Source organism: Pauljensenia sp. UMB0895, from assembly GCF_030218905.1.
Taxonomy (GTDB): Bacteria; Actinomycetota; Actinomycetes; order Actinomycetales; family Actinomycetaceae; genus Pauljensenia; species Pauljensenia turicensis_A.
The window spans coordinates 57,672-115,342 of the sequence record NZ_JASOQR010000002.1; the positions used below are offsets into that span (position 1 = coordinate 57,672).

The following is a 57,671-nucleotide window of genomic DNA, read 5'->3' on the forward strand; positions in this document are numbered from 1 at the left end:
CTCGCGCAGGTCTACCGGACCAACACGCAGATACTTGCCCTGGGTCACGATCTCTTCAATACCGGTTGCGCGCACGATAGTGCGAAGGCGAGCAACATCGAACAGCAATTCCACATTGCGGGGCAACGGCCCGTATCGGTCAATCAGTTCCTCGCGCACATCGGCTGCTCGCTCGGGCGACGTGATCGACGCAATCTTGCCGTATACCTCCAAGCGCAGACGCTCACCGGGCACATAGTCCTCAGGAATGTGGGCATCAACGCTCAGATCCATCCGCAGGTCGCTCTTCTCTTCAGGAGCCTCGCCACGATAGGCTGCGACCGCATCGGCGACCATCCTCACATACAGGTCGAAGCCAACCCCTTCAACATGACCGGATTGAGCCCCGCCCAGCAGGTTGCCGGCACCTCGGATCTCTAGATCCTTTTGTGCGACAGCAAGCCCTGCACCCAGGTCGGTATTCGCAGCGATAGTCTTCAGGCGCTCATGCGCGGTTTCCGTCAGAGTCTTGTCCGCCGGATAGAAGAAATACGCATACGCACGCTCGCGGCCTCGTCCCACTCGACCACGCAACTGGTGCAATTGGGACAAACCGAACACATCGGCGCGATCCACGATCAGCGTATTCGCATTGGAAATATCCAAGCCGGTTTCCACAATGGTGGTACACACCAGAACGTCGAACTCGTGGTTCCAGAAGTCGACGATCACGTCCTCTAGCTGGTGTTCGCTCAGTTTTCCGTGAGCGATCCTCACGCGCGCCTCGGGAACGAGTTCCTGAATGTGGGCTGCGACCTTCGAAATTGAATCCACGCGATTGTGGACAAAAAACACCTGTCCGTCACGCAGCAACTCACGGCGAATTGCCGCACTGACCTGCGCATCCGTGTACGCTCCAACAAAAGTCAAAACCGGCTGGCGTTCTTCTGGTGGAGTCTGCAGAATCGACATCTCGCGAATACCTGACACTGCCATTTCCAGCGTTCTTGGGATCGGCGTGGCCGACATCGACAGCACATCCACGTCGGTGCGCAGCGCCTTCAGCGTCTCTTTATGCTCAACGCCGAAACGCTGTTCCTCGTCAATCACGACAAGGCCGAGGTTCTTGAACACCACCGTTCCCGTCAGCAAGGAATGAGTGCCAATCACAAGGTCAACGCGCCCCGAGGCAAGCCCCTCTTTCACCTCTTGCGTTTCCTTCGGCGTTGAAAAACGCGAGAGGGACGCAATGGTCACGGGGAAGCCCGCGTAGCGTTCGGTGAAAGTTTCGACATGCTGTTGTACAAGCAGGGTCGTCGGAACAAGCACAGCAACCTGCTTGCCATCTTGAATTGCTTTAAACGCAGCGCGAACAGCGATTTCGGTCTTTCCGTATCCGACATCGCCCGTCAGCAGGCGATCCATGGGGATCGGCTTCTCCATATCAGCTTTCACTTCATCAATCGTCACCAGCTGATCGGGGGTTTCCACATATGGGAATGCATCCTCAAGTTCGCGTTGCCACGGAGTATCGGGGCCGAACGCGTGTCCTTTGGTTGCTTGGCGAGCAGCGTAGAGGCGAATAAGTTCCTTGGCAATCTCGTTGACCGCTTTCTTCGCCTTCGCTTTCCGCTTCGCCCAGTCAGCTCCACCCATCTTCGTCAGCGTCGGCTGATCCGAACCCGTGTACTTGGAAATCTGTCCAAGGGCATCGGTCGGAATAAACAGCTGATCCCCACGCTGGCCTCTCTTTGAAGGCGCGTACTCCAAAACCAGATAGTCACGGGTGACAGATGCGGAGCCACGTCCCACGGTGCGCGAGACCATCTCAATGAATCGGCCGATACCATGTTGCTCGTGGACGATGTAGTCACCCGGGTGCAGTGACAGCGGGTCGACACCCTTCTTGCGACGCGAGGGCATCCGTCGCATGTCCCGGGTTGTAGAACCCGTACGACCCGTCAGATCCGACTCCGTGAGGATAACGAACTGCTCACCCGGCAGGACAAAACCCTGTCCAGCTTGCGCGGTCGTAACGGCAACCGAACCGGCTTCGACAGGAGTCTCAATATCATCACGCAGAGTTGCCCGAACCCCTGCTTCAGCCATAATTGTGCGGATTCGGCGTGCAGGACCGGGGCCTTCAGTTGTGATGACAATCCGCCAGCCCTGCGACGCAAGCTGCTTCAAATCTGCGCTCGCCGACACAAAATCGCCCCTGTACGAGCGTACGTCACGCGCTCCCATGCTCATCAGAGTTGGGGACGCAACCACTGCCTTCGTCTCTTCCGCGAGCGCGTCGGAAGTGTCCTCGCCAAGCGCGTCGGAAGTGTCCTCGCCAAGCGCGTCGGCAAGTTCGGGTGGGGGGAGCGTGGTCAATTCCCACCAGGCACGATCGTCCGACTTCCAGATGTCCTCGTAGTGAAGGAACGAGGCCTCGCCTGCTTTAATGGGCACTTGTCCCCCACCGGCGGCGGTGGACCAGGCGGCCGCTAAGAATTCTTCGGTCGTTGCGATCAGGTCTTGGGCGCGGGCAGCAATCCTCTCCGGATCGCAGGCGATAATCGGGCTATCTGCGGGCAGAAGGTCAAGCAGACGATCCATGCCGGAGGTCAGAACCGGTGCCAAGGATTCGATGCCGGGCGCCGCGATTCCCTCGGAAGCGAGTGCCAGCATTTCGGTAGCGCCTGGAAGCTCGGTGGCCAGTTCGCGTGCGCGAGCTCGCACTGCCCTATTGAGCAGGAGCTCACGGCATGCGGTTGCCCAGAGGCCGTCCGGTGCTTCCCCTAAGGTTCGCTGGTCTTGAAGAGAGAAGGCACGAATCTCATCGACTTCGTCCCCCCACAACTCGATGCGTAGTGGATGCGCTTCCTGAGGCGGGAAAACGTCAAGGATTCCACCGCGAACGCTGACTTGTCCGCGAGATTCGACCATGTCGGTGCACTGGTATCCCAGTTCAGTCAGTCGGTCGACAAGATCCGTCAAGTCAACACGATCCCCGACTTTGACGCGCACGACTTCAATGTCAGCCACACCTCGAATAATTGGCTGGAGAAACGCGCGGATCGGGACAACAAGAACCGAAAGTGGACCCGCATGCGGATCGCCTGCAACGGGATGAACCAGCCTGCGGAGCACAGCAATACGACGGGCCATCGTGTCGACCTGAGGTGAAAGACGCTCATGCGGGAGCGTTTCCCAGGAAGGGAACATTTCAACACTGTCCGTCCACGACCTCAGGGCAGCAGTCAAACGTTCAGCTTCCCGCCCTGTCGCAGTCAGGGCAATCAGTGGCTGTGCCTGTCCGTATTCGCTTAGAGCAGCAAGAACGGGAGGATGCGCGCCAGCGGGAGCAACAAAACAACCGTTCCGTGCCGACGAGATCGAACCGCATGCCTGATCAAGTGCAGAATCTGAGGCAATGATGCCTTTTAAACCGGTAAGGTTCACTCTTTACTTCCCTGAGTTCGCTGAGTGCAGAGCCATCTGAGTCGGAGCAAAACCGTTTGTCACGATGGATTCGACAACATCGGCAGCATTTTCAAAGGTCACGTCCCATTCGGGGCGGTCTTTGGCGCTCAGACGAGCAAGAACAAAGTCTGCGGGGGCCTGCCTGCCCGGCGGGCGACCGATACCAATACGCAGGCGATGATAGTCCTTCGTTCCAAGGACCTGAGAAATGGACTTCAACCCGTTGTGGCCACCTTCGCCACCGCCCTTTTTCAAGCGAAGCTCATGCGCCGGAAGATCCAGATCGTCGTGAATGACTAGAAGATGACCGGCATCGATTCCAAGGAACTTCATCAGTCGGCCAACCGGGCCACCCGAGGTGTTCATATAGGAATCCGACTTTGCAAGCACAACCTTCGGGCCGGGCACACCACCAGGAAGAATTCCAAGACGCACATCCGCTACGTGGGTGCCACTTCGATGAGATGACCACGATGCACCTGTACGTTGGAGCAACACATCTTCGGTCAACTGACCGACATTGTGACGGGTCGCAGCATACTGCTCCCCCGGATTACCAAGGCCAACAACAAGCCACGTGGATGAAGACGTCATACGTCGATTCTGCCATTAGCGTCCACACAATGACGTATAAGGCGTTGCACACCACGCGGACCGAAGTGGGTTAGCGGGCATATGCGTTGCTCACGTAGGCTTGTCAACAGCTACTCCGCTTGTTCACCATCTACCCTAGGCATTGTAATGTTTCTTCCTCAGCGTTCCCCCGGCCAAGACTGGCTCGGTGTCGTTGTTGCAATCCCGGAGCCGTGGGTCACACAGCTGACAGAACTTCGCTTGAACCTCGGAGATCTTCAAGGGTCGATGGTGCCGGCGCACATTACGATCCTTCCGCCGACGCCGTTCCCCTCGGGCGAGCGTCCCGAAGTCATTCGTCACCTGCGTGAAGTGGCAAAACACCACCGCCCCTTCCGCCTGACCCTCAAAGGCAGTGGCTCATTCCGTCCGATTTCACCGGTTGCCTTCCTCAATGTGGATCACGGTGCACGTGAATGTGAAAGCCTCGCCGACGAAGTCCGCACTGGTCCACTGAACATCGAGCAACGTTTCCCCTACCACCCGCACGTCACCTTGGCGCAGGGTCTTGAGGATCCTGTGCTTGACTTGGCCGAAGATATCGGCGATACCTTCGAAGCCTCGTGGATTGTCCCCGGATTCCGCCTCGACAAAGTCGATGAACGAGGTATGTACTCCACCATGGCCCTATTCGACTTCGAAGCAGCCACACTCTAATCTCTTCACCCCCTCACTAAAGGGATCCGTCACGTTCGTTGTGTCCATTCATCCACCACCGTTACGGTGAGTACATGACCAAAGAACAGGCGGCCTCGTCCCCTCAAACACAAGAGGATGCCATCCCCACTTCCGCACCCCCGCGTCTCGGCGACGCGCTCCGCGCCCCGACCCTGGGCGATAAGGTCGCCCAACTTGGCGCCTGGTGGGCACATACGCGCCTGGCGCGCATGCTCGCACGCTACAACGGGGTCTCCGGCAACCTAATTTCTTCAGGCATGGCCCTGACCGCAATCCTGTCATTGACCGCCGCTTTGACCGTTCTTGTCACTGTTTTCCTGTCGATCATCGGCGACAATCAGGAGCTCCGCACCGCATTCTTCGATGCGATTGCGCATGCCATCCCATCCCTGATCCAAACAGATGACAACCCGAACGGCATGGTCAGCCCCGATGATTTCGTGATGACCGGAGCCGTGTCGATCACCGGCATCATCGCTCTTGCGATCATGGCGTGGAGTGCCATCGGCGTGATTGGACAGCTCGCGAATTCGATTCGCAAAATGTTCGCGATCCCCACGGTCCCCGACAATCCGGTGATACAGATTCTGCGTAACGCGCTGGGGGCACTCGGCCTTGCGCTCTCCATCATTCTGGGCGCCGGCCTTGGCATTGTCGTCGATCTTGGTGGCCAGTGGATCCTAGGCACGATTGGTTTGTCTTCCGGACCCGTTGCCACCGGCCTGCTGAAAATTGCTTCCTACGTGGTCGCTTTCGTCGTCTATGCGCTGGTCACATGGCTTCTCATCTGGGTTGTCGCACGCGTTCATCCTCCGCGCAAAGACCTGATCTGGGGGCTGGCAATCATCTCAGTCGCATCGATCGTGCTACGAATTCTTGGCACGTCTGCAGTCAGCGCTTCGTCGAGCCCACTCCTTGCGGCGGGTGCTTCCATCATCACGCTGATCCTCTGGATCAACCTACAAATGAGAGCTTTCCTGATGGCATGCGCGTGGATGGCAAACCCGCCGGCACCCGGAAAGCCCGCGGATGCTGACGAAGTCCATTTCACAGAACGCCCGAACTACATCACCTGCTCGGATCCGCGAACACTGCTCTGGCCACACCACCCGATTTCCGGGGAAGTTCGCCCCGACCCGTTGTATTCGGCAAGCCGTGACTTGGAGTGGCAGACGATCAAGTAACTGCCCTCCGCCGTTAGTTCACGAGGCCGGGCAAGCTGAATACGACTGTGGGGGAACACCAGATGGTGTTCCCCCACTTCGCTTGTTTCATGCTCGAGTTGAAAAGAAATCCAGAAGATTCCCTTCCAGGACCCACGACAGCCCTAGCGGTCAAACCTGGTAGGTCACGGTGAGTGGTGCATGATCAGAGAATCGCTGGTCGTAAGCCTGAGCGCGCCCGATCGCGAATGCAGTCGCGGTCGATGCCAGAGTCGGAGTTGCATAGTGATAGTCGATGCGCCAGCCCGTGTCGTTATCGAAGGCTTTGCCTCGCCACGACCACCACGTGTACGGCCCCTGCACGTCACCGGCTAGGTCACGAACAACGTCATGCCAGCCGGCATCGACCCAATCGTTTAAGAATACGATTTCCTCGTCCAAGACACCCGCACGTTTATTGTGGTTCGGCGTCCAGTTCTTTATGTCCTGACGTGAGCGAACAACGTTGTAGTCACCGCAGACGACAGCCTTTTCACCCGACGCAAGAATCTCAGCCATGCGCTCGCCAATGCGAGGCAGATGAGCCATCTTCGCTTCTTGCTTCGGCGTATCCTTTTCACCCGAATGGAAGTATGCGGACACAACACGAACACTCTGAGAGTCCGCGGTGACAACGGCTTCAATCCAACGCCCAGAGTCAACGTCAGTGTCCGAGTCCCCCAACCCTGCGCGAACATCATCTAGGGTTGCACGGCCTCGTCGCACTGCAATCGCAACACCCGCGCGACCTTTGATGCGACACGGCTCGGTGGCAAGCAACCACTCTTGCCCCAAGATGTCTTCGGTGATCTGAGTATCGGCGCGCACTTCCTGCATCAGCAGAACATCCGGGTCTTCGACCGCAATCCAATCAAGAAAACCACGTTTTACCGCTGCGCGGATCCCGTTCAGGTTAATGCTTGTAATCTTCACGCTTATCCCTTGTGCGTTGAATTCGGCAGGGTGTCAGTCGCCCAGCGTGGCAACCATGACCGCCTTGATCGTGTGCATACGGTTTTCTGCCTGATCGAAGACGATCGAAGCGCCTCCTTCGAAGACCTCGTCGGTCACTTCGATACCATCCATACCGGTGGCTTCAAACAGCTGCTCACCGATCACGGTCTTACGATCGTGATACGCCGGCAGGCAGTGCATGAACTTTGCCTGCGGGCCAGCCTTTTCCATCAGCGAAGCATTCACCTGGTAGTCACGTAGCATCTCGATGCGTTCATTCCAGACATCTTTCGGCTCACCCATCGACACCCAAATGTCAGTGTGGACGAAGTCAACACCCGCAACACCTTCATCAACGTTGTCGGTCACCGTCACCTTCGCACCGGTTTCTTCGCCAATACGGCGTGCGTGAGCGATGCATTCTTCATCCGGCCAAAGTTCACGCGGCGCAACAATGCGGACATCAGCTCCGATCAACGCGCCATTGACCAGCAGGGACCGACCCATGTTGAAACGAGCATCACCAACGTAGGCGTAGGACACCTGATTCAGAGGCTTACCAGCGTGTTCACGCATGGTCAGTGAATCGCAGAGCATCTGAGTCGGATGCCAGTCATCGGTCAGACCATTCCACACCGGAACACCGGAGAGCTCCGAAAGAACCTCAACCTTTTCCTGCTCATCACCGCGGTATTCGATACCGTCAAACATGCGACCCAGAACGCGAGCGGTATCAGCAGTCGACTCCTTGTGTCCCATCTGCGAACCGGAAGGATCTAGATAGGTGGTGTGTGCCCCCTGATCGAAAGCTGCCACCTCGAAGGAGCAACGCGTGCGCGTCGACGTCTTCTCGAAGATCAGCGCAATATTGCGCCCCTTGAGGTGCTGAACCTCGGTACCATTCTTCTTCGCGGCTTTGAGTTCAGCTGCCAGATCAATCAAAGACAGCCATTCGGCAGGAGTGAAGTCGATTTCGCGGAGGAACGGACGACCATGAAGAGCGTGAGGCATGGATGCTCCTTGTGAGATTGTGTAGGTCTGAGAGTAGGAACGTTGAACGTTCGAGGCGTCAAACGTTAAACGCGTGCGGGTAAAGTATCGCGCACAATCGGGCAAGTCATGCAGTGCGCCCCGCCACGTCCGCGACCAAGTTCATTACCGGGGATCGTAATGACCTCGAAACCCTGGTCCGAGAAGTAGTCGTTCGACACCGTATTTCGTTCGTATGACATGACGACACCGGGCTCTAGGGCAAGGAGATTCGAACCGTCATTCCACTGTTCGCGTTCGGCGGTCAAGGAATCCGTGGGGACCGTCAGCACGCGGATGGAATCGAATCCCAATCCGGCAGCGATGACGTCATACATCTCATCAGCTTCGTGAACGGTGATATCCAATTCGCCAGCAGCACCGGGGCGAATCACCTGAGTACGAACCTTCCCCAACCCGGCATAGGCAGTAAATGTTGCTTCATCGAGCATCGTGAAAATCGTGTCGAGGTGCATCTGAGCACGCTTCTTTTCGATCTGCAAAACAATCACGGTGGACGCTACTTCGCCGGCAAAAAGCCTGCGAGCAAGACGTTCAATTCCCTGTGCAGTCGTACGTTCTGAGGCGCCAATAATCAGTGTGTCGTTTCCAGCGTTAATGATGTCGCCACCTTCGATTGTGGCCTGGCCGTCAAGAGTCCCGTGATTCCAGAAGGGGATGTTGAGATCAGCGAAACGCGGGTGCAACCGGTAGACGATCTCTTGGTTGATCGTTTCGCGACGACGAGCCTGTTTCCGCATAGACAAAACCGCAACTCCCCCGCCGATCCACGACGAGGTGTCACGAGTGAACAGGTGGTTCGGCAACGGGGCAAGAATGAAGTCATCCAAGTCCATTCCGGAGATCCAGGCGGACTTCGGTTCATCGATCTGTTCTAAAAGCTCACGCTTCGTCATGCCGGCAATCAAGATCTCGGCAAGGTGAGACGAATCCAGTCCGGCTGTAAAAGCGCGGAGTGAATCCAAAGCTGCAGGACCAACCGTTTTATCGGTGAAAACGAGTTCCAGGGCTTCATCACGACCGCCTGGAACTTCGAGGGCTTCAGTCAAAAGAGTCGAAAAATCAAGAACCTCGATGCCATGACGACGCATCTTTGAGGTCATCGCATCGTGTTCTTCTTGGGCGCGCTCCAACCAGATCACGTCATCGAAGAGGAGTTCTTCCATGTTCGTTGGCGTAATACGCGACATTTCGTTACCGGGACGGTGAACGAGGACTGTCTTCAGCGCACCAACTTCAGATGTGACTGACGGATTCAATGAACTCACTATCTTCAACTCCAACATATGTGGCACTGGGGCGGAGCCTCAACGCCAAGGCTCCACCCCACCACCACAAACAGTTACGCGAGGCGCTCTGCTGCCTCGACAACGTTCGTCACCAGGAGCGCGCGAGTCATGGGACCTACGCCCTTCGGGTTCGGGGACAACCACGATGCGACCTGGTCAACACCGTCTGCAACGTCGCCGCGCAGGCGAGCCTTACCATCTTCACCTTCAACGCGGGATACACCAACATCGAGCACTACTGCGCCCGGCTTCACCATGTCTTTGGTGATCAGTCCAGCACTACCCGCTGCGGCCACGACAACGTCCGCCTGACGCACGTGAGCAGCAAGATCCTTCGTGCCGGTGTGGCAGACGGTGACGGTTGCATTGATTTCCTTGCGGATCAGTAGCAAACCAATCGAACGGCCAACAGTGACACCGCGACCAACAACGCACACATCCTTGCCACGAAGGTCAATGCCGTGTCGTTCCATCAGTTCGATGACGGCGCGAGGCGTGCACGGAAGCGGAGTATCGATCGGCCCAGAGCCACGAAGAACCAAGCGACCAAGGTTCATCGGGTGCAGGCCATCTGCGTCCTTCGCAGGATCAATGCGTTCTAGGATCGCGTTCTGGTCGATGTCCTTCGGCAGTGGCAACTGAACGATGTAGCCCGTGCATGCCGGGTCAGCATTCAACTGGTCAATCGCTGCTTCAATTTCAGCCTGCGAAGCCGTTTCCGGCAGGTCAACGCGGATGGATTCGATACCCACTTCAGCGCAGTCGCGGTGCTTGCCCGCAACGTAGGACACCGAACCGGGATCTTCACCGACGAGGATCGTGCCAAGGCCGGGCACAACACCACGAGCGCGGAGATTCTTCACACGCTGGGCAAGTTCCGCCTTGATTGTGGCAGCTGTACCCGCACCGTCGAGGACCTTAGCGGGCCCTTCCCAGGGAGCCCTCATTCGCCAAGTCCAACGTAGAGCGGACGAGCGTCGGTCAGAGCCTTCACGCGTGCGCACAGGCCGTCAACGTCAACCGATGCGCCCGATGCCCCCTGAACCAGCGTGGTGCCGATGATGTCGGCGACCTCAGCGAAGTCCTTGGCGTCGAAGCCACGGGTTGCTAGAGCCGGCGTGCCGATACGCAGACCGGAGGTGCGCATCGGGGGACGCGGATCAAAGGGAACTGCGTTGCGGTTGACGGTAATGCCGACCTCGTGCAGAAGATCTTCTGCGTCGCGACCGTCCAGCTTCGATTCGACGAGGTCAACGAGGACCAAGTGAACGTCGGTACCACCGGTGACCAACTTGATGCCGGCTGCTTTCGCATCGTCTGCATTGAGACGATCAGCCAGTAGCTGAGCACCTTCGAGAGTGCGACGCTGACGATCCTTGAATTCTTCGGTCTGCGCGACCTTCATGGCGATTGCCTTTGCGGCAATCGCGTGCATGAGCGGACCGCCCTGCTGGCCGGGGAAGACTGCGGAGTTAATCTTCTTGCCCCACTGCTCGCCACGAGACGACAGAATCATGCCCGAACGCGGGCCACCGATCGTCTTGTGGACGGTAGTGGTGACAACGTCAGCGTGCGGGACTGGGCTGGGGTGCAGGTCTGCTGCGACAAGGCCGGCGAAGTGTGCCATATCGACCCAGAGTGCTGCGCCGACCTCGTCAGCGATCTCACGAAATGCCGCAAAGTCCAGATGACGCGGGTAGGCGGACCAGCCGGCGATGATGACCTTGGGGCGCTCACGCAGAGCAGCTTCGCGCACCTGCTCAGCCTCGATACGCATGGTCTGACGGTCGACCTCGTAGGCCACCGCGTTGTAGTTTTTGCCGGAGAAGTTGATCTTCATGCCGTGGGTCAGGTGACCGCCGTGAGCGAGGGACAGGCCAAGAATCGTGTCGCCCACGTTTGCCATCGCCATCAGGGCTGCAGCGTTTGCCTGCGCGCCGGCGTGTGGCTGAACGTTGACGAAGTCGGCACCCTTGAAGACCTGTTGTGCGCGCTCGATCGCAAGGTTTTCTGCGACGTCAACGGCTTCACAGCCACCGTAGTAGCGACGACCCGGGTAGCCTTCCGCGTACTTGTTCGTCAACACGGATCCCTGCGCTTCTAGGACTGCGCGCGGGACGAAGTTCTCTGACGCAATCATTTCGAGGGTCGCCCGCTGACGTGCCAGTTCAGCGTCGAGCACAGCCTGAATCTCGGGATCCAGCTGGGCAAGGGTCATGTCATTAAGGGAATCCATTGGGTTCTCCTGCTCCTTGAACTGCCGATTTCTCGGTCGGCGCCTTAGCCCAGGCGGGCGGCTATGGTGCCTGTTCATCGCTCCCCGGTGGTTTCCCACCTGTTCGCCAGTCACGACTCATCCACCATATCGCGAAGCGACCAGTTCGCGCACTGCCTTCCCACGTACGAGGCCACCTCCATCTAGGCACTCCCAGCCTGCTATGGGGCGGATGTGGCGAAAGCCGAAACCGTCGCTCACACTCACCAGCGAGAAGCGGTCTCGGCCTCGTGAATCAATTCCTCAGCAGTGCGTGCGTCACGCATCCGCCTGGGGAATAGACGAAAACTAGCGGGAGAACACCACGGTTCGCGTGCCGTCCATAAGGACGCGACGCTCGGCGTGCCAACGGACTGCCTGAGCCAAAACGCGACGCTCCACATCCTGGCCAAGCGCCACCATGTCCGGCGTGGAGTCGGCGTGCGTCACGCGCGTGACGTCCTGCTCGATGATCGGGCCCTCGTCCAGGTCGGCGGTCACGTAGTGTGCGGTCGCACCAATGAGCTTCACGCCACGATCATGCGCCTGCGCGTACGGGCGAGCACCCTTGAACGACGGCAGGAACGAGTGGTGAATATTGATGACGCGCCCCTGCATTTCTTCGCAGACCTTCTCAGACAGAATCTGCATGTAGCGTGCCAGAACAACTAGCTCCACCTTTTCCGAGCGGACCAGGTTGAGCAACTCACGCTCAGCGTCAGCCTTCGTTTCCTTCGTCACCGGAATATTCAGGAAGGGAACGCCGTAGAACTGAGCAACGGGAGCAAGATCCGGGTGGTTACCCACGACCGCGACAACCTCGATCGGCAGGCCCTGGCTACGCTGACGGTAGAGCAAGTCAGTCAGGCAGTGGCCCTCGCGCGACACCATGATGACCGTACGCAGGCGACGACCGAGGGCATCAATATGCCAGGTCGCATCAAAAGTCTTCGCAACCTTCGCCAGACCTTCTTCGACGGGACCTCGACCGACCGGCGAGTCAACCTCAATACGCATGAAAAACAGTCCCGAATCCGGATCCCCGAACTGCTGGGACTGAATAATATTGCCGTTCACACTGCCGATCACACCCGTCACCGCGTGGACAATACCCGGCTGATCCGGGCAGGACAGCGTGATGACAAGCTTCGTGTTTTCTACGGTCGATTCACTCATGGGTACAGATTAGCGGAGGCGGACGAGATCGGGTCGGACCGCCCGGCCCTCAGTCGCGGAGGCGGTCGGCCTCGCGGAGCATCGCGAGGGCCCCCTTCTCGTCGACGATGAGGGCGTTCGCGATTCCGATCCGCAAGGAGACGACCAGGGGCAGGGCCTTCGCTTCGCCCCAGCCTATCGCGAGGGAGCGCTTCGACGTCCGCACCGCGTCGAGGGAAACAGCGATGGTGCGCTTTTCGAGCTCAGGTGAGATCGCGTTGCCGTCAACGTCGACGACGTGGGAGAAGAGATCGGTGACGGCGCCGAGCTCGCGCATCCTCTGCATGCCCTCCGCCGTGAGGAAACCCGAGCGGACGAGGACCGACCCCGGCTCGAGGATGCCGGGCGAGAATACGACGAGGTCGGCCCTCGGGCCGGCGTCCAGAGTCGCCGCGACCGAGGGCTCGCGCAGCAGTCGGACGCTGAGCTCGGGGTCCGTGACGATCGCCGGGGCGGGGAGCATGTGGCCGACGCCCTGCCCGCGACGCGCCATGAGACCGATCGAATCGGCCACCTCGTCGTCGTTCGAGCGGACGAGGCCGCCGTACATCTGGTAGACCTCCAGGCCGCTCGTCCATTCCTCGGGCATCGCCCGGGCGACCGCGGTGAGCGATCGGCCCCAGGCGATGCCGAGGGATTGCGGAAGCGGGCGTTGGGCGGTGATGTAGTCGGCCGTCGTCGCCGCGACGAGGGCGCTGGTCGCCGCCTCGGAGTCCTGGCTGCGGACGACGAAGACCTCTGAGATCCCGAAGCGCTCCGCCAGCTCCTTCTCGAGGTGGCGGACCCTCGCGCGGGGGTGGTTGATCGTGATCCTCACGATCCCCGACTGGCGCGCCTCCTCGAGGAGGCGCCCGACGGTCCAGCGCGTGCAACCGAGACGGTCGGCGATCGAGTCCTGCGTCATGTTCTCGTAGTAATAGAGCTGCGCCGCGCGGAGCACAGCCATTTCCCGATCGTCGTCCATCACGTCGGATCCGTACCTCTCTTCAGCCGGTCACTCCCCGGTGAGGGCGCGGTCGCGCAACCTCTTAAGGGAGTACATCCTGTTGTCGCCGCGGCCGAAGGAGTCGTAGAGGTCCCTGTACACGGCGTAGAGCTCATCGTATACGGCAGCGGCCTCCTCGTTCGGCTCGTAGGCCGTCTCGGACACTCCGCCCATCGCCTCGGCAGCGGTCGGCACATCCTCGTAGAGCCCCGCGGCGACGGAGGCGAAGATCGCGGAGCCGTGCGCGCCGGCCTGCAGGGTACGCGCGGTCTTGAGCGGGCGGCGTGTGACGTCGGCGTACATCTGCATGAGGAATGCGTCCTTCAGCAGGCCGCCGGCGACGCGCACCTCGTTCACGGGCACGCCGTGCTCCTCGAAGTTCTCGATGATCATGCGTGCGCCGAAGGCCGTCGACTCGAGGTGGGCGCGGTACATGTCCTCGGTACTCGTCCGGAGAGTCTGCCCGATCATCAGGCCGGTGAGATTCGAGTCGACGAGGATCGATCGGTTGCCGTTCCACCAGTCGAGAGCGACGAGGCCGTGCGCGCCGACCTTCTGCTCAGCCGCCTTGTTGCCGAGGACGCGGTGGATCGACACGCCCTGGCGCTCGGCCTCGTCGAAGTAGGACTGCGGGACGCAGTGGTCGATGAACCAGGCGAAGATGTCGCCGACTGCGGACTGTCCGGCCTCATAGGCCCAGTAGCCCTCGCAGACGCCGCCGTCGACGACACCGAAGACGCCAGGGACCTCCTCGAGGGTCGCGGACGGGAGGATCCAGCACGTCGACGTCCCGAGGATGCCGGTGAGCTGGCCCGGGAGCACCGCCCCGACGGAGACGCACTGGACGTGCGCGTCGATGTTGCCGGCGGCGACCGCGATTCCCGCGGGCAGGCCGAAGGCCTGCGCGTACTCCTCGGTGAGGCCCGCGACCTTCGAGCCGAGCGGGACGATCGGGTGGCTCATCTTCTGGGCGAAGACGTCGCCGAAACCGGGGGCGAGGGCCTCGAGGAACTCGGGGTCGGGGTACTTCCCGTCCTGGTACATGCGCTTGTAGCCGGAGTCGCCGGCTGCGTAGACGAGGGTGCCGCTGAGCTCCCAGGTGAGCCAGTCGACGATGTCGAGGACCTCGGCGGTCGCCCGGTAGAGCGCAGGCGCCTTCTCGAACATCTCGAGGGTCTTCGGGAGGAGCATCTCGGCGGAGAGGACGCCGCCGTAGCGGGAGAGCCACTCCTCGCCGCGCTCCTTCGCGAGCGCGACGATGCGCTCGGACTGCTCCTGGGCGCCGTGGTGCTTCCACAACTTGAGGTAGGCCTGCGGCTCGTCGACGAACTCGGGGTACTCGCACATCGGCTTCCCGTCGGCGTCGGTGACGACGACGGTGGCGGAGGTGCAATCGAGGCCGATGCCGACGACCCGGGAGGGGTCGACGCCGGATGCGAGGATCGCTGCGGGAACGACCTCGCGCATCGCCGCGATGTAGTCGGCCGGCACCTGGAGCGCGAAGTCGGGGGGCAGGGGCGCTCCCCCGCCGACCGCGAGGGTCCTGTCCATGATGGGGGTCGCGTATTCGCTGACGGCGTCGGCGAGCACTTCGCCGTCGCTCGTGCGGACGACCGCGGCGCGCACGGAGAGCGTGCCGAAATCGAGGCCGATGGTGTACGTGATGTCGAGGTCTTCCTTGATCATGCTCTTCGCCTTCTCATGAGTCGAACGGGCCCGCCCCGTCGGGGCGGGCGGCGCGAGGGCGCCGGAGCGGGCCCCTGTGAGCCCGCGGAGTCGGCGCGCCCGCCGCCGAGTGATGGGCGGTGGGCGCGCCGACGGGTCTCAGGCCTCCTTGTGGGCGTGACGGCCCCAGTAGCCGTCCTCGGAGAAGAGGCGCTCGACGACCTCGTCGAGCATCCCGAGGTCGGTGAGCAGGTCGAGCACGGTGTAGCGATTGCGGATGGTCTGGGCCTTGATGTGCGTCTCGCGGAAGCGCGCCATGTCGATGCCGATCATCTCCGGGTGGTACGGGGCGCCGACCTTCTTCAGTCGGTCGACGGCCTCGTCCGCGGTGATGAGCTGGTCCTTCACTCGCGCGACGATGCGGGGCCAGGCCTCGCGGATGGCGGCGATGCGGGCGCGCAGTTCGTCGCCCTGGAGGTTCTTCTCGATGGAGTGCTTGACGGCCTCATCGGCGATACGCGGGATGAGGAGGCCGCGGACCTTCGCCTCGATCTCCTTGTCGGTCTTCGCGGCCGCGACGATCGCGTCAACGTCGAGGGCATCCATGTCGATCTTGAGGGCCTCCTCCCAGATCGCGCAGGAGGCGACGGTGCCGACGCCGACCTTCATGCCGTGCGAGAGCGGCGGCTCCCAGTCGAGGCCGTGGCCCTCCATCTCCCACACGTGGGAGAACTGGTGGCCGGCGCCCGAGGCCGGGCGCGACGACTGGGCGGCCTGCATCGCGAGGCCGGACATGATGTTGCCCTCCGCGAGTCCGGTGATGGCCTCGGCGTCGCCCGCGCCGATGCGCTCGGGATCGGCGAGGGCGCCGCGGAGCGGGCCCTGGACGAGAGACCACACGTAGTCGTCGATCGGTTCGATGCCGAGCTCGTCGGCGAGTATCCAGTCGGCGCCCGCGGGGATCTTCTCGATGAGATCGCCGTAGCCGGTGGCGATGAGGCGCTGGGGAGCCGCGGCGATGACGCGCAGATCGGCGACGAGAGCGGTCGGCGCAGGGCAGGAACGGGTGATCTTGAAGCCGTCTTTCGAGATCGACGCGCCGAAGGCGGCGTAACCGTCGACCGAGGGCGCGGTGCAGACGTTCATATACTTGCGGCCGAGCTCGCCCGAGGCGAGCTTCGCGATGTCGTTGAGCGTGCCCGAGGCTATCGAGCAGACAACCGTGTTCTCGAGGGGGCGGATGTGCTCGCGGAGCTTCTCGACGTTCTCGTAGCCCGCGTAGAGGGTCGGGGTGCCGGGGAAGACGTAGGGTTCCTCCGCGAATTCGATCCCCGCGGCCTTCAGGGAGGCGACGACCGCCTCGCCGGCTGCGGCGAAGGTGTTGCCGTCGGCGACGACGAGGACCCTCGCTCCGGGGAACATGCGGACGAAGAGCTCGCCCGTCTTGTCAAGGACGTCCGTGCCGAAGACGATGTCCTTCGTCTCGGTGGCCGTCTTCAGCGCCTGTTCGATGAGTTCTTGCGACATTTCTTCTTCACTCCTTGCCGGTCACGCGAGGTGATCGATCATCTGATGCGAGAGGTCCTGCATCTGCGGGTAGGTCTCCATGTACTTCTCGAGGTAGAACTGGTACTCCTCGTGAACGTCGGGGCGGGGCTCGATGCGCGCAGTCTCGCGGACCATGTTGCGGGCCGCGTCCTCGATCGACTGGTACTGGCCCGAGCCGACGGCGGCGAGCATGCACGAACCGAGGACGACGGCGTCCCCGACCTCGGTGAGCGTGATGGGCAGGCCCGTGACGTCGGAGTGCATCTGCATCCAGTCGCGCGACTTCGTGGCGCCGCCGCAGGCGACGAGCTCGGTCGACTCGAAGCCCGCGTCCTTGAAGGCCTTGAGGACGTGCGCGGTGCCGTAGCAGACGGCCTCCTCGATCGCGTGGTAGACCTGCTCGGGCGTCGTGCCGAGGGTGAGGCCCCACATGATGCCACGGGCCTTGGAGTCGGTGTAAGGGGTGCGGTTGCCCTGGAAGTACTCGTTGATGATGAGCCCGTTGGAGCCGACCGGGATGTCGGCGACTCGCTCGTCGAGGATCTTGTAGGGGTTCATGCCGAGGCGCTCGGCCGCGCCCGTGAGGTCGCGGCAGAAGTTGTCCTTGAACCACTTGAGCACGGATCCGGAGGAGACGAGACCTCCCTCGCACGTGTACTGGCCGGGGATGACGCCGTCGGTGTATCCGCCGAAGAAGCCCTCGCCGTGGAGCGGGTTGCCGGACTGGCCCGTGATGACGTGCGAGGAGCCGGTGATGACGGCGGTCTTGCCGGGCGAGACGACGCCGAGGCCGATCTGGCCAGCCCACGCGTCGGCGCAGCCCTGGGCAACCGGAGTGCCGGGGAGGAGGCCGAGCTCCTGGGCGGCGGAGATCGAGAGGCCACCGATCGGGTGGCCTAGATCGTAGATCTTCTCGGGGATCTTCTCGAAGACGTCGCCGCAGCCGATGTGCTCGTAGAACTCGACCGGCCAGCCGCCCTTATCGCGGTTGTAGTACATGCGCAGGGCCGCGGAGTTGATGTTGAGCGTCCACTCGCCGGTGAGCTTGTAGGTGAGCCACTCGGGCGCGTCGACGAGGCGGTAGGCGTTCTTGTAGGTCTCAGGCTCGTTCTCCTTGAGCCACGCGGCCTTGAAGGGGTACCACTCGGCGGTCGCGGGCATCGTGCCGCCGCCGTTGTAGAGGCGCGCCCAGTGATCGATCGTTTCGGCGCGGGCGGACTGCTCGGTCGCGCGGACGTCCATCCACATGATCGCGTTGCGCAGCTCACGGCCGTTCCGATCCATGGCGACGACGGTCATCGTCGTCGCGTCGTAGGAGATGCCGGCGATGTGGCGAGCGGGGATGCCGGTCTCGTCGAGGACCTTGCGGGTCGAGGCGACGAGGGCATTCCACCAGTCGGCGGGGCTCTGCTCGGCCTGGCCGGGGCGGGGGTGGTGGGTCTTGTAGGGGGTCGCCGCGAAGGCGATCGGGTGTCCGGCGAGGTCGAAGATCGCGGCTCGGCACGACTCCGTACCGTAGTCGAATCCCATGACGAACGGGCCTTCGTATCCGGGTGCAACCATTTCTTGGTCTCTTTCTTGTCTGCCGCGGCACTGCGGCTCGGGTGCTGTTGGAGTGGGGCGCTCGGGGCGCTCAGACGATGGGGTCGTTTTCCTCGGTCCAGCCGATCTCGTCCCAGAGTACCTTCGGGATGAGGCGGTCGACGCGGTCGAGGACGTGGGTGGGGCGCTCGGCCTCGGGGAGGGCGAGCGCCTCCTCGAGGGTGGATTCCCCCGTGAGGGGCATGGCCGAGAACATGCCGGTGTTCACGGCCATCTTGATGTCGGTCATGATGCGGTCGCCGACCATCACGCATCGGGTCGGGTCGACATCCGTATTGCCGAGGGCGGCCTCGGCCATGACGGGATCGGGCTTGCCGACGACCATCTCGCACGTCGTGTTCGTGCACGCCTCGATGGCGGCAATGATCGACGCACAGTCGGGTTCTCCGCGTCCACCCGGGAACGGGCAGAAGCGGTCGGGGTTGGTCGCGATGAGGGTCGCGCGCTTGTGGAACCAGATCGCGTCGAAGGCGATCTGGAGCTTGCGGTAGTCGAAGGTCCGGTCGTAGGAGGCGACGACGACATCGATCTTCTCCGGATCGTCGCTCATCTCGATGCCTGCCTCGTGGAAGGCACGGATGAGGGGCTCCTCGGCGATCGGGAAGACGACGGCGCCGGGCTTGTTCTCGAGGAGCCAGCGGGTCGTCGTGACGACCGTGTTGGCGATCTCCTCGACCGGGGTCGGCAGTCCGAGCCGTTCGAGCTTCTCGACGTACTGCTCGGGATCCTTCGTCGGGTTATTCGAGAGGAAGCGGACCGGGATGCCGCGCCGCCGCAGCTCCTCAATGAGGCGCTTCGCCCCGGGGAGGAGGTGGTCGCCGAGGTAGATGGTCCCGTCCATGTCGAAGACGTACGCGTCGTAGAGGCGCTCGGGCCAGGCGGTGAGGGCTGTGGCGGACACGGCGTTCCTTTCGGTCGGTTCGGGTCGCCGTTCAGGCGACGAGGGCGGCGGCGGAGACCGCGAGGGTGTTCATCAGCCAGATGACGCCGGCGGGCGGATCGATGTGCGTGTCGCCGTGGGCGTAGGTCCAGCGGGCGAAGTACTCGCCGGCGAAGCCCGCGAGAACGCCGAAGCAGGTGCCGACAAGGACAGCGAGCATTCCGGAGCCGGTCGCGTTGAAGAAGAGGACGGCGGCGAGGCCGGCCGAGATCGTCATGTGATGCGTGACCGGGAACTTCAGGCCACCGGCGACGAAGAAGATGCAGAGCGCGGAGATCCCGAAGGGGATCGCCTGGGCGTTCGCGATGATGACGTCGCCGTTCGCGCTGTTCGGGGCGATGTAGCCGACGAGCATCGTCGCGATGCCGGAGGCGAAGAGACCCGCGAAGGCGGAGACGGTGAGGAGCTGGCCGGGGGTCTCCTGCCAGTCGAGCCAGCGGGTCGTGCCCTCGGGCTTCGTGATCGAGTGGAAGACGCCGGTCTTGCCGAAGATTACGCGGACGAGGATGCCGGAGCAGACCACGGTGAAGGCGACCGAGTCGGTGTGCGTGCCGAACCACGGGACGAGGGCGACGAGCTTCTGGAAGAGGTAGCCGCCGACGCCGAAGAGGGCGCCGATGAGGAGCACGTCGGGCTTGCCGAGGCCGGCGAGCGGGCTGTTGATGTCCTTTCCGCCGGACTTGAGGTAGCCCTTCTTCGCGGCGTAGGCCGCGGCGGCGACGCCACCCGCGAAGGCGATGTGCGGGCCGAAGGCGGGGCCGAAGGAGACGTAATCGAGAACTGTGGTAGAGCCGGTGGCCGCGGCGACGCCGAAGCCGAGGAGAATCGTCACGCCGGTGAACGAGAAGGCGTAGTTCGCGCCGATCATCGTGCCGAACACGCCGCCGGCGGCGGCCATGAGGAGCCAGAAGAGGTTCATGTTCGAACCGATGGCGAGTGCTGCGTCAGGTGGTCTTCATCCTTGAAGATTCGGGGGTCGGCCTCGTCCTCGAGGCCCTCGCCCTGCTGTCAGATGGGGTGGTCGCGAGCGATGCCCTGGGGAGGGCGCCGGGACTGCTCGTGCTCGCAAACGAGCGGTCCCAGGTTCTGGGGGCTTCAGCAGCCGACGAACTGAAAGTCGGGGTCACGGTCGTAGGCCTCGAGGGCAGCGACCTTGGGGGCGGAGGCGGAGGTCTCGTCGAAGGTGTAGCCGAGCCACTCCTTCGCGAGGCGCCGGGCCAGCTGGAGCCCGATGACGCGGGCGCCGAAGGTGAGGACCTGCGCGTTGTTCGAGAGGATGAGGCGCTCAACGGAGAAGGAGTCATGCGCGACCGAGGCGCGGATCCCGGGGACCTTGTTCGCGGCCATCGCGACGCCCATGCCGGTACCGCAGACGAAGAGACCGCGATCGGCCTTCCCGTCCGCGATCATGCGGGCGGCGGCGACGGCGACGTGCGGGTAGTCGACGTCCTCTCCGGGCTTAAGGCCGGCGTCAATGACCTCGTCGACGCGCGGATCTGCTTCGAGATCCTTCTTCAGGACATCCTTGTACTCGACGCCAGCGGAATCGGCGGCGAGAACGATTCTTAGACCCACGGTGGCCTCCTCATCGATCCTAGGCGGCGCCCGGGTGGCTCCGCTCCTTCGCGATAGGTTCATCCTAGCCACCGCGCACGGGGTCGCGCTGGGAATGCGCACAGGTGCGAGGGGTCCCCTCACGCTCATGCGTTGCCGAGTGCGCGCCGCCCACAAATGTGCACATCGAACCCGGTTGCGGAAATCCGCCGGGGCGTCTCCCCGGGGCCCTCGGGTCTCCCGATCCGCGAAGGCGAGGCCCGGACACGACGAGGCGGCCGGGGATCACGAGGATCCGCGGCCGCCTCAGCCCCGAGCGCGGGGCCTACAGGCTCACTTGATGAAACCGAGAGCCTTCACTGCGTCATACTCTTCCTGCAGAGCCTTGATGTTGTGATCGATGCCTGCGCGAGTTGCCTCGGAGATCTCCAGACCGTCGACAATCTGCCACTCGCCACCGTCAGAGGTGACCGGGAAGCCGAAGCAGAGGCCTGCTGGGACGTCGTAGTGGGTGCCGTCGGACATGACGCCCGCAGTGACCCATTCACCCTCGGGGGTGCCGTGGATCCAAGAGTACATGTGATCGATTGCTGCGTTTGCAGCCGATGCTGCTGAGGATGCGCCACGAGCTTCGATGATGGCGGCGCCACGCTTTGCGACAACCGGACGGTAGGTCTCAGAGAGCCATGCTTCGTCAACCAGGTCAGCAGCCTTCTTGCCAGCAACGGTCGCGTAGGAAACGTCCGGGTACTGGTCTGCGGAGTGGTTGCCCCACACGACAACGTCCTTAATGTCGGCAACTGCTGCGCCGGTCTTGTGGGCCAGCTGAGCAACTGCACGGTTGTGGTCAAGGCGCATCATTGCGGTGAAGCGGGATGCCGGAACATCCGGAGCAGCGTTCTGAGCAATGGTGGCGTTGGTGTTGGCCGGGTTGCCAACGACGAGGACGCGGATGTCGTCTGCTGCGCCATCGTTGATAGCCTTGCCCTGCGGGCCGAAGATGCCTGCGTTGGCTTCCAGCAGGTCTGCGCGCTCCATGCCCGCCCGACGCGGCATTGCGCCAACGAGGTAGGCAACGTTGGCACCTTCGAATGCCTTGGTGGCATCGTCGAAGATTTCAACGCCGGCAAGGGTCGGGAATGCACAGTCATCGAGCTCCATTGCGGTGCCCTCAGCGGCCTTCACGCCCTGGGGGATCTCAAGAAGGTTGAGCTTGACGGGGACATCGGGACCGAACAGCTGGCCGGAGGCAATACGGAAAAGCAGGGCGTAGCCAATGTTGCCGGCGGCGCCGGTGACGGTAACGATGCGAGGTTCTGCCATGATTCGGCACTCCTTCTTAGTTTGTGTGCGTCGGCGGTGTTCGCCGTCGCCTGGTGGCGGTTTCGCCACATACTGACGTTCCAAGCCTAAACGCTTTCGGCGTGGGAAAACAGGGCTAGCAGTCCTACTTTTCATATACGCAAGCACGTGATCTAGACCATGATTAGAGTTGCACATACGTACATTCGTTTTCGAGCCTTGCATTTTCTAGGTTGCGTCGAGGTCATGCGGTGGAGGTCATCATGGAATCGAAAGAAAACACAGGTCAGGAGTCACCTGAAGACACCATGACCTACGTGTCTGGGCCGTCGAAGTATTGGACGGGTGATCCGCGCGATCTGCTGGTTGCCTCTGAGGCGTTCGACCTGAATTCCTTCATTCGTGACGCCACGCCCGGTTGGGGCGCAAGCAAAAAGAAGGCGTTGAAAGCGATGGCTAAGCGGGCAGTTGATTTTTCTGAACTCCAAGAACGCCTGTATGCCGCGTCGAAGGAAGGTGCGTCGGATTCAGTTCTGTTGATCCTTCAGGGTTTAGACACGGCTGGTAAGGGCGGAATCGTTCGCCACGTCATCGGGCAAGTGGATCCGCAGGGTGTTGCTCTGAAAGCATTCAAAGCCCCCACGGAAGAAGAGCGTGCCCACGATTTCCTTTGGCGTGTCCGCCCACACTTCCCCCGCCCGGGATACATCGGTGTTTTTGACCGCTCGCACTATGAGGATCTTCTGGTTCCCACCTCCGCGCGTAACGCCAACCAAGAATCTATCTTCACCGCTGATGAGGATGAGCTAAACCGTCGCTATCACGATATCTACGAGATGGAATTAGAAGCCGTTCGAGCCGGGATGAAGATCATTAAAGTCTGCTTGGTCGTCTCCTATGAAGAACAGGGGGAACGTCTGATGGAGCGCTTGGAGCGCCCAGATAAGCACTGGAAGTTCTCCACGGGTGATCTCGATACTCGCGACAACTGGAGCGCCTACCAAGACGCCTATTCCGAAGTGATTCGCCGGACCTCGACGCGTATTGCTCCGTGGTATGTCATTCCTGGCGACCACAAGTGGTATGCACGCTTGGCAGTCCAAGAGATCCTTGTCCGTACGCTCGAAGGCATTAACCCCACATGGCCACAAGCCGATTTTGATGTCGATGCTGCGAAAGATCGTCTTTCGGCTTCGCTCACTCCTGAGGTTCTGTCATCTCATGCCCACGAGAAGTCGGGTGACGCGGGATCCCAAGATACGAATGAGGGCGAATCAAAGTCCAAGAAATCCAAGAAATTCGACAAGAAGAAGTCGGACGCTTCCGCTTCACAAGATGCGCCCCACATTTCCGTGAGCGCCTGGGGATAGGTGCTCCCCGCTCACTCCCGGCTATGAAGGGAGAGAGCGACAATAAAGTTTCGGCCTCGTCGATAATGAAATCAACGAGGCCAAAACTGTGGCGCTGCGCTTGTCACGCACAGCCGTCAAACCGGCGCAGCACTTAAGCTGAGAAGGGTCACTTGCGGTTCGCGCGGTAGTACTCGATGAGAGCCTTCGTGGAGGCATCCTGCGCGTCGAGTGCAGCCGAGTCACCTTCGATGGCCGGCAAGATCTGCTTGGCCAGGACCTTGCCTAGCTCTACGCCCCACTGGTCGAAGGAATCGATGCCCCAGACGGCGCCCTGGACGAAGGTGATGTGCTCGTAGAGAGCAATCAGTTCGCCAAGAACACGCGGGGTCAGGGCCGGTGCCATGATCGACGTGGTCGGCCGATTACCGGTGAAGACGCGAGCCGAAACGATGGCCTCCGGGGTGCCCTCGGCGCGAACCTCGTCCGAGGTCTTGCCGAATGCCAGAGCCTTCGTCTGAGCCAGGAAGTTCGACAGGAACAGCTCGTGCATGTCAGCCTCGCCATCCTTCAGGGGCCACGCCGGATTAGCGAAGGCAATGAAGTCGGCGGGAACCATGCGGGTGCCTTGGTGAATCAGCTGGTAGAAGGCATGCTGACCGTTGGTTCCCGGTTCGCCCCAGAAGACCTCGCCGGTCTCGTAGGTGACGGGAGCACCATCGCGCCGGACGGACTTGCCGTTCGACTCCATGGTCAGCTGTTGAAGGTAGGCCGGGAAGCGGTGCAAGTACTGCGAGTACGGCAAGACAGCGTGTGTGTCGGCACCGAGGAAGTTCGAGTACCAGACATTCAGCATGCCCATGAGGATAGGCAGGTTTTCTTCCGGCTTCGCGGTGGCGAAGTGAACGTCCATCGCGTTGAAGCCCTCAAGGAATTCAGCAAAGCCATCCGGGCCGATCGCGATTGCCAGCGAGGTGCCGACAGCGGAATCCACGGAGTAGCGGCCACCAACCCAGGACCAGAAGCCGAAAGCATTGTTCGGGTCGATGCCGAACTCAGCGACCTTGTCCAGAGCGGTGGACACGGCGACGAAGTGCTTGGCGATGGCGCCCTTCTCGGTTGCCTCGTCGATAACGATGCCACGGTCGCGCAGGGCGCCGAGGAACCAGTCGCGCACAACCTTGGCGTTCGTGATCGTTTCAAGCGTCGTAAATGTCTTCGACGCAACAATAACCAGGGTGGTTTCCGGATCGAGATCCTTCGTGGTCTCACCCGCGTCGGTCGGATCAATGTTCGAGATGAAACGGCATTCAAGACCATCCTGGACAAAGGGCTTCAGGGCCTCGTAGGCCATGACCGGGCCCAGGTCCGAGCCACCGATACCAACGTTGACAACCGTTTCAACCGGCTTGCCGGTAATACCGGTCCACTCGCCGGAGCGAACGCGCTCTGCGAAGTCGTAGACCTCGTTCAGAACCTCGTGAACGTCCGCGATCGCATCCTGGCCGTCAACGGTCAGCTCGTCGGTTGCCGGGCGACGCAACGCGGTATGCAGAACAGCGCGGTCTTCGGTGACGTTGATGTGCTCACCGGCGAACATGCGATCGCGCAGGTCGTAGACGCCAGTCTGCTCAGCAAGAGCCAGCAGGTCAGCAAGCACGCCTTCGTCAATCAGGTTCTTCGAAAAATCAACGTGCAGGTCGGCGCCGTCAATCGTCCAGCGAGTTGCACGGTTCGGATCAGCTCCGAACCAAGCGCGAAGATCCGGGTCAAAAGCGTCGGCACGTCCGTCCAGTGCTTCCCACGCGGGAGTCATTGTGGGGTCAACGACCGGATTGTCAGTCATGAATTCTCCTGTATCAATGGATCTGCGATGAGTTCGCGGTTCTTGAATGAAAAAACAGTTTTGGTCGAATCAGACGATTCGGCGATGTCTTACTCGGGATCTGCGTCTGCGATGGAAATCTCGACAGCGGGCTTACCCGAATCCTTCATCGAAACGATGCGCTGAACCGGGCTGAGCTCTCGCCACCACTGATCGAACGGACGACGATTGCGGATATCCAGATCCTCAAACATGTTCTTCACCAGGCGAGCTTCGATCTGGTTGCGCACCTGACCGATGTACACGCCCTCGGATTCGCCACGATTGAACTGGTTGTTGATGTGGTCGAGCGCGCGGTGAGCAAGACGCGTTGCCAGCAGACGGTCGAACGGGCTGGGCGAACCCCCCTGTTGCAGGTGGCCGAGCGCCGCATGACGCACGTCGTACTTGCCGTCAGATTCTGCCTCGTACACGGACGCAAGGAATTCGCGGTCGTAGTACTTCGACACTGCCTCGTTGACGAGGACCAGGAACAGGCGACGTCCTTCAGCGAAGGAATCAACCATGCGCTTCGTGTCATCAGCGATCTCATTCAGAGTCACATCATCTTCGTTGAGATAGATGTACTCAGCACCGGATGACAGTGACGCCATCAGCGTCAGGTACCCGCAACGTCGTCCCATGATTTCGGCGACGAAACAACGCTTGGTCGCCGCGGCGGATTCCTTGATGCGGTCAAGCGCCCAGGTGGCATTGTTGATCGCGGTATCGGCACCGATCGATAGTTCCGAACCGGGCAGATTGTTGTCGATGGAGGCGGGAACCAGAACGATCGGGATACGGAACGCCGGGTAGCGGTCACGCTCGGAGATCATCGAGTGGACAGCAAGGTAGGCGTTGAGGCCGCCAATAACAATCAGCGCATCCAATTCGTTACGTTCAATAGCGCGTCCCAGGGCGTAGAACTGCTCAACTTCGGGGACATCGCGCCTCGTGCCGAGTTCCGCGCCACCCTTGAACGCCCAGCCTTCAACGTCAGCCCAGGTCAGTTCTTTGACCGCGTTATCGGCCAAGCCCTTCCACGAGCCTTCGATTCCCAGCATCGTCCAACCGCGAGCGATGCCTAGGCGGACTGCCGCGCGCGCTGCCGTGTTCATGCCAGGCGCAAGACCGCCAGCGTGCAGGATACCGATTCGACGAGGCTTTTCAGTAGGTTCGGGCGTCAGCTGAGGCGGAGTCGAAAGGATCGTGTTAATTTCGACCATCGTCGTGAAAGAAACGCCGCGCGAAGCCTGGGCAGCTTCATAGTCGCCGGCCTCAATCAGGTGCTTGACCGCACGAGTATCGTGCACCGCCTTCATCAGCGGAATACGGGTCACGCGGTTGTGGCGGACACCCAGAACATTCGGGGTGTTTTCCGGCGTTGCTGAAAGCATTTCCTGAACAGCGGCGTAGCCAAGCAACGATGACATCCAGCGGTCATAGGCTGACGGCGAGCCACCACGCTGGACGTGGCCAAGGATCGTCACGCGAGCGTCTTCACCCGTGCGCTCAGTAATCACATCGGCAATGTGTTGAGTGGTCAGCACATTACCCTCGCGGTCGGTTGCACCTTCGGCGACCAACACGATGGATTCGCGTCGCCCTGCTTCACGACCCAAACGCAGGTGTTCAGCGAGGTCTTCTTCCCAGCCCGGTCCAACCGGATCTTCGGGTGTAAACACGTAGTCAGCACCACCGGCAACCGCTGCCATCAGGGGGAGGTAGCCACAATGACGACCCATGACCTCGACAACGAAGGTGCGCTGGTGAGATGCTGCCGTGGAGGTCAGCTGATCCATCGCGTCCAAAATGCGATGGAGTGCAGTATCCGCACCGATTGTCATGTCGGTGCCCACCATGTCATTGTCGATCGAGCCGACAAGACCAACAACCATCAGAGCCGGATGCTTTGCCGCTTCTTCTTCACTGAGCACGCCTTCGTCAACGAGTTCGCGAATGTGCTGTGGCCATTCGCCTCGGAATTCATCCGTGCCAGAGAGGGAGCCGTCGCCACCAATAACGACAAGGTGGTCAATACCGTGTTCGACCAGATTCTTCGCGGCCGCATGCCGGCCCTCGTAATCGCGGAATTCTGGACACCGGGCCGTACCGATAACCGTGCCCCCCTCGGCGAGGATTGATGAGACGTCCGACCAGCAGAGCTTCTTGATCGCATCTCCGCCTTTAACGGCGCCGGCCCACCCTTCCATGACCGCATAGGGTTGGGCGCCCACGGCAAGCGCGGTTCTCACGACGGCGCGGACGGCCGCATTCATTCCCTGCGCATCACCGCCTGATGTGAGAACGCCGATCTTGAAGTCAGCGGGGGCTTTGAGCGGTTGCGGAGTAGCCATTGCGTGAAGCTCCATTCCTGTTCACGGTCTGTCAGTGTTACCAGCTTCGTCCAGTTTACGGCGAAGCGGGAAGTGATGGGTAGAGCAATCGGGTGTTCAGGGTTGTCAGAACAGTTTTCGGGAATAAAAGAGTGGTGGCCCGCATGTCTCATTGCGGACCACCACTCTGAAGGGGCATGTGAGCTCGTGCGTTGAAGAATCAGCGTCTATTCGTTTGATGACGAATAATGACGGGTACGCGCTTGAGCCAATCCGTCAGTTACTAGCCGACGGGTTCGCAGCAGCAGATGCAGCGAGGTCTTCGGCGCTGACAACGCCTTCGACCGAGACGCGGTCAAGGTAAGCCATGCCGTCGAAGGAGAGCTCGCGAGCGTTCTCCGGATCGCCTTCTGCGCCGATCTTGCCACCGGCCATCCGGTCAACGATGATCGCGATTGCGCCGTCACCGGTCACATTGGTTGCGGTGCCGAAGGAGTCGAGGGCGATGTAGGTGGCGATCATGAGGGCAACCTGAGCATCGTCGAAGCCAAGCATCGACGAGAGTAGACCGGTTGCTGCCATAATTGCACCGCCGGGAACGCCGGGGGCTGCGACCATCGTGATGCCGAGCATGAAGATGAAGCCAACCCACTGTACAGGGCCGACATCGATGCCCTGGGTGATGACGATGGCGAACGCGAATGCGAAGATCTTCGAGGTCGAGCCTGCCAGGTGGATCGTTGCGCAGAGCGGAATGGTGAAGGATGCAACGGCGTCGGAGATCCCGTTCTTCTTTGCCTGACGCAAAGTGACCGGGATAGTCGCCGCGGACGACGAGGTGCCGAGTGCCGTCAGGTAGGCGGGCATCATGGTGAGCAGCGACGTGATCGGGTTCTTCTTGCCGATTGCGCCAGCAACGATGTACTGCGTGAGCAGGATGACGACCTCAAGCAGGAGGACGACGACAACAACGCGGACCAGGGTGCGCATAATGTCCCACGCTTCACCGGTGTAGGTGAGGTTCAAGAAGATACCAAAGATGTGCAGGGGCAACAGCGGGATGATGATGCGCTCGATGAGCTTGGTGATGATGGCGCGGAATTCAATGAAGCCCTTACGCATAACGCCACGCGGGATCATTGCAAGTCCGATGCCGACCACGAAGGAGAGCAACAGCGCGGTCATAACCGGGACGGCTGCGGGCATTTCGATGGTGAAGAACGATTCGAGTGCCGATCCGGGCTCGGTAACGTCAGCAAGACCGTTCGAAAGGAGCTTCGGGAAGACGGTTGCTGCGACCAGGTAGGTCAGGAAGCCTGCGAAAAGAGTCGAGGTGTAGGCCAGCGCAGCGGTGATGCCGAGCCACTTGCCCGCGCCGCGTCCGAGATCAGCAATAGCCGGAGTGACCAGGCCGATGATGATGAGCGGAATCGAGAAGGACAGGAACTGGCTGAAGATAGCTGAGAATGTCGCGAAGACTCGTCCAACTGTGACAGGCACCAGGTGCGAGTCACCTACTTTGATGGCTCCCAGCACGAGGGCGAGGACGATTGCGACGAGCACCCACACGAGGATACTGCTCTTCTCCATAAACTTTCGCATGATTTTCCTTGAGTCGTTCGACTGATCGGGATACGTACAGGATGCCCGCAGACCGCATTCCGATTAGTTTTCGTTCACTATTCGAACATTCCGACACCGCTACTCGGGCAGTTTCACGCGCTATATAGACGAAACCGGGGTGAGCAAGCCGAAGGTCACCGCACCCCAGTTTCGTTGTGTTAACAGATTATGCGAGGGCTTTCGCCAGATTATCGTCGAGCGTTGCAAGGAACTCTTCGGTGGTAAGCCACGCAGTATCGCCACCGACCAGACGAGACAGATCGCGCGTCATCTTGCCTGAAAGAACCGTGTCAATGATGACTTTCTCAAGCGTGTGGGAAAAATCGATAACCTCAGGCGTATTATCAAGCATTCCTCGGTGAGCAAGGCCGCGGGTCCAAGCGAAAATCGAGGCGATCGGGTTGGTTGACGTTGGTTCCCCCGCCTGGTGCTTGCGATAGTGGCGGGTGACGGTTCCGTGGGCGGCTTCAGCTTCCATCGTGCGACCATCTGGGGTCATCAGGACGGAGGTCATCAGGCCCAGCGAACCGAATCCCTGGGCAACAGTATCCGACTGAACATCACCGTCGTAGTTCTTGCACGCCCAGACGTAGCCGCCTTCCCAGCGCAAGGACGAGGCAACCATGTCATCAATCAGACGATGTTCGTAGGTCAAGCCAACTTCGGCAAATCTTTCCTTATATTCGCGCTCGAAAACATCGGCGAAAATGTCCTTGAACGCACCATCGTAGGCCTTGAGGATCGTGTTCTTCGTCGACAGGAAGACCGGATAGTTGCGCTTGAGTCCGTATTCAAAGGATGCTCGAGCGAAGTCTGCGATCGATTCGTTGAAGTTGTACATGCCCATCGTGACGCCACCACCTTCAGGCATACGGATCACTTCGTGCTCGATCGGTTCCGAACCATCGTCGGGAGTGAAGGTCAGCGTGATGGTGCCCGCTCCCGGAACCTTAAAGTCAGTCGCACGGTACTGGTCGCCGAATGCGTGTCGACCGATAACGATCGGCTTGGTCCATCCGGGGACGAGGCGCGGAATGTTGTCAATAATGATTGGTTCACGGAAGACAACGCCACCAAGAATATTGCGAATCGTGCCGTTAGGGCTACGCCACATCTTCTTCAGGCCGAACTCTTCAACACGCGCCTCATCGGGAGTGATTGTCGCGCACTTGACGCCCACACCATGCTCTTTGATCGCATTGGCAGCATCAATCGTCACCTGGTCGTCAGTCGCGTCGCGATTCTGGATCGACAGGTCGTAGTAACGCAGATCAACATCCAGGTAGGGGTGGATCAGACGGTCTTTAATGAACTGCCACATGATGCGGGTCATTTCGTCACCATCGAGTTCAACGACTGGGCCTGCAACCTTAATTTTCGACATCGTTTCTCTTTTCGTCGGGCGAGCTGGCGCTACGCGAGAAATTATCTTGACATCAAGATTAGTTGATTAAATACACTCGCGCTCATAGATGCGACAGAAGAAATACGTTCGCCAACCCAAAGACCCCGACAGCACAACCATGTCGGACCGAGCGGTTAGGACAGAAGGTTCATCGTTGCCGTGAACGGCGAAAAATACCAAATACCAAGCGCCAAGAAAGCGAGCACCACGGCATCCATCCACCGATTACGTGAAGCAAACCATGGGCGTCCCGGCAAAACAAGACGCGCACAGGCCATCACAAGCAACGTGCCAGCAAGGGCATAGACCGCACGATGAGGGTGGTTCAAAAGCGCCAAAATCGCCGTAACACCAACACCGACGAGGACGAAAACGATCGTCCCCCAGTACGCATACGACGGCGAAGTATTCATTCGCACCTGCTTCTTCACACTGCAAGCCTACGGGGTAATGCATTATTCACACATCTTCACGTCTTAATTTGCCTCCGGAGCGCGCTACCATGTTCATGCGACCGTGCAGGCCGCGCACATTTTCACGTGTTGAAGGAGCATCAGTGACTTCCCGTTACATCGTTGTCGGGCCCGATTCCGCAAATGCTGCAACAGACGCAGCTCACGAACTTGCCACCGCGCTTTCAGCGCGTGGAACGCTTGCGCGCATGAACGCGCTCGCTGGCACGACCCCATCCGCAGCAGCGACCTCCGGCACCTCGGCTTTGCCGGCAGCTGTCGAAGCTGTTCGCGCAGCTGACGCAGACTTCGTCCTCATCGACGGAGTTGTCGCCGGAGAAGCTCGCACGTTCGATGCCATCCGTTGGAACGTGAACCTGGCAGCATCGGCTCGCGCAAACGTCATCTTGGTCCTCGACCCCGAAGGTGTTCCAGCCGAACTGCTCACCGAAGAAATCAACGTTTTCGCTGCCCGCTGCAAGTCGCACCAGGCGCAGCTCGTGGCAGTGATTCTGCCCGGCACCCCCACTGCTCTCGGCGTCGACGTCCCCGTCTTCTCCCTTCCCCTTTCCGACGAGGCAATCAAAACCCTGGTTGAGGCCCCCGCCCCGACCGCAGTCACTCCCCTCGCTTTCCAGGCAGATCTGATTGACCGCGCACGCGCAGACCGCAAACGCATCGTCATGCCCGAACCGGAAGACGATCGCGTCCTCCTAGCAGCTGCTGAGGTCCTCGCTCGCGGTATCGCAGATGTCATCCTCGTTGGTGACGCAGCTGCCGTTGCAACCCGCGCAGGTGAACTTGGTATTGACCTCACCGCAGCATCCGTCGTCTCCGTAGACGACCCAGAACTGTCCGAAAAATACGCCGTTGAATTCGCACGCCTGCGTGAAAAGAAGGGCGTCACCGTCGAGCAGGCTCGCGAAAAGATCAAAGACGTGTCCTACTTCGGCACGATGATGGTCCACATGGGCGACGCAGATGGTATGGTTTCCGGCGCAGCCCACACGACCGCGCACACGATCGTTCCCTCCTTCCAGATCATCAAGACCGCTCCCGGTGTCTCGATTGTTTCTTCTATCTTCCTCATGCTGATGAAGGATCAGGTGTGGGCATTCGGCGACTGCGCCGTGAACCCAAACCCGACTCCAGAACAGCTTGCCGACATCGCCATCTCCTCGGCACGCACCGCCGCTCAGTTCGGTGTCGAGCCTCGCGTTGCAATGCTCTCCTACTCCACCGGCACTTCCGGCTCCGGCCCGGACGTCGACGCCGTTGTGGAAGCAACCCGCATTGCTCAGGCAAAGGCTCCAGAGCTCGCTCTGGAAGGCCCGATCCAGTTCGACGCAGCCGTTGACGTGGCCGTTGCTTCGAAGAAGCTCCCCGGTTCCCCCGTTGCCGGCAAGGCAAACGTCTTCATCTTCCCGTCACTATCCGCAGGCAACATTGGCTACAAGGCCGTTCAGCGTTCCTCCGGTGCCGTTGCTGTCGGCCCGGTTCTGCAGGGTCTGAACAAGCCGGTCAACGATCTGTCGCGTGGCGCACTGGTCGAGGACATCGTCAACACCGTTGCTCTGACCGCCGTTCAGGCACAGGGCTGAAGCTTCCAAGTTTTTACCGATTACTCACAGGAAAGGCGAACTCGTGTCCCAGACCGTTCTCGTCATTAACTCCGGCTCTTCATCGATCAAGTACCAGCTGGTCGATCCCGAAACCGGTGAAGCAATCGCCAAAGGCCTTGTCGAACGTATCGGCGACCCGGTCGGCAAGATCAAGCACACCCACGGTGACGACGTCACCATCGAAGAAATTCCGATCGCAGACCACGAAGTTGGTATGCGTGAGGTTCTTCGCCTCTTCGACAACAAGGGCCCGAAGCTTGCAGAAGCTGGCATCGTTGCCGTCGGCCACCGTATCGTTCAGGGTGGCAAGTACTTCGATGGCCCGGCCGTCATCAACGACGAGGTCCGTAACCTCATCGAAGAGCTCTGCCCGATGGCTCCCCTGCACAACCCCGCACACCTCAAGGGCATCGACGTGGCTCGCGAGCTCATGCCGGAAATCCCTCACGTTGCAGTCTTCGACACCGCGTTCTTCCAGGCTCTTCCCGAAAAGGCCTACACCTACGCACTCAACGCCGAAGTCGCTGAGAAGTACGCTGTTCGCCGCTACGGCGCACACGGCACCTCGCACCAATTTGTTTCCCGCGAGGTCGCAAAGTACCTGGGTCGCGATGATCTCAAGCAGATCGTCATGCACCTCGGAAATGGCGCTTCCGTGTCCGCAGTCCTCAACGGTAAGCCGATCGATACCTCCATGGGCTTGACCCCGTTGGAAGGCCTCATGATGGGCACCCGCACCGGCGACATCGATCCGGCCGTTGTCTTCCACCTGGCTCGCCAGGGTGGCATGACGATTGACGAGATCGACACGCTGTTCAACAAGCAGTCCGGCATGAAGGGCCTGACCGGCGAATCCGACATGCGTAGCGTGTGGGAAATGATTTTCAACGATGACGACAAGGAAGCGCAGCACAAGGCTCGCGTTGCCATGGACGTCTACATCAACCGCCTGCTCAAGTACGTTGGCTCCTACACCGCTGAACTCGGTGGCCTGGATGTCATCACCTTCACCGCTGGCATCGGCGAGAACGACTGGGATGTTCGTAAGGAACTCGCCCAAGCATTAGAGCCCTTCGGCGTGAAGATCGACCTGGCAGCAAACGACGGTCGTATCGGCGAGCCTCGCGTGATCTCCACCCCCGATTCGAAGGTCACCCTGCTGGTGTACCCAACGAACGAAGAGTTCGCGATCGCGCGCCTCGCACGTGAGGTGATCTGAGTTCTGCTCGCGCCTCGCACGTGATGAGCTGTGGTGGGCTGGCTCGAAAGAGCCAGCCCACCATTGTTTTTCCTGCCATCAGCTTTGAGCGTAAGCGCGTGGGCAAACGGATGGGTCATGGGAGACAATAGAGGCAACACTAGGAGGAAAGTTGAACTTCCATTCGCTTTACGATCAGGGCTTCGCGCGCGTTGCTGCGGTGACGGTTCCTGTTCATCCCGCTCAGCCACTTGCTAACGCTAACGAGGTCATTGACGTTGCTCGCGAGCTTGATGCCAAGGGTGTTGCCGCGGCCGTCTTTCCCGAGCTGGGCATTTCCGGCTACGCCATTGATGATCTGTTGCTTCAGGATGTCGTGCTGGATGAAGTGACTGAGGCTCTGCATCGCATTGCTGTTCAGACGAAGGATCTGTTGCCGATCCTCATTGTTGGTGCCCCGATTCGCAACGATGGTTCCCTCTACAACTGTGCGGTAACGATCCACCGAGGCAAGATCCTGGGTGTCACCCCGAAGTTGCACCTGCCGAACTATCGCGAGTTCTACGAGAAGCGCCATTTCGCGACTCCCGGCCCGACAACTCCTTCCTTCATTGACACAACCGCGTGGGGTTTTGTCGACGATGACTGTGCTTCGGCATCCGTTCCTTTCTCTCCGATCACAATCGATGTTGAGGATGTTCCTGGCCTCGTCATTGCCCCCGAAGTGTGCGAGGACATGTGGGTTCCGCTCACCCCGTCGACTCTTGCTGCTCTGAATGGCGCAACGGTTCTGATGAATCTTTCCGCTTCGCCGATCACCGTTGGTCGTGCGGAAGACCGCCGACTGTTGGTTCGCAGTTTGTCAGCGCGCCTCAACTCCGCCTACGTGTACTGCGCGTCGAGTGCGGGCGAATCGTCAACCGACCTGTCATGGGACGGCCAGACGATGGTGTACGAGGCCGGCGACCTGCTGGCAGAGGGTGAGCGTTTCAAAGCCGGCGGTCGTCAGATCACGATCGCTGACGTGGACATTGATCGTCTTGTCACTGAACGTACGCGCCAGAATTCGTTTAAAGACAACGCGGATCGCTACCTGGGCGAGGATCAGGGGCTGAAGGCAACCGCTCCTATGGACGTCTACACCCAGCTGAACCCACCCCGCACGGATCTTGGTTTGGAACGCGCCGTTGATCGTTTCCCTTTCGTTCCCGACGATCCGGAGCGCCTGGCTCAGGACTGCTACGAGGCCTACAATATTCAGGTTCATGGTCTGGTTCAGCGCCTCAAGGCGATCGGTAATCCGAAGATCGTTATTGGTGTTTCCGGTGGCCTCGATTCCACGCATGCTCTGATCGTCGCGGCGCGCGCAATGGATATGCTGGGTCGGGCGCGAACGGACATCTTGGCCTACACGATGCCCGGTTTCGCAACGTCCGATCACACGAAGTCGAACGCGATTGCGCTGTGCGAAAGCCTCGATATTCCCTGCCAGACGATCGATATTCGCCCGGCGGCTCGCCAGCTGTTGGCCGACATGGGGCATCCCTACGCCGACGGCAACGACACGTATGACGTCACCTTCGAGAATGTTCAGGCGGGTCTGCGCACCGACTACCTGTTCCGCATTGCCAACCACAACGGAGGAATTGTTCTGGGCACGGGTGACCTGTCCGAGCTGGCGCTCGGTTGGTGCACGTACGGCGTGGGCGACCAGATGAGCCACTACGCCGTCAATACGGGTGTTCCGAAGACTCTGATCCAGCATCTGATCCGCTGGGTTGCAGCTTCCGGCCAGTTCTCCGATCGTGCGGGCGAGGTTCTAACCTCGATCCTCGGCACGGAGATTTCTCCCGAATTGGTTCCCGCTAAACCCGGTGAGAAGATGCAGTCCACGCAGGACAAGATCGGCCCGTACAACCTGCAGGATTTCAACCTGTACTACGTGTTGCGTCGAGGGGCTCGTCCGTCGAAGATCGCCTTCCTTGCTGAGAAGGCGTGGGCTGATGTGAATGCTGGCGAGTGGCCGGCCGGGTTCCCCGAAGGCGACCGCGTCGCCTATTCACTCGAAGAGATTGTCAAGTGGGAGACCCTGTTCCTGCGCCGCTACTTCACGCAGCAGTTCAAGCGTTCTGCTCTGCCAAATGGCCCGAAGGTTGTGGCTGGTGGCGCCCTATCGCCTCGTGGTGACTGGCGAATGCCGTCCGACGTGACTGGTGCACGGTGGATCGCAGAGTTGGAAGAGGCCGTCGCGGGCGTTCCTCACAGTGGTGTTCCGGCTACTCAGACGAAGGAGAACTGATGACGACGCTAACGTTGACCGGCGTGATCGGTTTTGCCGTGATCGCGTGTGTTTTCGGCTTGGTTGCCCTGAAAGGCAGGGCCGGCACTCTGGCACGAGGCTCAGGCTTGGGTCTTCATTCGACAGTGTTGGAGTCCTCCGACGACGCATGGAATACGGGTCACGAGGCCGCCTGGCCGATCATGGCCATGGCCTGCGTTGTGGCGGTGTTTCACGCGGTTGGCTGCGGTCTTGTTTCACTCATGGGCAATGACGGCGAAGCCTTCCTTCACGTTCTGTTGATCTCCGGGATTATTGTGTCCCTCGCTCTTGGGGCGTTGGCGCGCGCGGCCGCGATTAACGCGGCAAAGCGCCAGGCGGAGTCTGATCAAGCCGAGAGCTGATCTTTATCCTTGATACGGCGCGCCCCGCGGGTTTCTACCCGGGGGGCGCACGCTATTTCACAGTCAGTGTTTAACGCTCAGTGTCAGCCGGTGGCGCATACGCTGACATCGGGGTGAGCGCCGATTGCGGGGTGTTCACTTCTGCGTCTATACCTGCCGGCTGAATCATGTGAGGAATCCGAGGCACCGGATGAGTGCCAGCGCTTCGTGCCACTGCTCGACGGAGAAGAACCTCCAGGGGACCTCGTTGATATCCCTTCGATTCGAGCACCCAGGAGAACAGCGCCATCAAGGTCCAGACCGCGAGCGCAATAGCAAGCCCGAGGGTCTGGGAAACTCCTCGAATACCCGCCAATCCGAGAGCAATGAACGTGGCAAGGAAAAGAACGGTCTGACCAACATATGCGGTCATTGAGCGCTTACCAACCGCGATAAAGAAGTGGCGCACTCCCCCGAGATTTTCGCGTGCAGGACCGGCAAGCAACCCGAGCAGGGCCAGCCAACCTGCAGCTCCAAGCAAACCAGTAATCTCGTGAAGAGCGTCCTGACCGAAGAAGTAGGAATCCATCAGGCCCGAATCCTTCAAGGAATAGGACAGGCCACCAAGGGCACCCAGAGCAAGACCCAGGAACGCCACCAGCATCAGGCGCCCCTTGTGAACGTCCGGGCGCGAAATATAGTCCGTGGTGGCCAGCCAAGCACCGAAGACGGTCGCAGGAAGGATGGTCGTCATGATCAGCCCAAGGAGCGACGAGAATACCCAGCCAAATACGCTGATCAGTGGGTAGTACCAGCCGAGCATCAGGTCGGCGGGAGCGTTCGTCATCTGCGTATTGGTTGCGCCACCAAACCCCTTCAGGCTCTCGCCCCAGTTCACGAACGATTCGGCTCCAAACTGGCTGAGCGTCATGACGGCAAGGACGATGAGAGCAATCACGGTCAAGATCGTGAAGCGTCGCCGCGCAATGAGTCCTGCGAAAACAATCGCAACCAGCGCATACGCGCCGATAATGTCGCCGGAGAAGAAGAGTGCGTGGACAAAGCCGAAGAGGAGCATCCACCAGCCGCGCCTACGGATCAGACGGCGAGAGTCATCAATACTCTCGTTTTCGAATCCTGCGATCCACGTTGCGCGCACCTGCTCAGGCATTCCGGGCAGGTTCTCATCAAGTTCGTCGATTCGACGTTCCACGTATGCACGCTGGCGTCGCAACACCATCGTCATCAGACCGAAACCGAAAAGCATCGAAAAGAGCGGATACGAGCGGTGGTCGATGAACATTCCGCGAATGAACACCCACCACTGATCGCTCAGTGAGTATTCGGGATTGTCGGGGAAGAAAGAAAGCCAAAACGGCACGTTTGCGACCGCGATCAGAATCAGCATGAAGCCGCGCGCAAGATCCGGCGCGGGATAGCGGACAGAGTTCTTCGGGGTAAACGAGGCCGAGCTAGACATACTCGAACACTATCCAAGGATTCGGGCTCGCTTCAATCAGGTGTCTCCCTGATTTGCTTGTAGGCGCTCGCTGAACAAGCGCGACCGCAAGCTAGGCAAACGGTGAACAAGCGCGGCTGAGCAAGGTAGCGAAAATAAAGGAGGCGCGGCCTCGTCGAAGACAACACGACCACGCCACATTGAAACTTTTCGCTCAGGCGAACAGCTTCTCACCCACGTAGGTGTCGGAATCCTTCACGCCCGGCAACATCAAGTACATGCCGGTCGCGATGTGCTGGAGGTACTCCGTCATCTGGTCGTTCACCATCTTCGACAGGATCGGAATGAAGTTCGTCGAAGGATCACGGACGAAAACGATGAAGAACAGGCTGGCTTCGAGGCGACCCAGCTTGTCCACCTGCTCTTTTACCGCGCTTGTTCACCACCACCCGCTCTTCTACCGCGCTTGTTCACCGCTTCACCCCCCCGACGACGCCGGCACCGACTTCGCGGGCCTGCTCTTTTACCGCGCTTGTTCACCGCTTCACCCCTCTATTCGAGCAGGAAAGGTTAGGCAAACCGTAGAGATATCCGCAAAATACGTAGCCCGTTAAGCGTCGCAAATCCGCGCCACAGACAAGGAAAGACACTAGGAATGTGGGCGTGGCCTCATGAATTCATCAGTGCACGTCACCGAATTATTCGCACCAGCTTGCGAAAAATAAAAGGCGAGAAAAACACCAAAAGATCTGACGCTTTCAAACGGGACAACGGTCCCGAATTGGTGAACAAGCGCGCAATAGCGTGGGGACGAACACGGCGTTTTCTGGGCGCAATCCAGCACACGGAAACCGCCAGATCTACTGACACGTTCCCTTCCAAGGAGTCCTAATGACCGAGTTCTTCTACGAAGACATGCTGCCGCTGGGTGAAGACACAACCGAGTACCGTCTGCTCACCACCGAAGGCGTCGAAACCGTTGAAGGCCCTGACGGAACACAGTTCCTCAAGGTTGCCCCCAGCGCACTCGAACTACTGGCGAAAACCGCGTACCACGACATCTCGTACTACCTGCGCACCGCGCACCTCGAACAGCTGGCGAAGATCCTCGAAGACCCGGACGCATCCGCAAACGACCGCTTCGTCGCACTCGACCTACTGAAGAACGCAAACGTTGCCTCCGCAGGCGTTCTGCCGATGTGTCAGGACACGGGCACGGCCATCATCAAGGGCGAACGTGGCCAGCGCGTCATCACCGAAGGTGTGGACGGCAAGCCCCTGGCGCACGGTGTCTACGACGCCTACACCGAGCTCAACCTGCGTTACTCGCAGAACGCTCCGATCACCATGTACGAAGAGAAGAACACGGGCTGCAACCTGCCGGCGCAGATCGAACTCTACGCGGACACGCAGGTCGGTCACGAGCTCGACTACCACTTCCTGTTCATGGCTAAGGGTGGCGGTAGCGCGAACAAGTCGTACCTGTACCAGATGACGAAGGCAATCCTTGATCCGGAACACATGATGCAGTTCCTGGAAGAAAAGATTCGTTCCCTCGGCACCGCAGCATGCCCGCCGTACCACTTGGCAATCGTCATCGGTGGCACCTCCGCTGAATACGCGCTCAAGACCGCGAAGTACGCGTCCGCCCACTACCTCGATACGCTACCGACCACCGGTTCGGAACTGGCGCACGGCTTCCGCGATGTCGAGATGGAAGACGAGGTCTTCAAGCTGACCCAGCAGATGGGCATCGGCGCCCAGTTCGGCGGCAAGTACTTCTGCCACGACGTCCGCGTCATTCGCCTCCCTCGCCACGGCGCATCCCTACCGGTCGCCATCGCGGTATCCTGCTCAGCTGACCGCCAGGCAAAGGCAAAGATCACGCCCGAGGGTGTCTTCTTGGAGCAGCTCGACTTCAACCCCGGCCGTTTCCTGCCGGCAACCGACCCGTCTGAGCTGGGCGAAGACACCGGCGCCGTGTCGATCGACCTCGACCGCCCGATGAGCGAAATCCTTGCCGAACTGTCGAAGTACCCGGTGAAGACGCGCCTGTCCTTGAACGGCACGATGATCGTTGCCCGCGATATCGCCCACGCAAAGATCCGCGAGCGCATCGAAAACGGCGAGCCGATGCCGGAATACATGCTCAAGCACCCCGTCTACTACGCGGGCCCAGCGAAGACTCCGGAAGGTATGCCGTCCGGCTCTTTCGGCCCGACGACCGCGGGCCGCATGGACTCCTACGTGGATCAGTTCCAGGCGCTCGGCGGATCCATGATCATGGTCGCGAAGGGCAACCGCTCCAAGCAGGTCACCGACGCCTGCCACAAGCACGGCGGTTTCTACCTCGGCTCAATCGGTGGTCCGGCTGCTGAACTGGCCGCAAACTGTATCAAGAAGGTCGAACTTCTTGAATACCCGGAGCTCGGCATGGAAGCCGTGTGGAAGATCGAAATCGAAGACTTCCCAGCCTTCATCGTCGTCGACGACAAAGGCAACGACTTTTTCGCGGGCACGCAGGAGGTCACGCTGACGATCGGCAAGCGCCCCGGCATGTGCTGATTGTGTTTCTGCCGGCGGGCATCGCGGTTGCGTGGTGTCCGCCGGCAGTGGCGTGTCGGCTTCGTGATTGAGATGAACGAGGCTGCCGCCACGCCCTACCTCGCGCTTGTTCACGGGCGGAGCGAAAACCGACGAGCATGAAAATGGGCTGCGGCAAATGCGCGCTTGTTCACGTTCCTTCCGGTTCAAGTGCGCGCTTGTTGACCACTCAATCAACCTCAGAGGGGAATGACATCACCGCCGGCGGTGAACAAGCGAAGTCCTCAGCAAGTAAGTCGGTGAACAAGCGCGGTCGGGACTAAATTCCGATCGCGAGCGCGAACTCGGCCTTGATGGTTTCGAGTCTCGCCCGAGCCTCGTCCCACGGCACTTCTCCGCCACCTGGAGCATCGAGAATGACCTCAAGGTAGCACTTGAGCTTCGGCTCGGTGCCGGACGGCCGAGCGATGACGCGGTCGTTCGCCTCAGTGGTGACCATGATCGCGTTCGTACCCGGCAGGCCGTCCCACCCCTGAGACATGTCGACGACGGAGACGACCGACGAGCCCGCGAGCTGCGACGGCGGGTTCCCGCGCAGACGATCCATGCCCTCGGCGATGAGACCGAGATTCTCGACGCGGAAGGTGAGCGGCATCGTCACGTAGCAGCCGTAGGCGCGAGCCATTCGCTCGAGCTCGTCCTGGCCGGTGTGGCCCTGCGCCTTAAGCTCGGCGAACAGGGAGGCGGCGACGACCGAGGTCGAGATGCCGTCCTTGTCGCACACGTGCTCGGGATCGGGGCAGAAGCCGATGGCCTCCTCGTAGCCGAAGACGATGCCCGGGGTGCGGGCGATCCACTTGAATCCCGTGAGGGTGTGGCGGTAGTCGAGGCCGTGCGCCAGGGCGATCCGCTCGAGCTGGCGGCTCGACACGATCGAGTTGGCGAAGACCCCGCCCTTCGGGGCCCGCCCGGCCAGGAACTCGCCGAGGATCGAACCGGTCTCGTCGCCGGTGAGCTGACGCCATCCGCTCGCCGAGGCCTCGTCCGGAATGGCGAGGGCGCAACGATCGGCGTCGGGGTCGACTGCGATAATGAGGTCCGAGCCGTGCTCGCGCGCATGCGCCATCGCCAGATCGAGGGCGCCGGGCTCCTCCGGGTTCGGGAAGGAGACGGTCGGGAAATCGGGGTCGGGCGCCGCCTGCTCGGCGACGAGCGACACCCGGGTAAAACCCGCCTCCTTGAGGACGCGCTCGGTGAGCGCTCCGCCGACGCCGTGCATCGCGGTCAGGGTGATCTTGAGGTCTCCCCGGTGGTCGCCGGCGGCCAAGGCCGCGGCGACTGCAACGTAGTCGTCGCGCGGATCGACCTGCTCAATGCGCTCCTCGTCCTGGGGGACCTCGTCGGCCGGGGCGGCTGCCGCGATGGCGGTGGCGATGCCCGCGTCGTGCGGAGGCACGATCAGGGCGCCCTGACCGGCGTCGGTGACGATGCTTCCGCCGAGGTAGACCTTGTAGCCATTGTCCTTGGCGGGGTTGTGCGAAGCGGTGATCATGATGCCCGCGTCGGCGTCGAGGGCGCGCACCGCGAAGGAGGTGAGCGGGGTGGGGTGCGAGACGGGGAGGGCCAGAGCCCGGCAGCCCGCCGCCGACACAACGCGCGCGGCCACACGGGCGAAATCGACGGAGCCGTGCCGGGCGTCGCAACCGATGACGACGCGAGGTTCGCGCTCGGTTTGCGTCTTGAGGTAGGCGGCGAGGCCCGCGGTCGCACGGATGACGACGGCGAGGTTCATCCGAGATTCACCCGGGCCAATCTCGCCGCGCAGACCCGCGGTGCCGAACTCAAGAGGTCCGTTCATCGCGGCCCGCAGTTCGGCCAGGGCGCCCTCGTCACCCGCCGAAGCGGCCTCGACGGAAGCGAGGAGCGCTGAGGAGGTCTGGCCGTCCGGATCATGGGTAGCCCATTCGCGGGCCGTCGCGAGAAGCTGATCGTTCATCGTCTCACTCTTCGATCCCCTCGAGGATCGCGACCGTCGCAGATACGCCGAGACGCGAGGCTCCGGCCTCAATCATGGCGAGCGCGGTCGTGGCATCGCGGATCCCGCCCGAAGCCTTGACGCCAAGGCGGTCGCCGACCGTTTCGCGCATGAGCTTAACGGCGTGCACCGAGGCGCCACCGGCGGGGTGGAAGCCGGTGGAGGTCTTCACGAAGTCGGCCCCCGCGTTCTCGGAGGCGCGGCAGGCCATGACGATCTCCTCATCGGTCAGGGCAGCGGACTCAATGATGACCTTGAGGACGCGTGGAGCGGGGACGGCGTCGCGCACGGCGCGGATCTCAGCTTCGAGCTCAGCCTCACGGCCTTCTTTCACGAGGGCGATGTTGATGACCATGTCGACTTCGTCGGCGCCGTCCTCAACGGCGCGCGTGGCCTCGGCGGCCTTGATCTCAGGCTTGACAGCGCCCGAGGGGAAGCCCGCGACGCAGGCGACCATGAGGCCCTCGGGGGTCTCGAGGGGCAGCATGGAGGGCGAGACGCACACCGAGTAGGTGCCGAGTTCGGCGCCCTGGGCGACAAGGGCCGCGACATCGGCGGCGGTCGCCTCGGGCTTGAGGAGGGTGTGGTCGATCATCTGGGCGACTTCAGTCTTCTTCATGGTGGTGCCTTCCTCAGATCTGCGCCAGGGGTGGCGCGAGTTCCATCATCTGGGTGAACGCTGTCTCGCGTTCCTTTACGGTTGTGGCTTCGCCCGGGACGAGCGAAGCCAAGACGGTGAACATGCCGAGCGCTTCGACTTCGGCGTGCGCGGCGGTGGCGTACAGACCCGCGGATTCCATTTCGACGGCGAGGATCCCCATTCTCTGCCAGCGTTCGTTGAAGGTCTCATCAGCGTTGACGCCGACGGTTCCTGTGCTTGTCGTTCCCGCTGCAAGATATCCGGCAATATAGCTGGGGTACAGGGTGTTAAAAACGATGGTGCGTAGATTCACTGCGTATTGCGTGGGCTCCGGCTCGGTCGCGTTGCGGTAGTCCTGCGCATCGACCAGCACGAACTTGGTCTGGTCGAACTCATCTGCGAGGGCTTCTGCCTGCTGATCGATGTTCGAACCCGACAGGATGATCAGCTGGCACCCGGCAAGCGCCAATATGATTCCGCCGCTCGCCACCATGATCGCGGTTGCACGCTGAAGGTGAGTGCGCATTGATTCCTCAGCTGGTTAGGATTGTGAGCGCTTGACCATCGTGGGGAGAGCCGCGGTGGACATGTTGGCGCGTGATTCATTGAGCCTATCAAAAACCGGCTTTCCAATGATTCACGAGGCCGGGCCAGCCTCACGTTTACACGCGAAACTGCCCCGGAGCGTAGCGCATCTGACGCTTGGCAGAACCAGGCGCTACAAGTGAGCGCAAACGGACAAAACAGATAAATCAGTGACCGCTTGGCTGATAGGGCGAGACCACCACATCCACCTTCTGCAAGTCTTTGACTTCCGAATAGCCGGTCGATGCCATGGTTCTCTTCAGGGCACCAACGAAGTTCAGGGAACCGTCTGCACGCGTCGAAGGACCGTAGAGAATCTGCTGCAGGCTTCCGGATGTGCCTACGTGAACACGCTGACCGCGAGGCATGTCTGGGTGCGTGGCCTCGGAACCCCAATGCCAACCGCGCCCGGGCGCTTCTTCCGCGCGAGCCAGAGCGGCACCCAGCATGACCGCATCCGCACCACAGGCGATGGCGCGCGATAAATCACCAGAACGCCCGATGCCACCGTCAGCAATGACGTGAACGTAGCGTCCTCCGGATTCATCCATGTAATCGCGACGCGCAGCGGCCACATCGGCGATTGCTGTTGCCATCGGGGCGTGCACGCCGAGCGATTGACGGGTCGAGTGTGCCGCTCCCCCGCCAAATCCGACAAGAACACCGGCGGCACCCGTGCGCATCAGATGCAACGCTGCCGTATTCGTGCAGACTCCACCAACAATGACGGGGACGTCGAGTTCATAGATGAACCGCTTGAGGTTGAGGGGCTCAGATCGGCTGGAAACATGTTCTGCAGAGACTGTTGAGCCTCGGATGACGAAAAGGTCCACGCCCGCATCGACGACTGCTCGCCAGTACTTTTGGGTACGCTGAGGCGACAACTTACCTGCAACAACTACGCCGGCTTGCCGAAGTTGAGCGAGGCGAGCAGTGATAAGCGACGGCTTAATTGGTTCCGAATAGATCTGTTGGAGTCGCGCAATAGACTCGTCTTCTCCAAGATGGGAGATTTCTTCGAGAAGCGGCTCCGGATCTTCGTAGCGCGTCCATAGACCGTCCAGATCTAGAACACCCAACCCGCCGAGTTTTCCGAATGCGATTGCTGTTTCGGGGCTCATGACCGAGTCCATGGGGGCAGCCATGATCGGAATATCGACGTGGTAGGCGTCGATTTGCCAGCCGACGTTCACATCTTCGGGATCGCGAGTGCGCCTTGAGGGAACCAGGGCAATATCGTCCAGACTGTAAGCGCGTCGCGCACGCTTTCCACGACCAATTTCAACTTCGTTGCTCACGACTTGATACTAACCACTTTGGGGCGCTGACATGCGCTTTTGTTGATGATTGCAGCGTGGGTGCGATGAGGTAATCGACGAGGCCGGCTTCGCCGACCTGATGATTGCCATTTTGTTTCTCCATGGTTTAGGCGACACTAGTTCCATGAATGAAAACACTTCTTGGATTGATCAGCCTTGGCTTGGTTTCGACACAGAGACAACCGGCACAAATCCTCTTTCGGATCGCCTTGTCACTGCTGCGCTTGTTTTGCGACGCGGGGGTATCAACCCGTCTGGCCCTGACGAAGTTGTCACATGGCTAGCTAATCCCGGGGTAGAGATCCCTGAAAGCGCCAGCGCTATTCACGGGATTTCCAACGAAAAAGCTCAAACCCAGGGACGGAATATTTCCGAGGTTTTAAATGAGGTTGCTGATTCTTTGGTTGCGCACTGGCAACGCGGATTCCCTGTTGTTGTCTTCAATGCGGCGTTCGATATTACGTTGATGAATGCCGAGCTCACTCGCCATGGTCTGCAGACTTTGGAAGAACGCCTTGGTGGCCCTGTTGGACTCATTCTTGATCCGATCGTCCTTGATCGTCACTTCGATAAGTACCGGAAGGGAAAGCGAACCCTGACCACCATGGCACCGCACTACGGTGTGGATCCGGATCCGAATGCTCACACGGCAGAAGTTGACGTTTCGATGACATTAGACGTGTTGGCGAAGATTGCCCAGGCGTTTGGCGCTCCGCTCACGCTAAGCAGTGCTCATGCGTTGATGGCATTGCAGGCCAGCGCTTTTAAAGAATGGGCTCAGGGGCTTGAAACCTACTTTGCACGTCAGGGTAAACCCCAGCAGATTGATTCCCAGTGGCCACAAAGGGCTCTCAATAGCTGAAGGGGTTAGCATCCCCATCATTAAACGGGTCGGTTAATGAAAGAGGTCGATGACCCAATAGAACGCCCTTGTTGCTATCGGGTCACCAGTCTTCAGCGCGCTGTCACTTCCATGTGCGGGCGCGACTTCGTCCCATAGGTGGGACTGATTGGACGCGTGGTGGTCAGCGCTAAGCGCTGACCACCACTGTGACGTCACTTGGTATCGATCAGGTCTTTCCATGTGCGCTTCTCACCGACCAGAAGGCTGAAGTGCTTGTTCTGTTCAGCGATCGCCGCATCGGTTGCGGGATTCTTAATCAGTGCCGCAAGAACCTCGGGGGCAGCAGTGATAGCACCAACGCCCTGGCGGACCAGTTCAAGAACCTGTTCAGAGTTCTTGAAGGACGCAGCTAAAACATCAGCTTCCATCCCATACGACTTCAGCGTGCGGTGGATTTCGCTAGCAACGCGAACACCATCAATGCCGTAGTTATCCATGCGGTTCACGTAGGGAGCAACATAGCGGGCACCAGCCTTTGCTGCCATGAATCCCTGCATCGAAGAGTGAATGCCTGTTGCCGTCACCTGCATGCCCTCTGCGACAATGCGAGGAATTGCCGCGAAGCCGTCGCGAGTGACAGGAAGCTTCACAAATAGGTTGCCACCAATTTCTTCACGCAGAGCACGCGCTTCGGCAACCATATCGTCGGCTCGTTCCGACACGATCTGAACATGCAACTGCGACCCATAGGGCAGCAAATCTTGGATCTTATGCAGAACATCCAAAGGCTCTTTGCCCTCGCGGTACAAGATGGTCGGGTTAGTCGTAACACCGTCAATCGGAAGGTAGGACAGTGTCTGTTCAATTGCTTCGACGTTTGCATAATCGATCAGGATGAGCATGTGCGCGATCCCCATTTCAACAGTGTGAAAACATGTTCCGACAGGTTCAGATTAATGCCCATTTTGGCACAAAAATAGGACCCCCGTCGCATGCGTGAAACCGCCTGCGACGAGGGTCAATACCTGTCAAACGTTTATCAGCGAGAAGACCCTGACGAATGGTAGTTCGGAGCCTCGCTGGTCATCTGCACATCGTGCGGATGAGATTCGCGCAGACCTGCAGATGTGATTCGAACAAAGCGACCATTCTTCTTGATCTCCTCGATCGACGAAGCACCCAGATAGAACATCGTCTGATGCAGGCCACCAACAAGCTGGTAAATCACCGAGGCAAGTGAACCAGTGAACGGAACCTGCCCTTCAATACCTTCTGGAACGATCTTGTCATCACTGGTGACATCGGCCTGGAAGTAGCGGTCCTTCGAGTAGGACTTGCGACCACGCGAACTCATTGCGCCCAGCGATCCCATACCACGGTAACGCTTGTACTGCTTACCGTTCGTGAAGACAACCTCACCCGGGGACTCTTCACAGCCGGCCAGAAGCGAGCCGAGCATGACCGTATCAGCACCGGCCACAAGAGCCTTACCGATATCACCCGAGTACTGCAGACCACCGTCAGCGATCAGCGGAACACCGGCGGGCTTACACGCTTTAGCAGCCAAGTAAATTGCAGTAATCTGCGGGACGCCCACGCCAGCAACCACTCGGGTGGTGCAAATCGAGCCCGGGCCAACACCAACCTTCACCGCATCGACACCGGCATCAATCAGCGCTTGAGCACCTTCGGTGGTTGCGACATTGCCACCGATGATCTGAACGCCAGCGAACAACGGATCCGCCTTAATACGGCGAATCATATCCAGCGCAAGCTGGGCGCCACCGTTAGCCGTATCAACAACAAGAACGTCAACACCTGCTTCAGCGAGCGCGGTTGCACGTTCCCACGTATCACCCCAATAACCAACAGCAGCGCCGACAACCAGACGACCACGGTCATCCTTCGTCGCGTTCGGGTACTGCTCGGTCTTCACGAAGTCCTTGACCGTGATCAAGCCGGTCAACCTATTATTCTCGTCAATAATCGGAAGCTTCTCCACTCGATGCTCAGCCAGCAAAGCCTTCGCATCTTCACGAGAAATACCAACCTGACCCACAACAAGATCCTCGCGCGGGGTCATGCAATCGCGAACCTTCAGCGTTGCCCACTGGGATTCAGGGACAAAACGCAGGTCACGGTTCGTGATGATGCCAACAAGACCATTTTCTTCGTCAACAACAGGAAGACCAGACACACGATAGTGACCGCAAAGCTCATCAAGCTGTTCGATGGTCGCATCGGGACCAACAGTCACAGGATCTTCAACCATTCCAGATTCGGAGCGCTTCACCTGACGAACATGCTGCGCTTGTTCTTCAATCGAAAGATTGCGGTGAAGGATGCCAATACCACCCTGACGAGCCATGGCAATCGCCATACGAGCTTCAGTCACAGTATCCATTGCTGCAGAAAGCAACGGAACACGCAGGGTAATTTTCTTCGTCAGCCGCGACGTAGTGTCAACAGTGGATGGAACGACGTCAGTCAGCTCTGGGAGCAGAAGAACGTCATCGTAAGTAAGGCCAGTCAGTGAGAACGGATCATGCTCTAAAAAGTCTCCCATGAGCCAAGTCTAGGCTGTGGCTCAAGCCGGATAAAAACTTCGGACGAACCTCACAATTCCGAGTGGTCGTGTGCCCTCACCTGCGCTAATGCCGCCGCGAATCCCGGATACAAGCCAATACGAGGCAACAGCAACATCTGACCGACATGGTAGGCATCAGCCTTGCCTGCCCAGACAGTTTCACTCTCGTGTCCATCTGCGTCGACTTCATGGATCCAGCGTCCCGGGCCAGCATGAATGACCTGATCCGCCCACGCCACATAGCGAGCGAAACGCTCCGACTGGACCATGACGTCGTCATCATTACCTAGTTCTTCACTGACTTTACCCAGAGCGAGCGTTGCATTCACAGCTTCGCAAGCAACCCAGTGCATGCGAGTATCCACAACAGTCTTTCCATCAAAGTCCGTCGTGTAAACGATCCCACCCTTTTCGCTGTCCCAACCATCCTCATCCGCTCGATCAACAAGGCAATGCGCAACGTCATACATCCATTCACTCGGAGTATCCCCGCACGCAATGAGTGAGGCTCGACCATGCAGGATCAAACGCGCCCACTCAAACCCGTGTCCCGGAGTTGCACCGTAAGGACGGAAAGGATCAGCGGGATTTTCAATGAACATCTCGGGACAAACAACCCAGTTTTTATCGAAGTGCTCAGGCAAGCGCCAACCAAAGCGAGCACCAAGATCGGCAACAAAACGCATCATTTCGCGCGCACGATCCAACCAACGTCGTTCACCCGTCGCATCGAAGGCAGCAAGATACGCCTCGACCGTGTGCATATTCGCGTTCAGACCTCGATATTCTTCACACTCGCTCCAGTCGCGGTTCCACGAGTTCGCGACGCGACCATACGACGGTTCCCACCAGTGCGCGTCCTGATCGGCAAGCGCTTCATCAAGCAATGCCCGGCCTCGTTCATGCCCAGCCAAATAGGAAGCGGCAGTCGCGAGAATCACGAACGCGTGCGCATAGGCTTCCTTGCGGATCGGCTCAACCGGGCGAGCATGTTCCCCCGTCGCATCCAGAGCGGAGAACCACCCGCCGTATTCATCGTCATGCAACGAGGTGGACAGCGCATCAAGCCCGTGCTCGACAAGACCAGACACTCCCTGGACACCACGCATCTCAGCAAGTGCAAACACGTACGTCATTCGACACGTAATCCACAGCTCAACGCCCTTGGACTCTGTAATAGCACCATCGGCATCCAGATAACCGAAGCCAGCAGGGCACGCTGAAGCTGAAGCGAACTCAACAAGCGCAGAGAAATCAGCATCAAAAGCGCCGATAAGAGCGGAATCATTCCAGGGGGTCTTCATTGTCACTCCCGGTCAAAAGATGTGCGTAACACCGATAAAGGTATCACTGCCTCAAGTTTCGATGAGAGGTTCTATGGGACTTGTTAAGACACAACCGAGGAAAGATCAACACCGGGCGCAAGTACCGCAAGAGTTTCTTCTACGCCGGCAGCAATTGTGCGCACGCGCAGGACGCGCTCATCAACGACCTTCGGAGCATCCGCGCCAACCAGCATGACATCAAGGTCAAGATCAGTAGTAAGACCATGAATAAATTTCTCGCAGGTTGCTCCAGAACCCATGACAATAGCCAACACGACCGGGCGTTCTTCGGTATGAAGCGCAACGCGAGCACACGCTCCCTGATCATCAACTGTCGCAGTCGAAACGACGCGCACATCGATGCCGTACCAGCCAAGAGCAACACCAAGAACGTGCGCTCCCAGCTCGTGGACAACGTCCGTAAGAACAACAACAGCCCCCGGGGCTGTCTGAGGAGAAACGCACTCGCTAGCAAACTGAGCAAGCACATCAAGGAAAGCGTTTTGAAGAATCGTAGACGGCGCACATCCAGGTTTCTGCCCGCATGTGGAGGCACGCAAGGTGTCGAGCGCTGGGCTGACTAAGCGACTCCAAGTATGAACAAGCCCCTCGTCGCCCACCGCGGAACGAAGGACATTCTTCAGCTGATGCCCGTGGCAGGCTGATACACAATTCAGTAGTTCAGAAACCGTATGAGGAACGGGCAGGTCTTCTTGACGTGAACGCGCAGGGGCCGTCGCCAACACGGTAGCGGCAGCATCTGCGGGAGAAACCCCCTGATGCACAAGGTCAACCATCGCGGTCAAACGCGCAACATCGCTGGCACGATAGCGACGATGAGTTCCTGCTTGGCGTTCATCTGGGCCAAGACCATAGCGTCGTTCCCAGGTGCGAAGAGTCGAGGGGGAGATTCCGAGACGAACGGAAACAGCAGTCACTGTCAGCGGAGCATCGACGCCTGAATCAGCTGAAGACGCAAGATGTGCGCGAGGCATGTCGTTTCCTTTCCGCTCGCCAGCTACCAACGTTTTTATTCAACGTTGTTCACCCCTACAACGATTGTTCACCGAAGAGCGAGCTTTCGCCACCGGAGCGAAGAAGATGTGTCAAGTAAGTGAGACAAATCTTCTTCATGGCATTCCGCATGTTTTGTAGCGATATATTCAGATTTTTCTCAGGTTTATTGCCTTTTCTGAGAAATAACTAAGAATGTATGAACGGGTCTTGAACAACTTACGAACAATATCTAAACTGATGGAGGCTGCTCGCGAAGAAGTACTTCGACTGGCAGTCACCGAATGAGAGGTACACATGTCTGACGTTTCACGTCTCCCCGGCCCAATGATCGACGCTTGGGATTGGCAGTACGACGGCGCATGCCGTGACCTCGACACCGAGCTCTTCTTCCACCCTGAAGGCGAACGCGGTTCAACGCGTCGCCGTCGCGCAGCAAACGCAAAGGCAATCTGCGCAACATGCCCCGTGATCGACCAGTGCCGCGAATACGCGCTGGCATCACAAGAGCCCTACGGCATCTGGGGCGGAATGACAGAAGAAGAACGACGCGAAGAAATACGTTCATCGCATCGTCAGCGTCGAGCGTCGTAATCTACCCCAGTCTTACAGAGGCGTCGCGCACATAGCGCGACGCCTCTTCACTTCTCATGCCACACTAAAGAATCATCGATAGTTTTCACTATTCCCCAACAACCAATCGGAAGCGAAGTCGTGACATCACCAGTTGTTTCATCCCAGCCACGCCGTAAATCCCGATCGCTCATCATTTCGATCGCACTCATCATCATTGCAGCATTCGTCCTTGCCGTCAGCATTTGGACAACTAGTGGAAACAAGCAAGCAGATTCGGCAGCATCAGCGCAATCGTCAGACTCGACGCACACTCAATCTGCCCAATCTGCATCAGCGACGCCAGGAGCCTCGTCCGCTGCCGCGGCGGCCGCCGACGTTGACCCGAACGTCGCAGCACCCAGTGAGAAGAACGCAGAGCTCCTTGCAATCATTCGATCCGCACCCAAGCGCGACGCCAACGACAATCAGGCCAAAGGCGCTCTGGACGCTCCGGTTGTCCTCACACTCTTCTCTGACTTCTCCTGCCCCTACTGCACGCTGTTTGCTAAAAAAATCGAACCCCAACTTGCCGATCTGATCGAAGACGGAACTCTTCGCATCGAATGGCGCGACCTGGCACAGATCACCCCCACGTCCCCCTTAGCAGCTCAAGCGGGACGTGCGGCAGCCGATCAGGGCAAGTTCTGGGAATTCCACGACCTGCTGTATCAGGCAACCAACGAACACGAACACCCGGAATACACCGAGGAATCTCTCGTCGCATTCGCTGAACAAGCTGGCGTTTCAGACATCGACACCTTCCGCGCCACGATGAATGCGGCCGAAACCGTTCAGGCTGTCGCCAACGCGAAGAAGGAAGCCTACTCCATCGGCATCACCGGCACACCTTTCATGTTCATTGGGGACACCTACATTTCGGGCTACCGCGATTACGAGTATGTGCGCACAACGATTGAACTTCAGGCGGAGGCCGCCCGTTCATGACTTTGACCCCATTGGCTGCCCTGCTCGGTGGCGTATTGACGGTCTTCGCCCCCTGTTCGGTGATGATCCTGCCAGCATTCTTCGCATACGCATTCCAGTCGCGTTCTGCACTGCTACTGCGCACCGGAATCTTCTGGCTGGGTTTGCTGACTTCTCTTCTGCCTTTGGGCGTACTTGTCGGCGCGGCGGGATCAGCTCTGCGCGATCACCTGGATCTGATCACACGCATCTGCGCCTTCATCATCATCATTCTTGGCATCGTTGAGATTATCGCTCTTGAAATCCCCACGCCCCATCGCAAGGCGTCGGCGGGAGTACGCAAAGAACGTGATCGCACTCATCCTCTGTCGATCTACCTTTTGGGGCTCACCTATGGCTTTGCCGGTATCGGTTGCGCTGGGCCAATCCTAGGGGCCGTTTTGGTGGCCGCAGGTATCGGAGCTTCGCCGGCAACAGGCGCTGCTCTGATGGCTCTGTACGCCACTGGCATGGTTGTTCCTCTGGCAGTGCTCGCATTGGCGTGGCAGTCTACGAATTTGTCCTCAAGCACCTGGTTGCGTCCCCGCCCCCTTCGACTATTCGGTCGCGATACAACGTGGACGAACGTCGTCTCAGGCATCGTTTTGGTTGCGCTGGGCGCGGCGCTTCTGGTCGCTGGCATCGCGAATCCACTTGGGGGATTGATTTCAGCAACGACCTTGGCTTCGTGGGAACAGTCTCTGATGCGGTTCGGTTCGACGATTCCTACGTGGGCAATGATCACAGTTGTTGTCTTGGTGATTGCCGCCGCGTGGTTCGCGTGGCCTCGTCGGACAAAGGAGACAGAAACAAACGCCGCGTAGTTCTTTGCTGTTCTCGATACAGTGTGGGCCTGGCACCTGAGGTGCCAGGCCCACACTGTTTGTCAGTGGTGAACTCTAGGTTCAGCGCTCAACGATTGCGAGGACGTCGCGTGCGGAGAGGATCTGGTATTCCTTGCCTTCGTACTTGACCTCGGTACCACCGTAGCGCGAATAAATCACAACGTCGCCGACCTTCACGTCGACGGGAACGCGGTTTCCATTGTCATCAACGCGGCCAGGGCCGACTGCGATAACTTCGCCTTCCTGTGGCTTTTCCTTGGCGGTATCCGGGATAACCAGGCCAGAGGCGGTGGTCTGAACTGCCTCGACCTGCTGGATAACAATACGGTCTTCGAGGGGCTTGATGGAGATCGACACTGTCGCTCCCTTTCTTCTTGAAAGTTTCCGTCATCCCTTCCCTGCCGTCGCGGGGGTCAGGGGCAGGATCGCTTCGCGGTTTTCACCGCTTCATGCATGAGCATATTCCGCCTCTGGCACTCGAGCAACCTGAGTGCCAAACAGTTCACTTTCAGCAGATTTCCCACCGCGCTTGTTCACCAAACCACCCACCTCCACCACCGCGCTTGTTCAAGAAAAGCAACCAGTTCATGTGCGCGCCCTCGTCCCCAACATCTGAAATCCAGACGCACTAACGCTGAACAAGCGCACTCAATCGGGGAAAGCAAAGGCCCAACGATGTGCGTAAACGTCGAACAAGCGCGGTCCGTGGCAGAATCGGAGGGTGAATTCTTCCCTCGATCCTGTTCTGACGCGCGAGGGGTGGGACCTGCTTACCCGCCTGCAGGCCCTCCCGCACACAACAGAAGCAGACCAGGCACACTTGAACGCGCTCTTACGGAAAGAAGGGATCGAGCCGGCGCTCGTGTCAGCGCTCCTCACCCAATTGGATCTGCGCGTTCACGCTCACACGAAGTTCGGCGAATTTGCCAACCATATGATTTTCACGCGCGACGGGCTGGAGCAGGCAACGCGCCTCAATGTCGCCGCACACCACGCTGGGCGGTTTCGGGACAGCGGAGCAACCTACGTCGCAGACCTCGGATGTGGGATTGGTAGTGACTCGCTGGCGATTGCCGGCCTGGGATTAAAAACGCTCAGCGTCGACCTGAATCCCGATGCCGTCGCATGCGCAGCAACCAACCTGCGCGATTTCCCGGACAGCGACGTGTTGCTTGGGAATGTCCTGGATCTTGACATTCATGAGCTTGCCGACCGTGGCGTTGACGCCATCTTCGCTGATCCTGCACGACGCACCGGAGCAAAACGCGGATCCAGGCGTCTCATGAATCCTGAATCCTGGTCTCCCTCACTTTCAACGGTACTGGGCTGGCGCGAGGCAATTCCCCGCGTTGGCATCAAAGTCGCGCCCGGAATCACCTATTCGGCTCTGCCTGAAGACGCGTGCGTGCAGTGGACAAGCGTCGATGGATCCATAGTCGAGGCGGCAATTTGGACTGGCCCGCTCGCCCACGATGGCTCGGGTCGGGTTGCGTGCGTCATCAAGGGATCGCGGACGTTCACCTTGCGCGCAATTCACGAGGCCCCAGCAAACGCTCCACTTATCCCAACCCCCGTCGGGAAGCTGGCGGATTACTTGGGTGAACCCGACGATGCAGTGATTCGAGCCGGGCTCATTTCAACGCTCGCCGACCAGTTGGATGCACACCTGATCTCTGAGTCGATCGCGTATGTGAGTGCGGCTGAGGCAACGCCGAGCGAATTCATCCGCTGGTTCAAGGTCGAAGATGTCGTCACGTTGAAACCGAAAACAATTTCCGCTGCTCTTCGAAGCCTTGGCATCGGACGCATTGAAGTCAAGAAGCGAGGCGCCGACATTGACCCTGCGACTCTGAGGCGTTCACTCAAGCTCTCAGGCGATAAGGACGGCGTCGTCATTGCCACGCGCATCGAGGGACGTCACTGCGCGATCATTGCAACGCGTGTCAGCTGATCCGCGCACACATGCGCAGTGATGTGACGGTAAGTGGCCTCGTCAATTAACGTCTTCGCGCCACCGACGCGCCAACCTGAACGGTGAACAAGCGCGACCTCACCCCACACAAACGGTGAACAAGCGCGGTGGTGATTAGGCGCAACCGATAGCAAAGAGGAAGATCAGGCACTAGGCAACATTGACGTCTGCGTCAGAGGCATGCCCGAATCTGGCGAGAAATTCCAATCCGACGGAGCAACACCTGCGCGAACAAGCTCCGACCCCATCGCAGCGATCTGCGCACCGTTATCCGTGCAGAAACGCAACGGGGGCAGGCGAACCTCAAGCCCAGAAGCCTCAGCACGCTCAGCAAGAAGCGCACGCAGACGAGAGTTCGCAGAAAAACCGCCACCCACAACGATCGTCTGGCACCCCGTGTCCAACGCCGCGCGCACTGCTTTAGCGGTCAGAGAGTCATTCACTGCCTCAGAGAAGCCTGCGCACACGTCTTCAGGGTTCACAGCTTCACCGCGAGCCTCGGTACCCTCTATGTAGCGAGCAACAGCGGTCTTCAGACCGGAAAAGCTGAAATCGTACTTGTGACGCTCTTTATCCTTGCCACCGGACAAACCGCGCGGGAACTTAATGGCATTCACGTCGCCAGCCTGGGAGAGCCGATCGACGTGCGGCCCACCCGGGTAAGGCAGATTGAGCAGGCGTCCAACCTTATCGAAGGCTTCGCCGGCAGCATCGTCAAGCGTGCCACCCAGTTCTTGAACGTCGGTTGCAATGTCGTTAACCAGCAAAATATTCGAATGACCACCGGAAACAACCAGACCGATAAAGCGCTCAGGGAGCGGGCCGTCAGCAAGCTTATCGACAGCAAGATGGCCGATCACGTGGTTCACACCGTACAGGGGCTTGCCAAGGGACGAGGCAAGCGCCTTCGCAGCACAAATACCGACCGTCAAAGAACCAACGAGGCCCGGGCCAGCAGCAACAGCAATCGCATCCACGTCATCAAGCGTCACGCCAGCTTCATCAAGCGCCGCATTCAAGGTTGGGATAAACGATTCAAGGTGAGCGCGCGACGCAATTTCTGGGATGATACCACCGTAGCGGGCATACTGATCCATCGATGTGGCCGTGCGGTCGACGAGCAGTTCGCACCCGCGCACAAGACCAATGCCAGTTTCGTCGCAGGTGGATTCGATTCCGAGGATGAGTGGTTCCTTCACCCTTCCAGTTTATGCCGGCAAAGAACGAGGCCGTGAATCCAAATGTGTGACATCCGCGCCGTGGCACGGACCGCCATCACTGTGAGTTTTCTACGGGGTCATCATCCTTCAGTGGAGTCCGCTTGTTGGCAACGATCATCGCAACACATGCAACGGCGAAGGCAACAAGCGACCAGGGGAGTGCTTTATCCGCGGTGACCTTGATTGCATCCGAGCCGAACACCAAGCCGAGCAGAAGCAGGATCGACAGAATCGCGAAGACAATCATTGCTCCGATAGCAATCGATGATGAAACCTTATAGCGACGAGTGTGAGTGTTCGGGCCTGTTTCGTCGAATTTCTCCATTGAAATCACCTTCCGCATCGACGCCGAACTATGGCGCTGACCAGCAGTTTTATCTGCTCTTACTCTAGCCTCTTCTGCATTGAGTAGTCGGCGAGATGGGCCGATGCTTCCAGACTTAATGTGTAATTCTGAGCGCCCGATGGTGAACAAGCGCGGTATTACTTGGAGACGAAACGGTGAACAAGCGCGGTCAGGGAAGACGGATATAGGGCAAGGAAGATGGAGAAACAAAAGCGGGGTCCCGGTGGCAAACCACCGGGACCCCGCGAAGGCCACAAGCCGGATCAGACGCCCTTCAGGGCTGCCTTTCCGAGCTGACGGTTCAGCGTGGAGATGACGTCAAGCGGGATCTGCTTCGGGCAGACCGCAGCACACTCACCGATGTTGGTGCAGGAGCCGAAGCCCTCTTCATCCATCTGGTTGAGCATGTTGACAACGCGCTTGTAGTTCTCCGGCTTGCCCTGGGGCAGAAGCTGGAGGTGTGTCACCTTAGCCGAGGTGAACAGCATCGCCGAAGCGTTCGGGCAGGCTGCCACGCAAGCGCCACA

At 59.7% G+C, this 57,671-nt stretch carries 48 protein-coding genes and 1 riboswitch (2 of these 49 cut by a window edge); of the genes, 13 read left to right on the forward strand and 35 right to left on the reverse strand.

All coding sequences use genetic code 11. The features are described 5' to 3' along the window. Both mfd and pth read right to left on the reverse strand, forming a co-directional pair. Positions 1-3,429, reverse strand: partial view of a transcription-repair coupling factor gene (mfd, locus tag QP503_RS01640; protein WP_285101087.1) — the 5' portion only. The gene continues 180 nt to the left of window position 1, outside the view; only the first 3,429 of its 3,609 coding nucleotides appear in the window; the start codon lies at positions 3,427-3,429; the stop codon falls past the left edge of the window. 3 nt (positions 3,430-3,432) lie between these two features. After that, positions 3,433-4,044, reverse strand: coding sequence for an aminoacyl-tRNA hydrolase (pth, locus tag QP503_RS01645; RefSeq protein WP_103632037.1), 612 nt, complete (start codon positions 4,042-4,044; stop codon positions 3,433-3,435). A gap of 147 nt (positions 4,045-4,191) precedes the next feature. Here pth and QP503_RS01650 point away from each other — a divergent pair, with 147 nt between their 5' ends. Together QP503_RS01650 and QP503_RS01655 are read left to right on the forward strand one after the other, a co-directional pair. Continuing rightward, a complete protein-coding gene (locus tag QP503_RS01650) occupies positions 4,192-4,740 on the forward strand; it encodes a 2'-5' RNA ligase family protein (protein ID WP_103632038.1) in 549 nt (182 codons plus the stop codon). A gap of 74 nt (positions 4,741-4,814) precedes the next feature. Beyond that, positions 4,815-5,945, forward strand: a complete 1,131-nt coding sequence (locus QP503_RS01655) for a YhjD/YihY/BrkB family envelope integrity protein (protein ID WP_103632039.1) — start codon at positions 4,815-4,817, stop codon at positions 5,943-5,945. A gap of 150 nt (positions 5,946-6,095) precedes the next feature. On the opposite strand, the gene QP503_RS01660 is transcribed toward QP503_RS01655, so the two are convergent. The 14 genes from QP503_RS01660 to QP503_RS01725 all read right to left on the reverse strand — a co-directional run bounded on the left by QP503_RS01660 (position 6,096) and on the right by QP503_RS01725 (position 22,342). Further along, the gene (locus tag QP503_RS01660; protein WP_103632040.1) at positions 6,096-6,902 is read right to left on the reverse strand and encodes an exodeoxyribonuclease III; all 807 of its coding nucleotides are present in this window, start codon (positions 6,900-6,902) and stop codon (positions 6,096-6,098) included. A gap of 27 nt (positions 6,903-6,929) precedes the next feature. Beyond that, the gene (gene argF, locus QP503_RS01665) at positions 6,930-7,928 is read right to left on the reverse strand and encodes an ornithine carbamoyltransferase (protein ID WP_103632041.1); all 999 of its coding nucleotides are present in this window, start codon (positions 7,926-7,928) and stop codon (positions 6,930-6,932) included. A gap of 65 nt (positions 7,929-7,993) precedes the next feature. Continuing rightward, positions 7,994-9,226: an arginine deiminase gene (locus QP503_RS01670; RefSeq protein WP_181002097.1), complete on the reverse strand. Its 1,233-nt coding sequence runs from the start codon at positions 9,224-9,226 to the stop codon at positions 7,994-7,996. An 83-nt stretch (positions 9,227-9,309) separates the two neighbouring features. After that, the gene (locus tag QP503_RS01675) at positions 9,310-10,203 is read right to left on the reverse strand and encodes a bifunctional methylenetetrahydrofolate dehydrogenase/methenyltetrahydrofolate cyclohydrolase (RefSeq protein ID WP_103632043.1); all 894 of its coding nucleotides are present in this window, start codon (positions 10,201-10,203) and stop codon (positions 9,310-9,312) included. Continuing rightward, positions 10,200-11,492, reverse strand: coding sequence for a serine hydroxymethyltransferase (glyA, locus tag QP503_RS01680; RefSeq protein WP_103632044.1), 1,293 nt, complete (start codon positions 11,490-11,492; stop codon positions 10,200-10,202). The genes QP503_RS01675 and glyA overlap by 4 nt, the downstream gene beginning before the upstream one ends. A gap of 40 nt (positions 11,493-11,532) precedes the next feature. Continuing rightward, positions 11,533-11,616, reverse strand: a riboswitch (ZMP/ZTP riboswitch). A 203-nt stretch (positions 11,617-11,819) separates the two neighbouring features. Continuing rightward, on the reverse strand, positions 11,820-12,686 hold the full coding sequence (purU, locus tag QP503_RS01685) for a formyltetrahydrofolate deformylase (protein WP_103632045.1): 867 nt from the start codon (positions 12,684-12,686) through the stop codon (positions 11,820-11,822). A gap of 49 nt (positions 12,687-12,735) precedes the next feature. Then, complete coding sequence (locus QP503_RS01690; protein WP_285101173.1) at positions 12,736-13,689, reverse strand: sugar-binding transcriptional regulator; 954 nt, start codon at positions 13,687-13,689, stop codon at positions 12,736-12,738. Between the two features lie 30 nt (positions 13,690-13,719). Then, entirely contained in the window at positions 13,720-15,396 is a 1,677-nt protein-coding gene (locus QP503_RS01695) for a ribulokinase (RefSeq protein WP_103632047.1), read from the reverse strand. Between the two features lie 138 nt (positions 15,397-15,534). Continuing rightward, positions 15,535-16,902, reverse strand: a complete 1,368-nt coding sequence (locus QP503_RS01700) for a sn-glycerol-1-phosphate dehydrogenase (protein WP_006681419.1) — start codon at positions 16,900-16,902, stop codon at positions 15,535-15,537. 21 nt (positions 16,903-16,923) lie between these two features. Next, positions 16,924-18,486 (reverse strand): FGGY-family carbohydrate kinase, encoded by a 1,563-nt coding sequence (locus QP503_RS01705; RefSeq protein ID WP_006681420.1) that lies wholly within the window; start codon positions 18,484-18,486, stop codon positions 16,924-16,926. A gap of 70 nt (positions 18,487-18,556) precedes the next feature. Then, entirely contained in the window at positions 18,557-19,426 is an 870-nt protein-coding gene (locus tag QP503_RS01710) for an HAD-IIA family hydrolase (RefSeq protein ID WP_006681421.1), read from the reverse strand. Positions 19,427-19,457: 31 nt separating this feature from the next. Then, positions 19,458-20,384: a DUF7973 family transport facilitator gene (locus QP503_RS01715; protein ID WP_285101089.1), complete on the reverse strand. Its 927-nt coding sequence runs from the start codon at positions 20,382-20,384 to the stop codon at positions 19,458-19,460. A 176-nt stretch (positions 20,385-20,560) separates the two neighbouring features. Then, positions 20,561-21,040: a ribose-5-phosphate isomerase gene (locus QP503_RS01720; RefSeq protein ID WP_006681423.1), complete on the reverse strand. Its 480-nt coding sequence runs from the start codon at positions 21,038-21,040 to the stop codon at positions 20,561-20,563. Positions 21,041-21,352: 312 nt separating this feature from the next. Beyond that, a complete protein-coding gene (locus QP503_RS01725; RefSeq protein WP_103631723.1) occupies positions 21,353-22,342 on the reverse strand; it encodes a malate dehydrogenase in 990 nt (329 codons plus the stop codon). A 242-nt stretch (positions 22,343-22,584) separates the two neighbouring features. Here QP503_RS01725 and QP503_RS01730 point away from each other — a divergent pair, with 242 nt between their 5' ends. Then, entirely contained in the window at positions 22,585-23,691 is a 1,107-nt protein-coding gene (locus tag QP503_RS01730; RefSeq protein WP_285101091.1) for a PPK2 family polyphosphate kinase, read from the forward strand. Between the two features lie 148 nt (positions 23,692-23,839). Here the strand turns inward: QP503_RS01730 and pgi are convergent, their stop codons facing one another. The 5 genes from pgi to QP503_RS01755 form a co-directional block, all read right to left on the reverse strand. Further along, complete coding sequence (pgi, locus tag QP503_RS01735; RefSeq protein ID WP_285101093.1) at positions 23,840-25,516, reverse strand: glucose-6-phosphate isomerase; 1,677 nt, start codon at positions 25,514-25,516, stop codon at positions 23,840-23,842. An 89-nt stretch (positions 25,517-25,605) separates the two neighbouring features. Continuing rightward, positions 25,606-27,891 carry a 6-phosphofructokinase gene (locus tag QP503_RS01740; RefSeq protein WP_285101095.1) on the reverse strand — a complete coding sequence of 762 codons (2,286 nt, stop codon included), beginning with the start codon at positions 27,889-27,891 and terminating at the stop codon, positions 25,606-25,608. 255 nt (positions 27,892-28,146) lie between these two features. Then, on the reverse strand, positions 28,147-29,472 hold the full coding sequence (locus QP503_RS01745) for a dicarboxylate/amino acid:cation symporter (protein ID WP_285101097.1): 1,326 nt from the start codon (positions 29,470-29,472) through the stop codon (positions 28,147-28,149). Positions 29,473-29,659: 187 nt separating this feature from the next. Beyond that, positions 29,660-30,877: an NADP-dependent isocitrate dehydrogenase gene (locus tag QP503_RS01750; protein WP_285101099.1), complete on the reverse strand. Its 1,218-nt coding sequence runs from the start codon at positions 30,875-30,877 to the stop codon at positions 29,660-29,662. A 155-nt stretch (positions 30,878-31,032) separates the two neighbouring features. Next, entirely contained in the window at positions 31,033-31,311 is a 279-nt protein-coding gene (locus QP503_RS01755) for a DUF3017 domain-containing protein (RefSeq protein WP_103631744.1), read from the reverse strand. A 95-nt stretch (positions 31,312-31,406) separates the two neighbouring features. Here QP503_RS01755 and pta point away from each other — a divergent pair, with 95 nt between their 5' ends. The 4 genes from pta (at position 31,407) to QP503_RS01775 (ending at position 36,852) form a co-directional block, all read left to right on the forward strand. Further along, positions 31,407-32,951 carry a phosphate acetyltransferase gene (gene pta / locus QP503_RS01760; protein ID WP_181002080.1) on the forward strand — a complete coding sequence of 515 codons (1,545 nt, stop codon included), beginning with the start codon at positions 31,407-31,409 and terminating at the stop codon, positions 32,949-32,951. Between the two features lie 43 nt (positions 32,952-32,994). Next, the gene (locus QP503_RS01765; protein WP_006681432.1) at positions 32,995-34,191 is read left to right on the forward strand and encodes an acetate/propionate family kinase; all 1,197 of its coding nucleotides are present in this window, start codon (positions 32,995-32,997) and stop codon (positions 34,189-34,191) included. 151 nt (positions 34,192-34,342) lie between these two features. Then, the gene (locus tag QP503_RS01770; protein ID WP_103631732.1) at positions 34,343-36,469 is read left to right on the forward strand and encodes an NAD(+) synthase; all 2,127 of its coding nucleotides are present in this window, start codon (positions 34,343-34,345) and stop codon (positions 36,467-36,469) included. Next, a complete protein-coding gene (locus tag QP503_RS01775; protein WP_285101101.1) occupies positions 36,469-36,852 on the forward strand; it encodes a hypothetical protein in 384 nt (127 codons plus the stop codon). Before QP503_RS01770 ends, QP503_RS01775 begins: the two co-directional genes overlap by 1 nt. Before the next feature lie 70 nt (positions 36,853-36,922). Here the strand turns inward: QP503_RS01775 and QP503_RS01780 are convergent, their stop codons facing one another. Both QP503_RS01780 and QP503_RS01785 read right to left on the reverse strand, forming a co-directional pair. Further along, positions 36,923-38,311, reverse strand: a complete 1,389-nt coding sequence (locus QP503_RS01780) for a DUF418 domain-containing protein (protein WP_285101103.1) — start codon at positions 38,309-38,311, stop codon at positions 36,923-36,925. Positions 38,312-38,504: 193 nt separating this feature from the next. After that, positions 38,505-38,708 carry a Dyp-type peroxidase domain-containing protein gene (locus tag QP503_RS01785; RefSeq protein ID WP_285101105.1) on the reverse strand — a complete coding sequence of 68 codons (204 nt, stop codon included), beginning with the start codon at positions 38,706-38,708 and terminating at the stop codon, positions 38,505-38,507. Positions 38,709-39,181: 473 nt separating this feature from the next. Here QP503_RS01785 and QP503_RS01790 point away from each other — a divergent pair, with 473 nt between their 5' ends. Then, complete coding sequence (locus QP503_RS01790; protein ID WP_285101107.1) at positions 39,182-40,855, forward strand: fumarate hydratase; 1,674 nt, start codon at positions 39,182-39,184, stop codon at positions 40,853-40,855. A 298-nt stretch (positions 40,856-41,153) separates the two neighbouring features. Here QP503_RS01790 and QP503_RS01795 read toward each other — a convergent pair whose 3' ends face one another. The 4 genes from QP503_RS01795 to QP503_RS01810 form a co-directional block, all read right to left on the reverse strand. Further along, positions 41,154-42,830 (reverse strand): phospho-sugar mutase, encoded by a 1,677-nt coding sequence (locus QP503_RS01795; RefSeq protein ID WP_285084584.1) that lies wholly within the window; start codon positions 42,828-42,830, stop codon positions 41,154-41,156. Between the two features lie 4 nt (positions 42,831-42,834). After that, positions 42,835-43,488, reverse strand: coding sequence for a deoxyribose-phosphate aldolase (gene deoC, locus QP503_RS01800; protein ID WP_006681440.1), 654 nt, complete (start codon positions 43,486-43,488; stop codon positions 42,835-42,837). Between the two features lie 13 nt (positions 43,489-43,501). Further along, positions 43,502-44,035, reverse strand: coding sequence for a BMP family ABC transporter substrate-binding protein (locus QP503_RS01805; protein WP_350338035.1), 534 nt, complete (start codon positions 44,033-44,035; stop codon positions 43,502-43,504). A 226-nt stretch (positions 44,036-44,261) separates the two neighbouring features. Then, positions 44,262-45,392, reverse strand: a complete 1,131-nt coding sequence (locus tag QP503_RS01810) for a GuaB3 family IMP dehydrogenase-related protein (RefSeq protein WP_103631657.1) — start codon at positions 45,390-45,392, stop codon at positions 44,262-44,264. 145 nt (positions 45,393-45,537) lie between these two features. Here QP503_RS01810 and QP503_RS01815 point away from each other — a divergent pair, with 145 nt between their 5' ends. Further along, complete coding sequence (locus tag QP503_RS01815; protein ID WP_257878426.1) at positions 45,538-46,275, forward strand: exonuclease domain-containing protein; 738 nt, start codon at positions 45,538-45,540, stop codon at positions 46,273-46,275. Between the two features lie 194 nt (positions 46,276-46,469). Here the strand turns inward: QP503_RS01815 and QP503_RS01820 are convergent, their stop codons facing one another. The 4 genes from QP503_RS01820 to QP503_RS01835 all read right to left on the reverse strand — a co-directional run bounded on the left by QP503_RS01820 (position 46,470) and on the right by QP503_RS01835 (position 51,164). After that, positions 46,470-47,159 carry a transaldolase family protein gene (locus QP503_RS01820; protein WP_040318656.1) on the reverse strand — a complete coding sequence of 230 codons (690 nt, stop codon included), beginning with the start codon at positions 47,157-47,159 and terminating at the stop codon, positions 46,470-46,472. A 137-nt stretch (positions 47,160-47,296) separates the two neighbouring features. Further along, entirely contained in the window at positions 47,297-48,823 is a 1,527-nt protein-coding gene (gene guaB, locus QP503_RS01825; protein WP_006681445.1) for an IMP dehydrogenase, read from the reverse strand. 50 nt (positions 48,824-48,873) lie between these two features. Next, the gene (locus QP503_RS01830; protein WP_103631659.1) at positions 48,874-50,148 is read right to left on the reverse strand and encodes an AGE family epimerase/isomerase; all 1,275 of its coding nucleotides are present in this window, start codon (positions 50,146-50,148) and stop codon (positions 48,874-48,876) included. A gap of 83 nt (positions 50,149-50,231) precedes the next feature. Next, entirely contained in the window at positions 50,232-51,164 is a 933-nt protein-coding gene (locus tag QP503_RS01835; RefSeq protein WP_103631661.1) for a MerR family transcriptional regulator, read from the reverse strand. Between the two features lie 316 nt (positions 51,165-51,480). Between QP503_RS01835 and QP503_RS01840 the strand changes: the two genes are divergently transcribed. The 3 genes from QP503_RS01840 (at position 51,481) to QP503_RS01850 (ending at position 53,585) form a co-directional block, all read left to right on the forward strand. Further along, entirely contained in the window at positions 51,481-51,777 is a 297-nt protein-coding gene (locus QP503_RS01840; RefSeq protein WP_006681448.1) for a WhiB family transcriptional regulator, read from the forward strand. A gap of 120 nt (positions 51,778-51,897) precedes the next feature. Further along, positions 51,898-52,743 (forward strand): DsbA family protein, encoded by an 846-nt coding sequence (locus QP503_RS01845; protein WP_006681449.1) that lies wholly within the window; start codon positions 51,898-51,900, stop codon positions 52,741-52,743. Beyond that, entirely contained in the window at positions 52,740-53,585 is an 846-nt protein-coding gene (locus QP503_RS01850) for a cytochrome c biogenesis CcdA family protein (RefSeq protein WP_006681450.1), read from the forward strand. Before QP503_RS01845 ends, QP503_RS01850 begins: the two co-directional genes overlap by 4 nt. Before the next feature lie 81 nt (positions 53,586-53,666). Here QP503_RS01850 and groES read toward each other — a convergent pair whose 3' ends face one another. Then, positions 53,667-53,963, reverse strand: a complete 297-nt coding sequence (groES, locus tag QP503_RS01855) for a co-chaperone GroES (protein WP_006681451.1) — start codon at positions 53,961-53,963, stop codon at positions 53,667-53,669. Between the two features lie 364 nt (positions 53,964-54,327). Between groES and QP503_RS01860 the strand changes: the two genes are divergently transcribed. Beyond that, positions 54,328-55,557 carry a THUMP-like domain-containing protein gene (locus tag QP503_RS01860; protein ID WP_285068097.1) on the forward strand — a complete coding sequence of 410 codons (1,230 nt, stop codon included), beginning with the start codon at positions 54,328-54,330 and terminating at the stop codon, positions 55,555-55,557. A 164-nt stretch (positions 55,558-55,721) separates the two neighbouring features. On the opposite strand, the gene tsaD is transcribed toward QP503_RS01860, so the two are convergent. The 3 genes from tsaD to QP503_RS01875 form a co-directional block, all read right to left on the reverse strand. Next, entirely contained in the window at positions 55,722-56,777 is a 1,056-nt protein-coding gene (tsaD, locus tag QP503_RS01865) for a tRNA (adenosine(37)-N6)-threonylcarbamoyltransferase complex transferase subunit TsaD (RefSeq protein WP_179369882.1), read from the reverse strand. Between the two features lie 76 nt (positions 56,778-56,853). Continuing rightward, entirely contained in the window at positions 56,854-57,123 is a 270-nt protein-coding gene (locus QP503_RS01870; protein WP_103631665.1) for a hypothetical protein, read from the reverse strand. A 284-nt stretch (positions 57,124-57,407) separates the two neighbouring features. Continuing rightward, on the reverse strand, positions 57,408-57,671 hold the final stretch of the coding sequence (locus QP503_RS01875; protein ID WP_179369883.1) for a succinate dehydrogenase/fumarate reductase iron-sulfur subunit. 480 nt of this gene lie beyond the right edge of the window; only the last 264 of its 744 coding nucleotides appear in the window; the start codon falls outside the window, past its right edge — the gene reads right to left on this strand; the stop codon is at positions 57,408-57,410.

Bases quoted from the DNA above. Each gene is read 5' to 3' on its own strand.
- QP503_RS01650 (WP_103632038.1), top strand. From the start codon at position 4,192: ATGTTTCTTCCTCAGCGTTCCCCCGGCCAAGACTGGCTCGGTGTCGTT.
- QP503_RS01850 (WP_006681450.1), top strand. From the start codon at position 52,740: ATGACTTTGACCCCATTGGCTGCCCTGCTCGGTGGCGTATTGACGGTC.
- QP503_RS01730 (WP_285101091.1), top strand. From the start codon at position 22,585: ATGGAATCGAAAGAAAACACAGGTCAGGAGTCACCTGAAGACACCATG.
- glyA (WP_103632044.1), bottom strand. From the start codon at position 11,492: ATGGATTCCCTTAATGACATGACCCTTGCCCAGCTGGATCCCGAGATT.
- QP503_RS01840 (WP_006681448.1), top strand. From the start codon at position 51,481: ATGTCTGACGTTTCACGTCTCCCCGGCCCAATGATCGACGCTTGGGAT.
- QP503_RS01775 (WP_285101101.1), top strand. From the start codon at position 36,469: ATGACGACGCTAACGTTGACCGGCGTGATCGGTTTTGCCGTGATCGCG.
- QP503_RS01725 (WP_103631723.1), bottom strand. From the start codon at position 22,342: ATGGCAGAACCTCGCATCGTTACCGTCACCGGCGCCGCCGGCAACATT.
- QP503_RS01700 (WP_006681419.1), bottom strand. From the start codon at position 16,902: ATGTCGCAAGAACTCATCGAACAGGCGCTGAAGACGGCCACCGAGACG.
- QP503_RS01805 (WP_350338035.1), bottom strand. From the start codon at position 44,035: ATGCGCACTCACCTTCAGCGTGCAACCGCGATCATGGTGGCGAGCGGC.
- QP503_RS01870 (WP_103631665.1), bottom strand. From the start codon at position 57,123: ATGGAGAAATTCGACGAAACAGGCCCGAACACTCACACTCGTCGCTAT.
- QP503_RS01755 (WP_103631744.1), bottom strand. From the start codon at position 31,311: ATGAATACTTCGCCGTCGTATGCGTACTGGGGGACGATCGTTTTCGTC.
- argF (WP_103632041.1), bottom strand. From the start codon at position 7,928: ATGCCTCACGCTCTTCATGGTCGTCCGTTCCTCCGCGAAATCGACTTC.
- QP503_RS01695 (WP_103632047.1), bottom strand. From the start codon at position 15,396: ATGATCAAGGAAGACCTCGACATCACGTACACCATCGGCCTCGATTTC.
- QP503_RS01780 (WP_285101103.1), bottom strand. From the start codon at position 38,311: ATGTCTAGCTCGGCCTCGTTTACCCCGAAGAACTCTGTCCGCTATCCC.
- QP503_RS01830 (WP_103631659.1), bottom strand. From the start codon at position 50,148: ATGAAGACCCCCTGGAATGATTCCGCTCTTATCGGCGCTTTTGATGCT.
- QP503_RS01675 (WP_103632043.1), bottom strand. From the start codon at position 10,203: ATGAGGGCTCCCTGGGAAGGGCCCGCTAAGGTCCTCGACGGTGCGGGT.
- QP503_RS01820 (WP_040318656.1), bottom strand. From the start codon at position 47,159: ATGCTCATCCTGATCGATTATGCAAACGTCGAAGCAATTGAACAGACA.
- pta (WP_181002080.1), top strand. From the start codon at position 31,407: ATGCGACCGTGCAGGCCGCGCACATTTTCACGTGTTGAAGGAGCATCA.
- pth (WP_103632037.1), bottom strand. From the start codon at position 4,044: ATGACGTCTTCATCCACGTGGCTTGTTGTTGGCCTTGGTAATCCGGGG.
- guaB (WP_006681445.1), bottom strand. From the start codon at position 48,823: ATGGGAGACTTTTTAGAGCATGATCCGTTCTCACTGACTGGCCTTACT.
- QP503_RS01790 (WP_285101107.1), top strand. From the start codon at position 39,182: ATGACCGAGTTCTTCTACGAAGACATGCTGCCGCTGGGTGAAGACACA.
- QP503_RS01795 (WP_285084584.1), bottom strand. From the start codon at position 42,830: ATGAACGATCAGCTTCTCGCGACGGCCCGCGAATGGGCTACCCATGAT.
- pgi (WP_285101093.1), bottom strand. From the start codon at position 25,516: ATGACTGACAATCCGGTCGTTGACCCCACAATGACTCCCGCGTGGGAA.
- QP503_RS01835 (WP_103631661.1), bottom strand. From the start codon at position 51,164: ATGCCTCGCGCACATCTTGCGTCTTCAGCTGATTCAGGCGTCGATGCT.
- deoC (WP_006681440.1), bottom strand. From the start codon at position 43,488: ATGAAGAAGACTGAAGTCGCCCAGATGATCGACCACACCCTCCTCAAG.
- QP503_RS01750 (WP_285101099.1), bottom strand. From the start codon at position 30,877: ATGTCGAAAATTAAGGTTGCAGGCCCAGTCGTTGAACTCGATGGTGAC.
- QP503_RS01715 (WP_285101089.1), bottom strand. From the start codon at position 20,384: ATGAACCTCTTCTGGCTCCTCATGGCCGCCGCCGGCGGCGTGTTCGGC.
- QP503_RS01740 (WP_285101095.1), bottom strand. From the start codon at position 27,891: ATGGCTACTCCGCAACCGCTCAAAGCCCCCGCTGACTTCAAGATCGGC.
- QP503_RS01745 (WP_285101097.1), bottom strand. From the start codon at position 29,472: ATGCGAAAGTTTATGGAGAAGAGCAGTATCCTCGTGTGGGTGCTCGTC.
- QP503_RS01815 (WP_257878426.1), top strand. From the start codon at position 45,538: ATGAATGAAAACACTTCTTGGATTGATCAGCCTTGGCTTGGTTTCGAC.
- purU (WP_103632045.1), bottom strand. From the start codon at position 12,686: ATGAGTGAATCGACCGTAGAAAACACGAAGCTTGTCATCACGCTGTCC.
- QP503_RS01705 (WP_006681420.1), bottom strand. From the start codon at position 18,486: ATGGTTGCACCCGGATACGAAGGCCCGTTCGTCATGGGATTCGACTAC.
- QP503_RS01655 (WP_103632039.1), top strand. From the start codon at position 4,815: ATGACCAAAGAACAGGCGGCCTCGTCCCCTCAAACACAAGAGGATGCC.
- QP503_RS01690 (WP_285101173.1), bottom strand. From the start codon at position 13,689: ATGGACGACGATCGGGAAATGGCTGTGCTCCGCGCGGCGCAGCTCTAT.